Below are 57671 nucleotides of genomic sequence, written 5' to 3' on the forward strand. Positions count from 1 at the left end.
AATAATCATAAATAACTTGTAAAAATATAAATTTTATGGTAAAATAAATGCATTAAAGTTAAAGGAGACAAAACTATGTCTGGACAAATTCGTGTATCCCCAGAAACGCTACAATCTCGTGCTCGTGAATACGGAAAAGCGTCAAATGATATTAATACTATTTTGAACAATCTTCAACGTCTTCAAGACACACTTCGTACTGAGTGGGAAGGTGCAGCATTCCAAGGTTTTGACAACCAGTTTAATGAATTAAAACCTAAAGTTCAAAACTTTGCAGAATTGATGCAACAAATCAATACACAGCTCGACAAGACAGCTCAAGCAATGCAACAAAATGACCAAGATTTGTCTCGTAATTTCGGTCTTCAATAATAAAACATCTGGTAAGGTTGGGGTGGAGTCCTCAACCTTTTTATTTTGGAATTAAGGAGATAATATGAATCGTAAAACATTGATGGCAAGTGGAATTGTCTTACTAGTAATGGTGGCACTAATAACATTCTTTGCGGTTATTAAGCCAAATTCATTAAGTACAACCTCGTCGGATAATGTTGTTCAAAATACTACGCTTAAAATTGCAGCAGTAAATGAGGATACAGGTACAACCTATAATGGACAAGTGCTCAATATGGGGACTATCCTTCTACACTCCTTTGATTTAAATACAAACTACGAAGTAGAAGTTGTATCAAGAGCAATTGCTGAAAGAGGATTAGAAAATGATGCATATCAATTGATGATTGTTCTACCAAGCAAATTCTCGGAAGAGGCTCTCGCCTTGGAACAGTCTGCTCCAAAGCAAGCAAATTTTCAATATCAAATAACATCAGATGAACAGCTAACTGTAAAGCAAGCCGAGCAAGCTGTAGTAGATTTCAAAAGTTTATTCAATAAAGATTTAATAAATATCTATTTTGCAAGCATCATTGGAAATTTACAAACAGCTCAAGCTCAGGTTAATGAAGTTGTTTCAAATGAAGGGAAAGCTTTAAACTCATACAATACGCTATTGGTTGATCCGCTGGTTCGTTATTCTAAACAGTTTACGGGCTTGGCGACTTCTCCTACAGATTTATTATCAACCTTCTCTGCATTTAACAAGGATTTGTCAAACTCAAATGATGCATTTACTTCTATCATCAATGTAGACAAATCATATGAGACTGAATTAGAACAGATAAAATCATTCCAAGAAGCTTGGCAAACGTCCATTCTTACAAGAGAGGAAAATCTTCATGCTTTTGAAGAGCAAATCTCAAAGTTAAATGTTGATGAAAATTTAACCAGTCTCAATCAAATTAATGATCATATTGCGACAAACCTTAATGAACCAGCTGTATGGAAAGAAACATCTGATAGAGTAAATGCCTATAATGAGGATATTACAACACTTTTGACTCAATTGAAAGAGTTAAATACTACAATTGATACTACCTTATCAAACTACGATTCCAAAATATCTGAAGCTGTTGAGAGTTCTCTAGCTGACAACAGTTCTGCTTTATCTAGTGCCAATCAAACATTAGGGAGCTACATTACAGCTCTGAATAAAAGTATGTCTGAACAGATCATTGCCAAGTGGCCGAGCAGAATGTATAGTGATGAGTCACTCGATGGATTGTCCTTATCGAATTCAGATAAACAGCACTTGAAGAATGTTAATTCTTTTATGGTTTGGTATGCGAACAAAGAAAAGTTACCATTACCAGCAAGTGTCTCAGCGACATATGAATCTGAGGCGTTGAATCATATAAGAAATCAGATTATATCACAGGTTGAACAACGTCGTGAACTGGCTTTGCCAACTCTAGAAGGAATGCTAAAGACTGTTGATATTCACGTTCCAAGTGGTTTTCAATTATTAGTAGAAGGGTTCAATCCCGTAAAAGTTAGTGATACCCACTATCAATTATCTTTTTCAAGTACTAACGATACACCAGCTAAGTTTTTCTATTCTCTAGCTGTCACAGATCAAAGTAAACTTTCAATACTAACACCTGCCGATGTTTCCTTCTCGTTCACAACAGAAGAGGAAGTAGAGGTTGTCAAACCAGGAGAACCAAAAGAAATTAGTAGAGAAACACAGGTAGAATCTACACCAGTACCAGCAACAGAAACGACCTCTGCAACTACAACTAGTGAGACAGTGGCGACGGAAACAGAGACGACAGAAACCACCGCTCCAACAACTGCTTCAAATACAACAAAAACTGTCACTATCACGTTGGCGAATGAGACTGAAAAGAAAATGGTACAGCGACGTTATGAAGTGACAGACTCGATATCAAATTGGAGTTATGACCCGACGTCAATGTCGAGCGAAATTTACAAGGATGTTCAAGAGTATCTGCAACTTTCAGGGGTAGTGACAGCTTATTATGGATTGAATTTAACCCAAGGTAGTTATTTATCGACAACATTTACACCGCTAGAAGGGTCTCTGGCTTCTTTAGCTAACAGTGATGATTTGAAATCAATCGTTACTAACCTCATAAAAACCACAACTGTTGAGGCATTTAGAGATGATTTAAAAATTTCTGACGAAGAATTGAATGAGATTGAAAGTCGCTTAGCGGAGGTTGACTCCTTATTGGCTTCAATTGAAGGGCTTCGAACATCAACTACGGATTTAATATCACAAACGGGAAGTTTGATTGAAGAAACGTCAATTATTCAGAAAACACTTCAAGATAAGCCAGCATTTACTGATACAGAAAAACGAGAGAATACGGATATCGTCACTGTAAGTATGGATATGAATTCTGATCTGACTGAATTGATGGCTGCAAGCCAAAGTCTCATGGAAAAAACAAAGTCCAATCAGGCAGTTGCAGAGACAATTGAAAGCAGCATGCAACAACTCTCAACGGACGTGACAACACTAGAGACTGATGGTGAATCATTGAACACTCGTGTTAATGAATTACAAGAAATTATGGCAGGTCAGTATGGGACCAATGAAGAGTTTCTTCAACAATTTTCAACTGTATTAAGCAATACAAAGATAGGTAATCAGAAAAATCAAGCTGTTTATGACTACCTCTCAAATCCTGTAGATGCCTCCAAAATTGAAAATGTATTGACGGTTGCATCTAGTTCAACAAGCGGGGAAACACGTCAGGATGATCGAACCAGCTTAATGCTCATTCTGATTGGGTATCTGATTAGTCTAGCTATTGCGTATCTTTTACAACATTCGGATATCCAAGGATTGCAGGAACGATTTAAGTTGACTCAACGCCTGTCTTGGAAAAATGCGACAGGTCCCGTTCTATTCCTCTCTATTTCATCTTTCTTGTCAGGTGCTATTCTTGCACTGGTTACAGGTTATAAATTAGACTTTTCAATCGGTCAGACAAGCCTCTTTATCTTTTTAATGGCTCTTATTGTCATAAATATGACTTATGGTGTCAATTTGTTATTAGCGAAATTGAAAAGTTTTGGCTTCTTAATCGGCGTAGCACTGTTAATGCTTTACCTGAGTACAGCAACTCAACTATTTGATTCATATTATGTATATTCAACGAAGTTTCTTGCATCATTCTCCCCATTAAATTATCTGGAATTAATGATACGTAATTATATTAATCAACAAGGGGAACTTTCTATATCTGTTAGTCTTTTGGTTGCTTTGGCATTAGTCTTAACCGGGGTGTCAGTTTTGCTTTATCGAACAGTTTCAAGGGAGTCTTAAGATGAAAAAATGGCTATTTTGTGGGTTGGTTTACCTGTCATTTCTTGGAGGACAGCTGGTTTATGCAAATGATGGTTCATTGCAAATAGACGCTAATTTAACGACTACTGCTGAAAAATCTGAAATTAGTTATATCGAACAGGAGAGCGACTTGGCAAAATTGTTTCAATCAGAAACAGAAAAATCTATTTCTGAAGTGCAAGAGGAAGCTGAGCAGTCTTATCGATTAGATAAACAGGGTCTTTTTTTACACGATATCCAGACAGATAGTGTCATTGAGACCTACCAGCCCCTATTGTTTACTTCTAAGACGATGGTACATCGTAATGATAGCTATGGAGTGTCCCTGACCGAGAAAAAAACGGGATTATCTTTACAGATGCTTCTAATAATTGTCTTGGGAATGACTGTGACTTTGTACTCATTGTTACGTAACAAACGGAGAGGAAAGTAGTAAGATGAAAAAGTATCGATTATTTATCAGTATTTTAGCAACAATAGCAATTTTAATTTTAGGAGGGTGTGGTATGACTGAGAGCAATAAAGAAGTAAAGTATAAAGAAGAGCAGGATAGAATGGTGGAGTATTTAGCTCAGAATTATGAAGGTGTTGAAAAAATTGAGTTTATAAATTTTGAAAAGAATAATACTACAGGTACATGGAGTAGTGATGCGATTGTTAATGACATTTATTATATAACCATTAGCCTTAATGGATTCGGGGGAGAAATAGATGTAACTGAACATATTTCTAGAAGTAAAGGAAATGAGTTACATCTGAAAAATGGGGAGGAAGATATAAATACTTCAAAAATACAGAAAGTTTATTTTGAGGAATAGAGAATGATAACACATAAAGATTATAATAGGATTGCTGACAAGGTTTATGCGGTAGATAGTGGCAAAGAGGCTTTTCCAATTGAAAAAGGAGATAAAATTTTAGGGAAAAAATTCCAAGTCCTCGCTGTAGAAGACAATACTGTCAACGGCATGCAGGCTATGGCTGTAGCGCCAGTTGTTAACTGTGATTAGGAGATATAAAATGAAAAAACGAAGAATTTTTATCAGTTTAGTAGTCGCAATGACAATTTTTATATTAGGAGGATGTGGAATGACGTCACAGAAAGAAACATTGACGAAAGAACAACAGGATAATGTGGTTAGATGGATTGCAAGGGGGTATGAGGTTGATAAGGTAGAATTTACAAATTTTACAAAAAATAATTCAACAGGAAGTTACTTGTTAAGCATTTAAATAAATGGTGAAAGGAATCTTAGGACAGTATTTTCAACGTATAGCTTAGATGATTTTAATAACCAAAGTGGTGAAATTGGACTAGATCCTATAGAAGATTTTGAACCTTTGTTGAGGCATAATCCTAAAAATAAAAATGAGAACGTTAATATTGAAGAGATAGAAGTTATATACTTGGGTGAGTAGTATGTTGATAGATAAACAAAATAGTAGATTAGCAGAACAGTCTTATTGGGTCGATAGTAATATAGAAGGGGTTGATTATAGACCCAAAGAAGCTGGCTAGCTTAATTATAAGATAAGAGGAGGAATCCATGAAAAACTGGAAAAAATTGTTAGCACTGGTCGTTGTTGGAATGTTAATGGTGTTAGGAGGTTGTAGTATGTCTAGAAGTAAACAAACAGTAAGTAAAAAAGAACAAGACAGAGTAGTTCAATATATTATAGACCATATTGAACTTGTCGATGGCGATTCAATAAAAAAAGTAAAATTCACAAAAATTAAATATGAAGAAATGCCTGGAAGTTGGTGGATAACAGTAGAGATTAATGGGCAATACAAACTCTCATTATCTGAAGGAAAACTCGGCGGAGAGATTAGGACATCCCGTTTTTCTTCAAAAGAGATTAGACAAGTTGATAGCACAGAATTAGTATCGCAAGAAAGTAAAGTGGATGTTTTATACTATGAATAAGGAGAAGTATCATGATTACCGAAAAAGATTATAACTCCATATCAGAAGATGTTTATCAAGTAGACTCTGGAAAAACTTTGGATATCATTAAATTAGGTGATACTGTAGCCAACGGTAAATTCCAAGTCCTCGCTTTAGAAGACAACACCGCCAACGGCATGCAGGCCATGGCAGTTGCGCCAGTGGTGAATGGGCTAGTGGACTATGATAACATAACCATTGCTTACGCGGGGACAAATTTTTGGGATGCAAAAGACCTCCAAACAGATTTTAATAGTGTCATAGGTGGTCAGAACTATTTCGAGACAGCTCCTCAACTTCCTTCCGATAGTCAGGTTGATAGCGCGCTTGCCTTTGCTGCTGAGATTCGTCGAAGATACCCTCAAGCAACGATAGACACCACAGGGCATTCACTAGGTGGTTATCTAGGTCAGATGGTTGCCATTAAAAATCAATGGGCTGCGACAACCTTTAATGCCCCAAATCCATCCAATATGCTAACTAAGGATGAAATAGCCTGGGCTAAAGCAAATACTGACAAATTGGTTAGCTATCGCAACGAAAAAGATTGGATAGGAAACTATGGTGGTGATCCACTTGGAATTGCACGTGCTATTGCCCCTTACAAAGAAAATGATATTGAGGGACTTGATTTTTTGCATCATCATGGGCTCTCTACTTGGCAGTTTGATAAGCATGGCAACTTGGTGGACAAGTACGGGCTAGTAGTGGATAAGAAAAATTATTATGCAGAGGCGGATATTAATTCTGATGGGGTAGAAGATATTACTTTGTCAGCGACTAATACGACGGCTCGTAATCTATTTCTATCAAGTGGTGGTATTGATCTATCTGGTAGTCAGAGGTTCAAGATAAGTCCTGATACACTAAGGATGTTATCAAGCAATCTAAATATGTTGGCTCTGACAGAAATTCCAGCTATGATTAAAGCTTGTCAACTTTGCCAAGAGAAAAACGAAAAAATAAAAGGTGACTTTGAAACTCGTAAGCAAAAAGTGGAGGAAAGCATTGTCCAACGCTTCAAAGAGACCCGGTTAACAGAGGTGTTTTATAAGATGCATGAGTCGGTGGGTCAACTGGTTTCAAAACGCTCGATTTTTGAACAGCTAGCCTCTCCAAAAATGTTGCGCAATACTATTCCATACCCGGCATATTTTAGTTCAGGAGCTTATTTGGAGTTATCCCCTTATAATAGTACTTTGAGTCACCTTAGCTCTTATAGTCAGACATTGTCCCAACAAGCCACTTCGGAACAGTCTAGTGGTTTTATCTTGATTAACCCAACACCAAGTGTTTTGAAATCATCAGATATTCTAGAAGAAACGGCTAAGAACCTCAAAAAGAAAAGTGAAACAATCTTTGAAGGAACAGGTCTTCGTGAAGGGAAAAAAGATGGGATTAGTGAATCCTTAACAGAGGTTTTGAACATCGAACAAGCCAATCTGTCCCAGTTAAGCTTGGCTGTAGAGAACGTTGCCCAAATGACGTTGGGGCTTGCTGACCATTTCCAAACTATGGATGACTGGCTAGGTAGTCAGATACAATCAGGGGGCAGTCTTGAAGGGTTAACCGTTCAAAAAGTTCCAAGGTCCTATCAAGCATATCTTGAAGAAACGGGTATTTTTGATGATGTCAAGGATGTCTTACAAGCGTTTGATGAACAAGTCGAACGAAAAAGTGCTATATATGCAAAGGATGTGTCAACTGGATTTTCAACAGCCTTTCAATCCGTTCAGTCCTCGCTTGAAAGATGGTCAAATCAGTTAGAGAACTTTAATCAGTCGGTTTCTTCAATAAAAAGTTCATTTGAAGTAGATATCTATATTGATAGGAAGACCAAGGTAGACAAAGGATTTAAGATGAAGAGAGAGTACTGGGGGAATCTCTCTAGGTTATATGATTCCAATCTGAAGTCATCAATTAGGACAGCAAACAATGAAATCAAGCCGCTAACTGAAAAATTGGTATCGGCATTGGAGATAACCAAAACAGCTCAGAGCGATCTACAGAACATGAAACCTCAGTTGAAAGCAATCATTGAAGAAGGGGTCTACGTTGCCTTTGATTTGGATGAAATTGTAGCCAGTCAAAAAGTCATCCAGCAACAAACTGCTAGAATTGGACAAGAATTATCTTACGTTATTGATACCTTAACTTCTCAAATGTCCGGTGAAGCCATCTCAACACTTTCACTTCAATTAAGTCAAGTTCGAACATTAACTGGTTTTTTCAATCAACTAGTTGGAGAATGTTTTGGAAATCAAGATAGCACCCTTCCAAGTATGCCTAGTGGCGTCATTAGTCCACAGGCAAGAAACTTTTCTTTAAATCCTTCATGATAGGGAGAAACGAAAATAGTTTCTCCTATTATTTTTTCTACTGAAGGTATATTTTTGATAAGTTCATGATATAATAAATAGTGAAATTAATTTAGGGGGAGTGGCTTTTTATGAATGAGTTTATCATGATTAGCTTAAATTGTAATCCTTTTGTGTCACAAGAACTGGACTTACGTGTACCAACTCATTTGACATTGAAAGAACTCTTACAGATTGTATCAGAAGCTTATAATTTAGGATTTGAATTAATCAATCCCAGTGCTAGAGATCATCAGTCTGGTCAAATACTAACAAGTACGAGTCGGTTAGAACTACTAAAAGACGGAGTATTACTACAATTGGAAACTTTATAAGATGGAGACAGGTATGGAAACACAAAAACGTGAATTAGTTGTTGAGGATGTGAAAGGAAATCGTGAGGTTGCATATGCCTTATTGACTGCTCATCATCCTCTTTTTGTTACTCAAAAAGTAGCTGAAGAAGAAAGTCGGTTGATTATTGAAAGTGAATTGACAGAGGAGTTGTATGATTGGTCTTTACTGGAAGGCATGAATGCACAAGAAAAATTGCGTCATTTACTGAATATTGGGGAGCTTTACAGTGACTTAGAAGATTCCATTTACACTTACGAATTATCACCAGGCAGCCTTGTATTTTCACGCAATGCGGAGCCTCGTTTCATCTTTAGAGGGATAAAAGAACAGCTCCCTCCCTATGAAGCTGTTACAGATACTGCCTTTCTAACTTCCTTTAAAGCTATGATTGTCTCTTTGATGGACAAAAAAGCGACTTATGATCAATTAATGGCAGGTAAACTCCCATTTTATAAGGGAAATCTTTTCTGTGAATCGATTGTTCAGGCAGAATCTCTTCAGGAAGTTCAGGAATTATTACTAGAAAAATACAACATTGAAAAGCAAGACATCACGGAAAACTTTTCACTTATTAGAAATAAGTATATTTCTCGATTAAAATCCATAACTGCTTTAGTTTCTATTGCTACGGTAGTATCCCTTGCAGGAATCCTCTATTTCTTACTGTTTGCGATGCCACGTCAAGAAATGATATCCTCTCTCAGATTGGCGTTTATCAATAAAGACTATTCAGGAGTTGTGACGGTAATAAAGGATGCGGACTCTAAATCTCTTAGTCAGGATGATAAGTTTATTAGTGCCTATTCTGTTATCATGACAGAGCCCTTGACGGAAGAGCAAAAATCTGAATTGAGTAAGATTTCCACTCAATCAAATGAAGATTATTTACGGTATTGGATTTTGATTGGTCAAGCAAAAATTGATGAAGCAATGGATATTGCAAGTTATTTGGATGACCCTCAGTTAATGATGTATGGTTTGACGAAGAAAATAGATGAGGTGCAACGTGACTCAGAATTATCTGCTGAGAAACGGACAGAACAATTAAATAGCTATAAGAGTAAGTTAGAAGAATTGAAGAAAACCTATTTGACTCCTGAAACGGATACTCAAGCATTAACAGAATCGGAATAAAAGGAGAAGAAGATGCATTATTTAATCTATGAACAATCCGTTTATACCCTTTATCCGGAGAGGAGTTATCAACTTGGTATAGATGCTGAAATTGTTATCCCTACTAAGGATGAAATTGTTTTAACTGTTGACCACGAGGGGGTTCGTTTACTAGGACAATACTATACAAGTGGACGGTATGATATTTCCGTAACAGACGAGCTTCAAATAACGCTCCTATCGTTTGAAGAAACCAAATACTATCTGCTAGATGACAAGACCTTTCATTTATCAGGGAAACTGGATGCCCTTCTTTCTCTTAACGGATTTAATGGAGAAATCGTTGTAACAACAGAGGAGAATAAGCGGTATCTCCAAAGTACAATTCCTTTTTACCTAAATGGTCAATTTGTATCTGGTAAACATCACATTCAGGATTATGATGAATTACTTTTTGAGCAAGGACTGGTACTTCGTTTTCAAAAGCAAGTATTACTAGTGCAGACGCTATTTACAATAAAAACCAAACTGGTTGAATTAGCGGAAGTGACAGTAGAGGATCGAACGAGTGATTTTCACCGTTCACCAAGGATCATTTTACGTGAGCCAGAAGGAAAAGTTACGATTGCTTCGGCACCAACAGAAGATGAAGGAAAAAAACAATCTCTCATTAAATTGTTGTTAACTCCTTTGGCGATGATTCTATTTACAGGTCTGACCTATCTCTTTTCATCGGGTGGAGGAATGGTCATTATGATGATGGGGATGTCTTTGGTTACTATAGGGACATCCATTCATTCCTATTTTTCAGATAGAAAATCCCATAAAGAAACTCAGAATAAAAAGATAAAAGAGTATATGGAGTATTTGGATACCAAATATGAAGATTTGGCTCAATACCGCAGTGAACAAAAAGAAGCTCTTTTTTATCACAATCCAGATACATCAACGATACTTCAGATGGCTGAGAAAACTGACCGTCGAATTTATGAGAAAACACCTTTCCATTTCGACTTTTTGAGTTATCGTATTGGACTTGGTGATGTGCCTGCTAGTTTTCAAGTTGACTATGCAGACTCAGAGTTAACAAAATATAACGAAGAGGCTGGTCAGAAAGTTCGAGAATTACTTAGCTACTATCGCTTAACAGAAGACGTTCCTATTACAACGACAATTTCGAGTCCAATTGGTTATATTGGTACCCGTCGTGTCGTGATTGAGCAAGTTCAGCAATTAATGATGCAAATTGCAACTTTCCAAAGTTATCATGATGTTCAGTTTATTCCGATTTTTCGAGAGGAGGAGTTGTCATTATGGAATTGGAGTCGTTGGTTGCCTCATACAAAGATAAAAGCGCTGAATAGTAGAGGGTTTGTCTATAGCCAGCGGACTCGAGACCAGTTATTGACCTCACTATACCAAATCATAAAGGAACGAAAACTAGATAGTGAGCAGGATAAGGGGAAAGAAAAAGTATATACACCTAGATATATCTTATTGATTACAGACTTGAGCCTCATGCTCGACCATAATATTATGGAATATATCAACGAAGATCTTTCAGATCTTGGTATTCACTATATCTTTGTAGAAGAAGTGATTGAAAGTTTGCCTGAACACGTTAAAACGGTTGTTGACTTCAGAGGTGACAAAAAAGGTACTTTGTTGCTTCAAGATGGTGTCTATGTCAATAAAATCTTCACACCCCATCCTGCAGTTGCTTTGTCAGAAAAGGATAACTTTGCTCGTCATATGGCAGCAATAAATCATGTCCAAACCTTGCGTAATTCGATTCCAAATAGTATCACTTTCCTGGAAATGTATGGAGTGAGTCGCGTAGAAGAATTGAATCTATTGAAACGCTGGGAGGAAAATGAAACCTACCAAACGATGGCAGTTCCACTAGGTGTTCGAGGTCGAGATGATATTCTCTACCTCAACCTTCATGAAAAGGCACATGGACCTCATGGTCTCATTGCTGGTACAACAGGTTCAGGGAAATCAGAACTTGTACAATCTTATATCTTATCTTTGGCTGTAAACTATCACCCTTATGAAGTAGCCTTTCTGTTAATTGACTACAAGGGTGGAGGAATGGCTAATCTCTTTGCGGACTTGCCACACGTCGTTGGTACCATTACAAACTTAGATGGTAACCAGGCCAATCGAGCACTTGTTTCGATTAAGGCAGAACTTAAGAAACGTCAACGAATTTTTCTTGAAAATGACGTCAATCACATTAATCAGTATACCAAGCTCTTTAAAGAAGGTAAGGTTAAAGAACCACTCCCTCATCTATTGATCATTAGTGATGAGTTTGCGGAATTGAAGGCGAATCAACCAGAATTTATGGATGAGTTGGTTTCTACAGCCCGCATTGGTCGTTCTCTTGGGGTAAAACTGATTCTTGCGACACAAAAACCAAGTGGGGTTGTAAATGATCAAATTTGGTCCAACTCCAAGTTTAAAATTGCTCTTAAGGTACAAGATGTAGCGGACTCACGAGAAGTTATTAAGACCCCAGATGCGGCAGAGATTACTCAAACTGGTCGGGCTTACTTGCAAGTGGGGAACAATGAAATTTATGAACTGTTCCAAAGTGCTTGGTCTGGAGCTGACTATAATCCTGAAGGTAGAAATAGTGTCCAACGTGATATGACAGTCTACGAAATCACAGATAGCGGCCAGTACAATGCCATCAATAAAGACTTGAGTGGACTAAACAAACAAAAAGAGACCAAGGCTGTTCCGACAGAATTGGATGCCATTGTGGAAGAAGCGCATGAACTGTTTGAGGGTCTCCATATTCCGAAAGTAGCTAGTCCGTGGTTACCACCATTAGCGGAAAAAGTTTATGCCAAAGATTTGGCTTCTGTAAACTTCAAGGACTACTGGGGAACTTCAGACAATCTTCAATCCATCTTAGTGGGCTATCAAGATATCCCTGAGCGTCAAGAACAATCACCGCTCTACTTTGATATGGAGCAACGAGGACACATTCTATTAGTCTCTAGCCCAGGTTTCGGGAAATCAACCTTCCTACAAAACTTTGCGGTAGATGTCATGCGAAAACAAACGCCAGCACAGGTCCACTTCTATCTCTATGATTTTGGGACTAGTGGCTTGATTTCGCTATCAGATTTCCCACATGTGGCAGACTATTTTGCTTTGGATGAGACAGAGAAAATCATGAAATCTCTTCGCTTCTTGATGAAAGAAGTGAAAGCTCGTAAGCGCGCCTTGTCTAAAGCCAAGGCAACGAACCTGAGTCAGTATAATCAGCTTTCAGAAGATAGTTTTCCTACTATCTTTATCGAGATTGATGGCTTTGATAGTGTCATGGATGCACCGTTCTCAGATGCCTTCTATGATGTCTTAAATGTTATTGCTCGTGATGGTGCGTCACTTGGTATCTATCTAATTGTGACCCTATCTCGCCTCAATGCCATGCGTTTGCAGCTACAATCAAACTTCAAGACTAAGATTTCCCTCTTCTTATTTGATAATAGTGACCTGTCAGGTGTTGTCGGGCGGTCCAACATTCCTTTGGATGAAATCAAAGGCCGAGCTATTGCCAAGTTTGATGAGATTGTCCAATTCCAAATGGTACTACCTTATAGTAGTGAACACTATACAGATTACATTAAGGAAGTTAAGACGGAAGTTGAGGCAATGTGCGCAGCCTATAGTGGACCATTTCCAGCTGGTATACCAATGTTGCCAGAAAAGGTTACCAAGGAGGTTATGGCAGATAGCTTAGCGATGAGCCAAGACTTTGTTTTGGGACTTGAGAGGGAGGCTGTTGAGCCAGCTATCTTGAGTTTTGAACGTCCAATCCTTATGGCTTCAGATAGCCCTGCTTTTGTGAACAATTACTACAAATTGCTGGAATATCATTTGAACCGCTTGTCTGGCGTATACAATACGGTAATTCTGGATTCTAGTCAGCGGTTATCAACAAACTTCTTTGAAGGAGTCCAACGCTTTGATAGCTCTTTGGAAGTTGAAAATGTGATGAAAGCTATTATTGATGACTTCAAGAAACGCCTATCTAATCCAAGTCCAGATTATCCGAAGTGGTTGATTTTGATTCCAGATGTGGCAGCGACAGCTATGGCATCTGGCTTGAGCGAAGCAGACTTCAAACAGTTACTGGTCGAAGGTAGCCAGCATGGTGTGACCTTATTGTTGATTGGTACTTATCAAGACTTGGTATCAAATACCTACGATACTTTTGTCAAATTGGCTAACCAAATGGTGGAACAAGTATTCCTTGGCATGCGAATCAGCGATCAGAACCATACACGCTATCCATATATTAATAACGAACCAGCTCTGAGACCAAATCAAGGCTATATCTTACACCCAGAAGGGTATGAGTTTATTCAATTATTAGAACTATAGAGAGGACAGAAGATGTCAGAAATTACAATGTTACCACTAGGAAGTGTCGTTATTTTAAAAGGGAATACCAAAAAAATGATGATTATTTCTCGTGTCATTGCGGCACCAGTCAAAGGTGAAGTCTATCGTTTTGATTATGGTGCTTGTCTCTATCCTGAAGGATTGATGGGGGATAGTCTCATCTACTTTAACCATGAAGATATCTTAAAGGTTGTTCAGGAGGGATATACGGATGATGATAACGAGATAATGTTAGAAAATATTGCCAATATTTTAGCTACAACGGATATTCCTAAAGGAGATGTTGCTACACTAAATGAGGTCAATGGCATCGGAGGATAAGAATGGGTAAAGTTGATTATAACCAAGTTTATCAGCTTCAGGGGCAAGTTAATAGGCATCGTTCGAGCATTTCATCCGCAAAAACCACGATTGCTTCAATTGATGAAAAACTGCAGAGGCTTCGCTCAGTAAAAAAATCAATCGGTAATATTCAGAGTGATGTTAATGATATTAAAGTATCTGTCATGTTGAAAAAAGATCAACCAGATTGGAAAGGCCAGAAAAAGAATGATTTCCAAAAAAGTTGGAATGACTTTTCAGGAAGCTATAGAAATTTTCAAACAGAAATGAATACCTTTTATGACGCTATTTGTGATGAAATTACACGATTAGAGAATCAAAAGAATGAGCAAAATGGGATTATTGGCTGGTGTCAAAGTCAAATCAATAACCTTAGTAATGCGATAGAGAAGCTATTCCATACGAAAGAGGGGTGAAATTCATGTTCGGAACGATACAGTTATCAAATGTTGCGTTTGGAAGTCATGTGATTAGCCTTACTTCCGCAAAAGAAAGTCTTGCAGGTGTCAGTAGTACGTTGCCAGAAACGACATCAGACTCTAAAGTGATGAAGCTTTATCAGGAACAGTTCAAGGAGCTTTCAGCTCTTGTAATAACCTACGCTTCGCTTTTGGAAACGGATATTGCTTTGATTTCACAAACAGGTCAGGAACTGGTTCACACAGATAATGTTCTTGGACATGCTTTATTTTCAGGATTAAATTAGGAGGGGATGATGGGCTATAAAATCAAATTCGACGATATCACCTCTCTCCAGATTAGCACCCAGACAACCATTGGTTCATGGGGTGAGTCTGTTTCTAGTCTGAATACAGCTATGTCAGGTTTCATCAATGACCCCAACCTCCAAGGTCAAGCAGTTACGAGTATTCGGACTTATCTGAGCGAAGTTCACGGCACGTTCTTGCAGACATTAATCAATCTGATGAATGATTACTCGCTAGTCTCTTGCTTTATAAGGATGGTTATTATAACATAGACAGCAACAACCATGCAGAGTTGCCAGAGAATACCTTTACGACGTTACAGTCTGACTTGAAGACGTCACGAGATCATCTGAAAAGTCAGATTGAATTATTAAATACCGCCAGGTCCAAAATATCTGATTTGGTATCTTACTCTGGAAGCAGTCACACCAAAACCATCCAGCATTATAACTTTATTATTAATGATATTAAGACCTTAGATGAGTCAATCAAGCAATATGAGAGTAACCATGCTAGTCATGATTTGTCAGCTTTTAAAGAGTTGCTCGCCTCAACAAAGGCGCTCTTGGCGGAGTATAGTAATCGCCCTAGGACAGTGGCAACCTATCAATCCGGGGATATTGGTCGTTTAACTAACATTGAGCGTTTTGCGACAGCTTATGAGGCAAATCATCTTAGCAATAACGCGGAGCGCTTACAAGCTGCCCAAGAACGAGATCAAGCACGATTTGAAGCTCTGGCAGCGGAAGAGAGAAGTAAGCAGGGTTGGATAGACTTGGCTTTAGGTGCAGTTCAAGACTTGGTTAACAATACTTATGACAATTATGTTAAGATGATTGTCCACTTGGTGGGGCAAGTGTTCTTAGGTCAACGGATTAGTGATCAAAATCATACCCGTTACCCTTATATTAACAATGAACCGTATCTGAAATCAAATCAAGGCTATTTACTTTGCCCAGATGGCTATGAATTTGTCCAGTTGTTGGAAGTATAGAAAGGAAAATCTATGTCTATTTTTGGTTGGTTTGGTGGTGGAACACCTACAGAACAAAAAAGAGACCAGTATAAACGCCTTTATAATAAGCTGTTGTCCTTGTCTCAAGACTTTGATAGAAAAGAGAAACAGTTAAGTCAGCGTGTTGATACTTACTTATCGAATCGCCCTAATATGGAAGCGAGCTATATCCCAGAGGATGTTTTTTCAGATAGTGAATCAACTGCGAGGTCTAAGGTTGTGCTTCTCAAATCACATCAGACGAGTGATGGAGCCAAATTAGCTGAGGCGGTATCTGCGGCTTACAGTAGGTATCAGTATTACCATCGTTTAGCGATTCAGGAAGCTGAGGAGCGTAGACGAGAAGCAGAGCGTCGCCGTCGTAAGGCTGAAGAAGCAGCGAAAAAGAATCGGGGGTAATTCATGGCAGAATTAAAAATAACTTATTCGGAACTCGAAACAGCTTTGCAATTATCTAAAGATATCAATAAAGAGCTAGCTTCTTCGTATCAAACGGTTGGCGAACTACGCTCTTATTTGGAAAGTGCTGCGTGGAGTGGGCAAACGAAAAACGCCTTTATGACTTATTTGAACCTTATCTATCAGTATCACAATGATTTGATTGGTATCATGAAAGAACATGAAACAGCAGTAACGAGTTTGAAGCAATCCATTGATGACTATAACAGTTCATCGGAAGTTGCCTCAATAAGGGGGTAGTCTATGGCAGGAACAGATTATTTTTCAATCTATGAGCTTTATTACCTCATTGGAGCCTTTGATGGCGATACCTTGCTTGGTCTGCCAGGTTTAGATGAGCTTTCCCTCCCTTCAGGAGCTGTTTGGGAGATTGCCCATGAGTCATTAAAGGCTAAAGGTCTTGTCGGAGATGATGATGACCTGACCAAGGCTGGATTTGTGGTTGTGGAAACCTTGAAGGATTATTGCACGGGTTATTCTCTAACTGTTGTTAATAATGCTTATGTTATGCTGACGGGTAATCACGGGGAATCGGTTATCTTAATTGATAGCCAAGAGGGGTATCAGTTATTGCGGATAGGCCCACTTGCTCGGCTAGCTTTCTTTCAAGAAAAATTACCGTCTCTTTTACTGAGAGAGCCTCAGGCGGATGAAGGTGATTTCTTAACCAAGGAAGAGGCTCTCTCTCCAGAAATCGAGGAGGCACTAGCTGGTGATGACACCGTTGTTATCCAGCACTATCCGCTTCGTCAGATGCTTGAGTCCAAGCATCGGGACGATTTGGTCGTGTCTTGGTTATTCCGAGAGATTGATGGTCGTTTGTATGGGGTTGAAACGTCTAAACAAGTGTTACAACGGTTTAGCCAATACTATTTTCTAGAACGGTGCTACACTTGGTTAGGAATTCCCTTTAGAGAGGAGGATTTTGCTTGATGGGTAAAGAATCAATTCATCATGATAGCGGTGGTGCATCCAGTCAACAGATTGTTATGAATGTCGATGAGATGCATGAGATTATGCGTTATCTGACCACCATAGAGCTATCCTTTCAACAGCGTCTGGCTCCGAAACTCCAAGCCTTGTCCCAGACTAAATACTATGAGGGTGGTGAGGCTTCTAAGGCGATGGAACATTACGCTAAGATGCTTAACAAGGTCAATGAGGTTGGTGATTTGTACAGTCGAGCCAATAGTGAGGTTTTCTACCTGATGAATCAATGGCTGGAACAAGATAAGGTTCTGGCACAGAACTTCCGAGATAGTTTGCAGGGCGGTGGACAATTGGCTGATAATTTGAGGCAGTTGTTCCCACCAGAGGAAGGAGGAAGCTAATGACAAAAAATGTTGAGCTTCATCTTCACAAGTGGAGCAAAATGAAGGGTGCTTTAGGCTCTGTTACTGAGACTGGCTCCGGTGGTGGTTTTAGTGGTAGTCAGGGCTTTGCGAATCGGATCAAGTCTCTGGTTGAGATTACGGAGAAGGCCAAACGGACCATCAATGAGTTGGATGTGGATGGGGCTATTGGCAATCTTTACTTCCATGATGACCATGTGACGGCGATTAGCTTGCAGTCTAAACTGACCGCTTTAGAAACCTATGCTGGTAAGGTGCAACAGTACCTGAAGGATAAGATTGACCAGCCTTTCTACGAAAAGCTGGACAAGGTAGGGAATCGGCTAGAGGCTTTGAACATCAGTGATTATAAAACCAGCAACCAGATTGGGTTTAAGAAAACTGAGGTCATCTATAGCGAAGCTGGCCAGTACATGGGTACTCGGGAAAACTTGGCCAAAGAAGTTGGTCTCAAGGAACTTTATCAGGTTGACAATCCCTATAAGAAACGGCTTCAGGCCATGTATGAGGCCTACAAGTCTAGCGATGACTATAAAGAGAGCAAGCTGAGCGAGGAGGATTACCTCTTTGCCAGTCATCAGACCCGAGCTTTTACTTATCATTCCCTTAATGATGAGAAGGCGGCTTTTGAGGGGAAACGAGACCTTCTTTTAGCGGCTGGTGTTGTCATTCTGACTATTTTCTGTCCTCCTGCAGGAGCTGTGGCAGGCGTTGCTTTGGCGGCAGCGGACATGTATTCAGCTGCTTCAGGTAAGGACTGGATGACCGGTCGTGAGCTTGATGATGGTGAGCGCTTGATGCGTGGAGCCTTTGCCTTGTTTGACCTTGTGCCAGGTGTTGGTTACCTCAATGACTTGGCTAAGACAGGTAAGGTGGCAGGTTTTGCAGGCATCAAGGCAAGCCTTAAAACCAGCTTCAAGGAAGGTATGGAGCAGGCGGCTAAGAATGTGGATAACTTCAAGGTTGTTCTTAAGAATGCGGATGACTTTGGGAAGCGAGTTGTTCGTCAGTTCGATAATTTTGGTAAGCAATTCACAACATTTGGTCTTGATTTAGTAGATGAATCATTCCTAGGATTATCCAAGGCTGCTCAAGAAGGTTTGGAGAGAGCAAAGACTTTTTCGTTAAATCTTCCTACGATTGGTGTTTTCGAAGATGCGATGACAGGTCAGCGCATGATGATGGCTGATGTTGTGGAAACAACAGTAGGTGATACAGCCATAGGCAGTAAACTAATCACACCAGCAGAACAATTTGTCAAAGGTGCAGGAGATAAGAGTTTAGATCGGCTTAAATCTCGTCATCACTTCTATACGACAAAAGAGGAGTTTATTGAACTCTTGAAAAAAGGTGGTATACCAGAGTATCTCGGTGTTCACTCGGTTGACGATATTCTAAAACAGCAAGACCTCATTGGAAAAGTTGATGACGGTGTCGAAGAACTGTTGACCAATATGCGTAAGGGTAACTATGGCGAGATGACCACTGATGAAATTTTCCGTCAACGGGGTTATGAGCGTATCAGTTTGGACATCACTGCCGACCTTGATAATGTTACACACCACGGCATTGATGGTGTTTACTATAATCCAGATGGGCATCCGCCGTATATTATCGCGGAAGCTAAGTATGGTGGCTCGCGGTTGAGTTATCTGAAAGATGGCACTAAGCAAATGGAGAGTAAGTGGATTGGTGATAGATTGGTTGATGCTTTGGGAGAGGAGCAGGCTAGAGTGATTACTAAAGAGATTAAGCAAGGCAATGTAGGAACACAGTTGGTTAAAATAAAGAAAAATGGTCACATCAGTATTGATAATTTGGATATTGATGGGAATATTATACGTCCGTGAAAGGAGATTAAATAAATGAGAGATAAAAAGAAAAATGAGGATTATTTTTACCGATTGCAACAATTCTATCAATTAAACCTAGAGGAAGATATTTCATTAATTCCTAATGTAAAGAAAGAATATTTGAAGGATCATTTTCGTGACTTAGTTAGAGAATATGAAACCCTCTTCAAAATCGGCTACTCCATTGGAGTTGAGATTGATAATCTATTTGATTATTATAAAGGTGCATTAATTTATTTGGACCAGGTTGCTAATGAGGGTGTACCATTTTATAGAGCAGTTGATGTATTTGCTTTGGGAGTCCTTTATAGTGATCGTAAGGAAGAGTTTATTGATGTATTAAAATCAATTTATGATCAATTAACACATACCGATGGTGTGATTGAGTACTATATGGCTTATCTGTTTCATGACAAAATTGTCCCATATCGTTCAGTTTTAGAGTATCAGAATATGATTGGTGATGATTTTGACAGTGTTCAAAAAGCCCAAGGTTTTTGGTATTATGAACATTCAGATGCACCTTGGTATGAGACACATCATTATGATAATCGTGGTTACTATGGTTACTGGGCTTTTGATACGGCGGCAACTTGTAAAATCAAAGGTATTTTTGATGAGCGATTGAAAAATTTAGATTATTTCCCTTATGATTTGTTGGTGCAGGAGTAGCAGTAATTAGCAGAGCTATTTTTCAGCTCGCTATTTTTCCAAAAGATCACTATAAGATGTTTAACAAGGTCAATGAGGTTGGTGATTTGTACAGTCGAGCCAATAGTGAGGTTTTCTACCTGATGAATCAATGGCTGGAACAAGATAAGGTTCTGGCACAGAACTTCCGAGATAGTTTGCAGGGCGGTGGACAATTGGCTGATAATTTGAGGCAGTTGTTCCCACCAGAGGAAGGAGGAAGCTAATGACAAAAAATGTTGAGCTTCATCTTCACAAGTGGAGCAAAATGAAGGGTGCTTTAGGCTCTGTTACTGAGACTGGCTCCGGTGGTGGTTTTAGTGGTAGTCAGGGCTTTGCGAATCGGATCAAGTCTCTGGTTGAGATTACGGAGAAGGCCAAACGGACCATCAATGAGTTGGATGTGGATGGGGCTATTGGCAATCTTTACTTCCATGATGACCATGTGACGGCGATTAGCTTGCAGTCTAAACTGACCGCTTTAGAAACCTATGCTGGTAAGGTGCAACAGTACCTGAAGGATAAGATTGACCAGCCTTTCTACGAAAAGCTGGACAAGGTAGGGAATCGGCTAGAGGCTTTGAACATCAGTGATTATAAAACCAGCAACCAGATTGGGTTTAAGAAAACTGAGGTCATCTATAGCGAAGCTGGCCAGTACATGGGTACTCGGGAAAACTTGGCCAAAGAAGTTGGTCTCAAGGAACTTTATCAGGTTGACAATCCCTATAAGAAACGGCTTCAGGCCATGTATGAGGCCTACAAGTCTAGCGATGACTATAAAGAGAGCAAGCTGAGCGAGGAGGATTACCTCTTTGCCAGTCATCAGACCCGAGCTTTTACTTATCATTCCCTTAATGATGAGAAGGCGGCTTTTGAGGGGAAACGAGACCTTCTTTTAGCGGCTGGTGTTGTCATTCTGACTATTTTCTGTCCTCCTGCAGGAGCTGTGGCAGGCGTTGCTTTGGCGGCAGCGGACATGTATTCAGCTGCTTCAGGTAAGGACTGGATGACCGGTCGTGAGCTTGATGATGGTGAGCGCTTGATGCGTGGAGCCTTTGCCTTGTTTGACCTTGTGCCAGGTGTTGGTTACCTCAATGATTTGGCCAAGACAGGCAAGGTAGCAGGCTTGGCAGGCATCAAGGCAAGTTTGAAAACCAGCTTCAAGGAAGGTATGGAGCAGGCGACTAAGAATGTGGATAACTTCAAGGTTGTTCTTAAGAATGTGGATGACTTTGGGAAGCGAGTTGTCACTAAAATTGATGATTTTGGAAAACAACTTGACATTTTAGTGACTAATAAGGTATCATCACTAGCTGACAATGTTGCTGGTAAACTTCGTCATGCAGATGAGACAATCAGCACCGCAGCACAGAATTTCCGCCTTAATATTGGTTTAGAACCACAATTGATTGATGGCTTTATGCCAACTCCGCCTCCAGGGAAGTTGTCTGGACTAGCGGATAACATCCAAGCCTTTGCCAAGAATTTGGATGGCAGTGTGGATGAGGTTATGGAGAGTGGAGGTAAACTGAGAGATAATATACTGTCGCTAGATTTATCAGATACAGGTATTTTGAATACTAAGCCTAAAAACTCTCCAGCACCACAAAAATGGTTGGATAAAGGTGGAAAAATTGAAATAGATTATAGTAAGCTTCCGCCTGAGTGGATTTACACGGACTGGGAAGGTAATATTATTAAATATACAGATGGCTTTCCTGATTTTAAAGGTGCCGGCTATGTTAACCAGGAAGTTTTGTTGGAAGAAGGATTCGAGAGTCGGACACGGGACTTTGCAAAGGCAGACAAATTAGCCGAATACCCAAAATCCTTAGATGCAACTTGGCACCATCATCAGGATGGTAAGACTCTACAGGAAATTGAAACAAGAATCCATGCTCGATTTACTCATAAAGGTGGATTCGCTTTGAGAAAAAAATAGGGAGAAAATAAAATGCATCAATTTAATTCACTTGGGAATACTATGTCAGAAATTCAATTGTTAAAAATTGCAGAAGAAATGAATGTAGAATTCCCTAAAGATTATAAGGATTTTTTGTTACAAGTAAATGTTGGTATTCCAAATGAAAAATATTTATCTTTTTTCATTGATGAACTGAAAGAGGAGGTAATTCTCGGTGTATTATTGGGCTATTCAGAGAATAAAAACTTTAGCTTACTGGACTGGCATTTAGAATATCGAGATGAACTTCCAGATGATTCATTTATATTTGCTACAAGTTATGATGGAGGACTGTTTGTGATGATTACAGTAGGCGAAAACAAAGGTATCTATTTTTGGGATCATGCGTTTATTTTTGAAGAATCCTCAGAGGAATCAAATGTTTATTTTTTAAAAGATAATTTTACAACCTTTCTAGAAAATTTATACTATAACAAGATATAGGGGAATTATTCCTAGAAAGTAGTCTCTCGCTTTGCCTTATTTGATTTGAATCCTGGTGTTGGCTATATGAATGATGTGGCCAAGTCAGGCAGTAAACTGGCCGCTAAAGAGTTTCTCCGGACCAGCCAGGGAAGGCTTGGAACAAGGAGCTAAGAACCTTGATAGCTTTAAGGGCTTGGTTAAGCATGTCGGTCAGTTTGGGGACAATGTTCTTAAAAATATAGATCATTACGCCAAACAAGTTGGCAATCTAACCAAGGGTAAGGTCGCCTCCTTAGCTGATAACCTCGCTAGCCAGCTCCGCCATGCCGATAACACCCTCAGCACTGCAGCGCAGAATTTCCGCCTCAACATTGGTTTAGAACCACAATTGATTGATGGCTTTATGCCAACTCCACCTCCGGGGAAATTGTCTGGGCTAGCGGATAACATTCAAGCTTTTGCGAAAAGTTTGGATGGTAGTGTGGATGATGTGGCGAGAGGCGCCAGTCGTCAAGCCAGCAAGGTGAGTGATAACTTTGCGGATGACGTTGCGGATGTTATTGTTCGTAAGGGGGAAGATGTTCCACGCTTGAAAGAAGTTGAAGTAGAATTCAATCGGAATCCGAAACACGATAAGGCAGAATTTACACGACAATTGGCCGATCAAGAGGCAGGTATGAATCAATTAACGGTTCAAGAATATTTGGATAACCGTGAACGGTATATTGCAGAAGGGCGTGCACTTGAAGGGAATGCGGCACAACAGGCTGCCCGTAAAGAAGCATTTGAAGATAAACTTGAAGAGTTAATCAATGCAAATATGCCTATTGATAAAGCAGAACAGGAAGCACAAAAATGGCTAGATACTCAACAATTTCACTCAATTTGTAAATGCTCTGGAATTGAGGAGTCTATTACAGCGAATGAAAAAACTATTCCTCATTTTATTGTAAAATAATACACACATAGAATAAAAATCTGAAAACGAATATATTTAAAAAAATCCCATTAGTCTGATGTATGAAATGCCCCCTAATCCGATAAGGGTGGTGAGGCTTCTAAGGCGATGGAACATTACGCTAAGATGCTTAACAAGGTCAATGAGGTTGGTGATTTGTACAGTCGAGCCAATAGTGAGGTTTTCTTCCTGATGAATCAATGGCTAGAACAAGATGAGGTTCTGGCACAGAACTTCCGTGATAGTTTGCAGGGAGGTGGACAATTGGCTGATAATTTGAGGCAGTTGTTCCCACCAGAGGAAGGAGGAAGCTAATGACTAAAAATGTTGAGCTTCATCTTCACAAGTGGAACAAAATGAAGGGTGCTTTAGGCTCTGTGACAGAGAATGGCTCTGGTGGTGGTTTTAGTGGTGGCAGTTACAGCAGCTGGGGCGGTCCAGCTATGTCCTCCTATAGTGGCATTGGCGGTAGTGGTAGTCAGGGCTTTGCGAATCGGATTAAGTCTCTGGTTGAGATTACGGAGAAGGCCAAGCGGGCCATCAATGATCTAGATGTGGATGGGGCTATTGGTAATCTTCACTTCCATGATGACCATGTGACGGCGATTAGCTTGCAGTCTAAACTGACCGCTTTAGAAACCTATGCGGGCAAGGTGCAACAGTACCTGAAGGATAAAATTGACCAGCCTTTCTACGAAAAACTGGACAAGGTTGGGGATCGGTTAGAGGCCTTGAACATCAGTGATTATAAAACCAGCAACCAGATTGGGTTTAAGAAAACTGAGGTCATCTATAGCGAAGCTGGCCAGTACATGGGTACTCGAGAAGTCTTGGCCAAAGAAGTTGGTCTCAAGGAACTTTATCAGGTTGACAATCCTTATAAGACACGTCTCCAAGCCATGTATGACTCCTATAAGTCTAGCGATGACTACAAAGAGAGCAAGCTGACCGAAGAGGATTACATCTTTGCCAGCCATCAGACTAGAGCTTTTACTTATCATTCCCTTAATGATGAGAAGGCGGTTTTTGAGGGGAAACGAGACCTTCTTTTAGCTGCAGGTGTTGTCATTCTGACCATTTTCTGTCCTCCTGCAGGAGCTGTGGCAGGCGTTGCTTTGGCGGCAGCGGACATGTATTCAGCTGCTTCAGGTAAGGACTGGATGACTGGTCGTGAGCTTGATGATGGTGAGCGCTTGATGCGTGGAGCCTTTGCCTTGTTTGACCTTGTACCAGGTGTTGGTTACCTCAATGATTTGGCTAAGACAGGTAAGGTAGCAGGCTTGGCAGGCATCAAGGCAAGTTTGAAAACCAGCTTCAAAGAAGGTATGGAGCAGGCGGCTAAGAATGTCGATAATTTTAAGGTTGTTCTTAAGAACGTGGATGACTTTGGGAAGAGGGTTGTGACTAAAATCGATGATTTTGGGAAACAACTTGACAATTTAGTGACTAATAAGGTATCATCACTAGCTGACAACGTTGCTGGTAAACTTCGTCATGTGGATGAGACACTCAGTACTGCAGCACAGAATTTTAGTCTCAATAACATTGGATTTGAGCCCCAGCTAGTCAGCGGAGCTATCCCATCACCTCCACCGGGTCGTTTATCTGGAGTAGCCGATAACCTCCAAGCCTTTGCCAAGAGTTTGAGTGGTAGTGTGGATGATGTAGTTATCCCTTCGGTAAGAGATGGTGAATTTAATAAGTGGTTTGACAGTCTAACTTCAGAGGAATTTATAAAGTTATGGGATAACCCTCAAATAAGGAAAATAATAGAAGATAGAATCCGCAAACCAGGGGGTTACCATGAATGGCATTTAGTTTCTAGGACACCAAAATTTAAAAGTTGGGGTGTTTCGATGGACGATATAAAAGAGATGAGAACTTTGACTATAGATGTAGAGTTCATAAATCCTCCTGGTCGTCATGGAGGACGAGGATCAACTAAAGCCCATAACGAAATTTTAAAAATTATTGATTCTGCGAGCACATATGAGGATTTTGTAGTTGAGTTAAATGAGTGGGCGAAACGACGTATGAAAAACGGTATCTTAGACTTGCCAATAGGATTAAGGAGATAGAAGATGCAAACAGTAACATTATGGCTTGGAAATTTTCAGTCTGCTGAAGATTTAAAAAAATATTTGTATGTTGGATATACTGACGATGGAGACAGTATTGACTCCAATTTTGAGAAAGATTTTCATCTAGGTTTTTATGATAGAGATTTAATAGAAAGTGACTGGATTGAAAACAAAGAAGTAGCATTATCTGTTTTACTTGAAGGTTTTTCATATGATAATCAGATAATACAGCAGTTTTTAGAAACAGGAAGAGAGTACAATACTATAATATTGATATATGATTACTCCTATGATAAACGAATATTAAGAAAAGAAACGGATGATTTTTTTCTTGAATTGATTGGAACTGCCTCATATGAAGTCTAGATAATAAAGTAAAGTAACCTCTGCAGCTGATAATCTAGCTGGTAAACTTCGTCATGCGGATGAGACACTCAGCACTGCCGCACAGAGATTCCACCTTAATGTTAATAATCTTAGAAATATCTTCACTCCACAGTTTGATTATGAGACAGTTGGAGTTGCGGATGATGTTGTAAAAAATGCGGATGAGGTATCACAACTTAATCGGACAGCAAATAAGATTGATGAGTTTGTGGAGTCAAAAAAATCACAGATAAAATTTGATAATGATTTTGGAAGTGATTCAGAGATTCTTGTACAATCTTATCGAGAGTTAAGAAAAAATAAAAATATTCCTGGTCAAGCTCATCATTTAAACCAGAACGCTACGTTTGGAGATATCATTCCTAGAGAGGTTCTTGCCCAGGCTTTCCGAGAAAGTTTGCAGGGCGGTGGACAATTGGCTGATAATTTGAGGCAGTTGTTCCCACCAGAGGAAGGAGGAAGCTAATGACTAAAAATGTTGAGCTTCATCTTCACAAGTGGAGCAAAATGAAGGGTGCTTTAGACTCTGTTACTGAGACTGGCTCCGGTGGTGGTTTTAGTGGTGGCAGTTACAGTAGCTGGGGCGGTCCAGCCATGTCCTCCTATAGTGGTATTGTTGGTAGTGGTAGTCAGGGCTTTGCGAATCGGATCAAGTCCCTGGTTGAGATTACGGAGAAGGCCAAGTGGGCCATCAATGAGCTAGATGTGGATGGGGCTATTGGCAACCTTCACTTCCATGATGACCATGTGACGGCGATTAGCTTGCAGTCTAAACTGACCGCTTTAGAAACCTATGCGGGCAAGGTGCAACAGTACCTGAAGGATAAAATTGACCAGCCTTTCTATGAAAAGTTGGACAAGGTTGGGGATCGGCTAGAGGCCTTGAACATCAGCGACTACAAGACCAGTAACCAGATTGGGTTTAAGAAAACTGAGGTCATCTATAGCGATGCTGGCCAGTACATGGGCACTCGGGAAGTCTTGGCCAAAGAAGTTGGTCTCAAGGAACTTTATCAGGTTGACAATCCTTATAAGACACGTCTCCAAGCCATGTATGACTCCTATAAGTCTAGCGATGACTATAAAGAGAGCAAGCTGACCGAAGAGGACTACTTGTTTGCTAGTCATCAGACTAGAGCCTTTACTTATCATTCCCTTAATGATGAGAAGGCGGCTTTTGAGGGGAAACGAGACCTTCTATTAGCGGCTGGTGTTGTTATTTTGAGTATTTTCTGTCCTCCTGCAGGAGCTGTGGCAGGCGTTGCTTTGGCGGCAGCGGACATGTATTCAGCTGCTTCAGGTAAGGACTGGATGACTGGTCGTGAGCTTGATGATGGTGAGCGGTTGATGCGTGGAGCCTTTGCCTTGTTTGACCTTGTACCAGGTGTTGGTTACCTCAATGATTTGGCTAAGACAGGTAAGGTAGCAGGCTTGGCAGGCATCAAGGCAAGTTTGAAAACCAGCTTCAAAGAAGGTATGGAGCAGGCGGCTAAGAATGTCGATAATTTTAAGGTTGTTCTTAAGAACGTGGATGACTTTGGGAAGAGGGTTGTGACTAAAATCGATGATTTTGGGAAACAACTTGACAATTTAGTGACTAATAAGGTATCATCACTAGCTGACAACGTTGCTGGTAAACTTCGTCATGTGGATGAGACACTCAGTACTGCAGCACAGAATTTTAGTCTCAATAACATTGGATTTGAGCCCCAGCTAGTCAGCGGAGCTATCCCAATACCTCCACCGGGTCGTTTATCTGGGCTAGCGGATAACATCCAAGCCTTTGCCAAGAATTTGGATGGCAGTGTGGATGAGGTGGTTGAAGCTGGTGCGAAGTCGGGAGATGATGTACCACGATTAAAAGAAATTGAAGTAAAATTTAAGCAGAGTCAGAAACATGATGAGATAGAATTTACACGTCAATTGACAGATCAAGAGGCAGGAATGAATCAATTAACGGTTCAGGAATACTTAGATAATCGTGAACGATACATTGCTGAAGGTCGGGCAATTGAGGGGAATGCGGCACAGCAAGCAGCCAGAAAGAAGGCTTTAGCAGATAAAGTTATCGAATTTAGAGAAATGGGACTTAGTCGTTCTGAAGCAAAAATAAGAGCTCAAGAATGGTTAGATACACAAGCAGCACTGCACAATCCAGACCAAATTGCAGGAGGTTTTGCTGATCGGATAGGTGGCATGGGAGATACAAGAATCAATTCCTCTATTGGTTCACAATGGAGATACCGAATTGACATTGTTGATGATCAAATCAAGAGAATGGCAAGTGAAATGACACCTGATCAATTACGAAGTACTTACTTGAATGTAAAATTAACATATTAGGAGAAGCGAATGATCAAAGATTTTATAAAATTGGCCGAAATGCCTCAAGAAGTGGTTGAAAAATATCAAGACCAAATTCCTGAAGAACTACTCCGCATATGGCAGGAAGATGGCTTAGGAACATTTTTAAATGGTTATTTGAAAGTTATTAATCCAGATGATTATCTTGGATTGATACAAGAAACTTACTTTAGAGGAAATGTTTCTATCCCAATATTTGCGACGGCTTTTGGAGACATCATTACTTTTGAAGAAAACAAGTATCTTGGATTGTTAGAGTATAAAAACGGGAATTTTGATATTTTTACTGAGAATCTGCACTATTTTTTAAATGACTTATCTGATGTGGAATTTCAAGAAGAGTATTTCGAACTTCCTCTCTATTACCAAGCTGTTGAGCAACATGGTCATCTAGACTATAATCAGTGTTTTGGTTTTGTTCCCTTGTTAGCATTAGGTGGTCCTAAGGATATCACCCATTTGAGTAAAGTTAAAATATTTGAGCATATCTTGCTAATTACTCAATTGGCTGGAGGTATCGGTGACTAATAATTTGTCAAAGGAATAGATGTAATTTCACAAAAGTAGCTGATAACCTCGCTAGCCAGCTCCGCCATGTCGATGACACCCTCAGCAAAGCAGCACAGAATGTCCGCCTCAACATTGGTTTAGAACCACAATTGATTGATGGCTTTATGCCTACTCCACCTCCAGGGAAATTGTCTGGGTTGGCGGATAACATTCAAGCTTTTGCCAAGAGTTTAAGTGGCAGTGTGGATGAGGTGGTGGAGAGTGGAGGTAAACTGAGAGATATGAATTAAACAAGATTACAATATAAGAAAATGGGCAGATAACTGTCAGATTTTTAGACGGAACAGAGGTAGATTTGTAAGAAACTGTGATTGAAAGGTTGCAGTTTTTTGTGTTATAATTAGAAAAACAGATTTTAATACGGTGTCAAGTTATGGAATATATTTTGAGTAATATGTATGATGAATTCATTTTAGATGATATTAGTAATAAAATTGGAATTTTTCCTATTGCAAATTCTGATGATTTAGCTGAACATCTCATTCGTTATGTAAGGAGACATTACAATGTATATGATAGTTATGTTAATCCGAAGATTTCTAATTTTTACAGAAAGCATAAGAAGTTTACACGCTTTATCTTAATTTCTATATCAGTATTCTGTTCTCCTAAGAATATTAATGAAATGTTGAGTGATTATGCTTTCAATGAACGATTAAAATGGGAACTTGAACACATAATTCCTCAAAATCAATACTATAATAAATTTAACTCTGAAAATACCAAACTAAAAAATCGAATTGGGAATATTGCTCTACTGACAAAAGAGACCAACGGTCAAATAAAAAATGAATCATTTTCAAAGAAATGTGAGGCAATTAAAGTGTGTGAAAAAGAATTGCTAGTTAATAAAGCTTTTAATCAACCGAAGATAAATTTTTCAAAATCCGATATCTGCAAAAGAGAGAAAGAAATAAATACACACATATTCGAAATATTTTTTAAAGATGAAGGTAAACTATTAAAAACGAAATTGAAAGAACACTGCAACGGAATTCCGCAAATGAAATGGATTTGTTTCGTTTCATAGTATTATTCCAAAGTAAACTTCATCTTTTCGTTCTATCAGTATTGGGGTTTGCTATCACATCACGTTTAAGTATTTGGTTTGTTGGTGAAAGCCTAGAAACCTTTGATAGTCGGGAATAGCAAAAGCTTTTGTTTAAAGGCTTGAGTCGTATAGGGGTGAAGTATAGGAGAAAGAGCTAAACTTGAATGTCTATGTATATAGCATGCAGAGCCCACCCATGAAGAACGAGCTAAAATCGCAGCACTTTTCCATAAACAGGATGAAGAACCAATTGAAGAAGTAGATTATGTTGCTGCTTTTGAACAGCAACAAAAGGAGTCAGAATCTAAAGATGTACAAACGCTCGCACCAACCGTTAAACAAAGTCAGCCGAAGAAGGTAAATATCACAAGTGACTATAAACAACACTTGGCTGATACCATTGCACAAAACAACAAGGATATTTCCACCTGTCAGAAGCAAATTGAAGAACTTCATCAATTGATTGATGAAAAGAAAATCCAAAATAAAAAGTTGCAGGCTATTTCAGTAGCCATTGATGATTTATAAGTCAGGTAGTCCTATGCGGGCTACCTTTTTACAATTGAAGGAGAATATAATGAAATTTTTTCAAAAGAAAAAACAAAACCAGGCTCAATTTAAACGACTGATCCATCGACTATCAGAGATGTCAGATACTGAACTAACCAAAGTAGAACAAGTCCTAGATGAGGTTTTTGATACAAATTTTAAGCCTGATAGGAACGTTGAATTATCTCAAAGCGTTATAACCGATGAGGAACAAAGTCTTGATAAGTCGATCCAAGAAGCGAAAAATAAACTTAACATGGAACAATTCGAAAAAAACATTGAGAGATTTAGACAAGGTAGGCGAGAGAGCAATAATAACAAATAACAGACCAATTATTTTGGCCTGTTTTTTGAAATATGTGTCATCGTTGAATCGTAACAATATAGCCTAACTAGATTATTATCTCGTGAAGGTTCAACATTGAACATAAAATAATGGTCCTGATAATCTTTAGCGTTTTCTTTGTTCAATTTGAAATAGGATTTTTGAGATTTGGCCATGGCAAGCATAATATCATCTGTTAAAAATGTTAGTGGTGTATCTAGAGCAGAATAGCGATAGAAATCCGCTTCAAATTTTCGGTAACTGTCACTAAAATAGTCCATCTGGAGTTGGTTCTTATTAAAATCAAGCTGATTCATACTCTACCTCCAAATCAATTGAAAGAATATCCTTGATTGGAATGCTAACAAAGCCCGTTTTTGTCTTCAATGAAACATGGTTAAAAGTCAGATTGTCAACTTTTCCAGTGTAATATTGTCCAGGAACTGCAAAGATACCATTCAACTGATTACTGTATAATTGATTGAGTAGCAGTAGTTTATCTGAAATTGATAACTCAGAAGTATAGTCAACTTTATTAAGCTCACTATCAAGTCCTGCCGTATGTTCTGATAAGAAAAATCCCATCCACTTGGCCATCTTTCGGTCTTGATATTCTCTAGCAACCTTAAATGGCAGATAACTTCTATCAATCATTTTAATCCCTCCAATCCTCCAGCGGAATGTCCGCCGACTAATCTACTGCGAGCAATTGCCCTTGAATTTTCTAATAAAGAACTAGCTTTCTGTACAGCAAGAAATCCAAATCGATCACGAATGGAATCAATGGTTGTCTCCAATTTTTCCTCTTTTTCGCTTTCTTCAAAATTATCAAAAAGTGAAATCACAGCAAAGTTTTCATCTACCAATCCATCGTACCTTACAGCAATGCTTCTAACTGCCCCTCCATCGTATTTTGAACGAAAGAGAGAAACAACTTCATCTTGAAAAACAAGCGTACGATTATTGGGGTTAATTTTTCTCTGAACATTGATTGACTTCTTGTTTTCGAAATTTGAATAGCCTACATTTATGGCAACAACGGTTGCTTTTTTGTGTCTTCTGCGTAGCCGAATCGCAACTTGCTCTGCCATTTCACGTAGGACAAGCTCTATATCGCTTTGACGTGTATAGTCTTTGTGAAGTACTTGTGAATTACCAATCCCAACTTCTTTTGGCAGATAGGGTTCATGGACATTGCTCTCATCAATACCATTAGCATGAAACCAATGTTGTACTCCAATAACACCAAATTCTTTTTTCAAGATAGTAGGGTCACAGTTGGCCAATTCTTTAATGCTGTAGATTCCCAATTTGTTTAGTCGTTTTTCTGTTCGTGAACCTATTCCCCAAAAGTCAGTCATTTTGGGAATATTCCAGACCTTCGTTTCAACATCTTCATAAGACCAATTGGCACGCATGGTAGCAGTGGTTTTAGCTTCGTTATCAAGTGCTAACTTAGCTAGAAGTGGATTGGCATTACTCATTCCAACAGTTGAATAGACACCCGTTTTTTCCCAAATATCGTGTTGAATTTTTGCTGAAACCACATCTAACTTATCTTTGCGACTTAGAGATTTGTCTTCAACAAAATAATTTAGCGATGAAGTTAAGTCTATGAATCCTTCATCAATAGAATAGGGCAGAATATCGGTCGGATCTGCATAATTTTGAAATACTTTTTGTATTTCAAGATTTTTTTGAATGTACAAGTCCATCCTGGGTGGCACTATAAATGTACGCTTGGCCCAATTTTCTATGAAGGAAACAAATTTTGCATCCGTTGGTAATCCTGAGATTTTAGCACGGTAGTAGTTAAATTTTCTTGTCTGAACATCAAAGGGGAGGTCGTAGGCTCTACCGACATTTCCTTTACCAAATACTTTTTTGAACATTGGAGAAGAGGCTAAAATTAGACCAGAAGAGTTGTCAGCCCTACTCATGACACAAAGTGAAGTATGGAGCGGGTGAAGTCCTCTCTCAACACATTCGATGGATGCGTAGAAGGATTTCATATCAACAAAAGCAATATCGCTACGTGGTTCTTTTGAATAGTCGATATAGCCCATACTATTCACCTTGTTTTTAATTTTGCTAATTCATCGACCAATTCTGTCAAATGGTCTGTTACGTCGTATTCTTCTTTTTCAAGAGATAAGATAATGCGGTCTTCCTTGAGGTAGATCATTTCTTTAACAAACTTTGACATCTCTACCCTCCAATCACAGGTATGAAGTGCCCTACAACCTTGCCAACAATTCTGATTTCATCTTCAAAGGGGATAAATTTCTCGGCAACATCTGGATTGATGGAAACCATTCGGAATCCATCTTCTTCACGATAGAGTTTCTTGATATAGAGCGATCCATTCCAATTCAAGGCATATACAGCTCCATCGTAATCAAAACCAGTTGACCTGATTAAAGCAACTTCACCGTCTTTATAAACAGGTTCCATAGAATTACCAGAAATCCATGTTGCTATATCGAATCCTGTATATTCATCTTCCGAATAGACAGTCTCAGTTTCAAATTCATCGTATAGACCTTCACCAGGACCAGCAGATAGTTGGATCTCAGATAGGACTTCCACAGAAAATAGCGGAATAATTTTATTGTGAGTCCCTTGTTCTTGAAGTAATTCTTCAGCATATTTATCTACTTTTTCCTGGTTCTGTAAAGAAAGCTGAAGATAAGTATTGACTATTTTATATTCTGACTCAAAATATGTTTCAGGAACATCTAATAGGATAGCCAGTTGTTTGAGATTGCTTTGGTTTGGTTTAGTCTTTTCATTTTCCCAATTAAAATAAGAAGAGCGGTTTATATCAAGTTTATCAGCTAGTTCAGATTGAGAATAGCCAAGTGTTATGCGTCTTTCTTTTAATCGTTTACCAGAAAACATATTACCTCCTGAAAACTATCGTTGTTTTATAAACTAACAAAATTATATCATAAAAGATTTAAGATGCAAGAGGAAAGTAATGTAAAACGGATCCTAAATTAGCAATTTTAAAATAATAGCACGATTTATGTGATATAATTTCAATAAATAACTATTTAACTAATGTGCGAGATTAAGGTGGGCAGTATGATATCAAGAATAATAATACAAAACTTTAAACGTTATCAGAAAGTTGATTTTACTTGTAATTCTGAATTAAATATTTTTGTTGGGGAGAATGGTGCTGGGAAGTCGACACTATTATATGGAATTGGTTTGGTGCTGAGCGGTAGTCACAGTCAAATTGAAAGAAGTAGCTTGTCTAGTATCATTAATCAAGAATCGATTATAGAATTTATGGGTACAAGGGATATCAATCAGCTCCCTGAGGTCTTCGTTGAAATATATTTTGATGAATTAAGTACTGAAATTTCCTCTAACTTCAATATTGAAGGAAATCATAACTCTCAAAAAATCAAAGCTTTTGGACTTTCATTAAAAATAGCTCCCAATCAAGATTATATTGCTGAAATTACTTCTGTCTTAAATGATAGTAATTGGACAGTCTTTCCATTTGAGTTCTATAAAGTTGAATTTTTGACATTTTCAGGGAAACCCTACTCCTCTTACAATAAACCGTATAAGTTTCTACATTCAATAATAAATACTAGTCTCATCGATACACAACAAGAGATTCAAAAACGTATCCATGAGGTGTATTTAGATAATATTTCAGCTGAAAATAGAGCAAAAGTTAATCATCAATACAGGATAAATTCACTTAATTTTTTAAATAATTTAAGGAAGGACGAATTGTTGACGGAAAATGCTTCAGAATTCCAACTTCATTTTGATGAATCAGAAAATTCATTTAGAAATTCAGTATCGGCTGTAAAAAATGGTGTAGATATAAAAAATTTAGGGCAGGGAGAAAAAGTACTATTAGGAGTCGAAAATGCGTACAGTCATCTCAAGGAAACTGTTAAAATACTGCTTATTGAGGAGCCTGAAAATCATTTGAGCTTCCAAAACCTCCAGAAATTGGTTAAAATGTTAAGTTCAAATACAGGTGTTCAAGTTTTTATTGGGACTCATTCAAATATGATTGCTTCAAGATTAGGTGTGGACAATCTTCTTTTTTTAGATAATGGTCAGATATCTAAACTTGAAAGTTTGAAAAAAGATACGATAAGATTCTTCAAAAAGTCTACCAATCAAAATTTATTGAACTTTTCTCTAGGTAAGAAGATAATTCTTGTTGAGGGGAATGCGGAATATATTTTAGTAGAAAAGTTTTTTGAAATACTCCATTCTAAAAAGCCTGAAGAATTTAATGTATCAATTATTTCAGTAGATGGATTAAGTTTTGAAAGGTATTTAGAAATTGCAACCAATTTTACTGATAAAAATGTAGCAGTTATCACAGATAATGATGGTGATTATGCAAGGAATGTACAGTCAAAGTATAGTTCTTATCAGCGATTCCAAAATATAAAAATTTCTTCTGATTTAGATAATGAGAATCGAACATTTGAAATATGCATTTATAATTGTAACTCAGATTTGTTAGATTCTTTAGGTTTAACCAAATCTAATGATTTAATAGGATACATGCTCAGGGAAAAGTCTGAGTTCGCACTTAGACTACTAGAACAAATGGAAACTAGTAATTTAAGTGAAGAGTTTATTTTACCCAATTATATTAAAGAGGCAATTGAATGGATAATAAAAGACTAATTCATGCGGTTGCTGGAAGTGGCAAAACGACTAAAATAATCGAAAGTATAGACCCACAAAAAAGAAATCTTATTATAACATACACTGAAACGAACCAGAATACAATTAGAGCAAAGCTGATTGACAAATTGGGCTATATTCCTGAGTATACTTTTATTTTTGGTGTCTTTGAGTTTCTATATAGTTTTTGCTTAGTGCCATATTTAGGAAAACGACCAAAAGGAATAAACTTTGACTATGAAACTCAAGGTAGGTTTGATAATAATTCAATAGATACTACTGGAAGAATTATTCAGAATCAACTTTCTAAGTCATTATTAAGGGGGGTCTTAATTTATAAAAGGAACAATATCCAATTTGATAATTCATATTTAGAAAGAATTGATAAATTTTTTGATTGTGTTTTTATAGATGAATGTCAGGATTTTGAGTCAGACGATTTTGATTGGCTTTTAAGCCTAAGTAAACTTAGTGCAGACGTTCTATTACTTGGAGATTTTTATCAAAAAACTTTTAAAACTTCAAGGAGAGGGAATAAGGGGAAAGGTATTCATTCTAGTTTTGAGAATTGGTTAAAAGTTATTTCTGATTCAGGATTTAAAATTGATTTGTCAAGTTTGTCAAAAAGTTATCGTTGTCCAAAGATAGTTTGTGACTTCATTGTTGAAAGCTTAGATATTGAAATTTCATCGCAGAAAAAAGAAAATCAAACTACAAAAATTTTGTTCATAGATTCACAGGATAAAATAGAATCAATCATGACAGATGACAGTATTATGAAACTTTTTTATCAAAAATCCTATGATTATGATTGTAAAAGCCAGAACTGGGGAGATAGCAAAGGCTCAGAATATGAAAATGTATGTGTAGTACTAAACCCAAAAACATATAAATTGTTTGATTCTGGTCGCTTAAGCGATCTATCTACACAAACTAAGAGTAAATTTTATGTTGCATGTACTCGTACGAGAGGGAACCTATATTTTGTAAATCAAAAAGATTTAACGGATTATAAAAAGATAAAGTAAAGGAAATTATATGACAGAACCGTTTTCAAACATACCATTTGTAAGTTATTTTTTAACTACAAATAATCATGATAATCCAAATTTTATTGAAAGAGACACATTCTCCTATCGTTTTAACAGGAACATTGTGACTCATACTCAATCAAGATACTTAGTTGCTCATCTTCCTAAAAGTCTTGAAGAATTAGTTATTCCTTGGCCACTATCTTCAATTATTGAAGAACAAAATTATATTACAGAATACATAAACATAGAGCTTTTAAATAAGAATAAAGATGGTATCATTGATTTAATCAAGCAAACTCCTTTAGGCTGTGTTTTCATTCCTGAAGAATTAAGAGACCATCCTTTTATTAAACAAATACAAGAAATTACACTACCTGTGATTTTTTTAGAAGACGGAGTAGATATCCCTATCAGCCAACTACAATTGATTGTAGAAAAAAATAGTATCAATGCTAGCCAGATAATAACTAACAAAGTTACAATCTCTGATAAAACAAAAATTGAGCCGATTAGCATACCTCACAAGCACTTTTTGCGACCTTTAGAGATTGCAATCAATCGTAATAGAGGTTTGTACCTATCTATATTTGAAAATAGGCAGGAACCAAAACCATTTGATAACCCAACAACAGAAGGAAAACTAGTGGTAGAGGAACAAGCGATAAGTGATTTGAAATATTATTTAAAGCTCCTAATTGCAGAAAAGTATATCATATATCTTGCAAAACATGAAAAAGGAATTGATTCTTTGATTGAAATTATAAGGAAATGGGATGATTCAATAGATACTGCAGATTTAGACTTGGATATTCTTGAAAAATATTTTTTGAATCTATCGGATTATTTTTTTGAAAAATTTGACGAAATAGTTTATCGTACAGATATGTTATTTGTGTTGCCGATGGTAAATAAAACAAGTGTTGATTTACTAAATAGAGAGTTTCAGTTACGACTATCTAAACCTGTTCTTAGGCAGATATATGATTTTTCAGGATATTATGGAATAGGGGACGGCAAAGATCTTGAAAGGATGTTACCAATAATTTCTGATAGAGCATCAGAAAACTCAATTTTAGATTCCTTATCACTTAATTTTACACTAGATGCAAAATCTCCGTATGTGCGCTTACCTAACATACCTTCCAAAGATATTACCTTGTGGTATTCGCATATGTTTAAAAATATAATGAAGAATTCCAATTTATCAGAAATTGAAAAATTCAATAATAATTTCCATAAAATATCTGAGAAGTTAAAGTTATCTTTAGATGATGGCTTTATTGATATAATTGTTAAACATGGAAAGCATATAAAATTTATTACAGATGCACCAATTGAATGGGTTAAATATAAAGATACTCCTCTAGGCTTAATAAAATCAATCAGCAGATTGCCAATTATTCCTGGTAATACATTAGTAAATTCAGCTAAACTTAACTTTAAAAGTGAAATTCCAAAAGCTACCGTGTCATTTTTAATTATCAATACACTTAACTCTAATGATACATTATATAAAAATGGGAAAAGATTGGGTGAGTTATTGAAAAAGTATTTTCCTAACTATTGTGTTAATTATTATGAAGTTAGAAATAAAACCGATTTTATTCGTACGATGAATGAAAATCCTTCAACTTTTTTTATTTACTATGGGCATGGTAGTATGCCTGAAATGAGTAGAAATCAACCAGATCAGATAGGTAAACTTCATATTGGCGATGATGAAATTGATATGATTGAGTTAGAAAATACTTTAAAAGTTGTACCTGTTGTCACAATATTGGGGGCCTGTCAGACACAGGTATTGGATTCTCATTATTTAAATATTGGAAATATGTTTCTCGGGTTAGGAAGTCAATCAGTATTGGCAACATATTTCCCAGTTGATGGTTTCTATACATTTAGTTTAATAGAGTATATTTTTAGATATCTAAAAAATTTTTTAAGCAATCAAGCGCCAGAGTATATAAAGAACTGGTCTGATATTATTTTACAAGCTCGACGAACTCATTATATCATTGAACCAGTTAATACAATTATTGAATATTTAGATAAAAAGGGAGATAAAACTAGAGTAGACTCAGGTAGTTTGTCACAATATGTTATGAAATATTGTATAGAATCAAGCTGTAATGCTAACACCTCATATATTTCTCTAATGGAACAAAGTGTCATATATAGAGATAAAGCTTATAAAGAATATTTTAAAAACTATCCAGAATCGACTAGAATGTTAATTGATTATATTTTTAAACATAACTATGTCTTTCCAGAGAGTATAATATTTACATCTCTTGGTTCTCCAGAGAGAATTAAATTTGTATAGAGTTTTTTGAGAGCATCTAGCTCTCTTTTTTTTTACCTTCTTCTGTAATGTGATACCTTTTCCAAATCATCTCTATTATCCTAATATCATTCCCAACAAAATCAATCCTTGATTTTTTCTTAGGGGTTTGGGGGCGAAGCCACCATAGTTTCTTATCGTCGGCTGACAAACCTGTAAGGTTTGGATTCAGCTGGCGATTAGATTTTGGGTTATTGTGGACACAATAACTGAGCTCGCAAAAGCCGAAAAGCGAAGTGATGAGGCTGAAGGAAGCCCCCCGTATCTGATACGGTATCGGGTTAGACCCGATAGAGGCAAGTAGAGAAGGAGTATAACGAGATGACAGAACACTATCGCACTATCCGTAAGGAAATTAATCTGACACCAGAGGAACTGGAGCTGATTCAGAATCTGATGAGGAAAGAACATGCCGAGCAATTCTCTCCCTTTGTCCGTCAAAAGCTGAAGGAGTTGGCTGAGGGAAGACAGTTGGTTACGGATTGGTTTACCCTCTGGCAGTCCCAGAAGATTGAACAAATTAGCCGTGACATCTTACAGGTGACTGTCTTGGCTGAACAGACCCAGCAGGTCACGGCAGAGAACTTTCGAATTATCTTGATCTGTGTGCAAGAGCTGATGGCTGAAGTAGAGAAGTCTATCCCACTCAGTCCAGATTTTCGTGACAAGTACATGGGAGGTTAAACATGGAAAATCGTTACCGCACTAACCTCAAAAAAGTCTTTCTAACGGACCAGGAGTTAGCAACTTTGAACGACCGTATCGGGCAGAGTGGCTGTAAAAATTTCTCTGCTTATGCTAGAAAAGTTCTGCTCAATCCCAACATGACATTTCTGACCATTGACACCAGTAACTATGACGACTTGGTATTTGAGTTGAGACGAATCGGAAACAACCTCAATCAAATCGCACGGACCGTCAACCAGACTCACATCTTAACACCAAGCGACCGTGGATTTTTGGTGCAAGGCATTGGCCAACTCATCAAGGAAGTGGAGAAGGACTTTAACATAAAGAGTCAGCAGCTGAAGGAGTTTTATGGTCGTCACTAAACACTTTGCGGTGCATAACACCAAGTATCGTAAGAGCCTCATCAAGTATATTCTCAATCCAGAAAAGACGAAGAAGCTGAAACTGGTCTCTGATTTTGGCATGAGCAACTACCTGGACTTTCCTAGCTATAAAGAATTGGTGGAAATGTATCATGCCAACTTTGTCAACAACGATAGGCTCTACGATTCCAGAAATGATCGGCAACAGGTCAAGCAAACGAAAATCCATGCCCACCACCTGATCCAATCCTTTTCCCCTGATGACAAGCTCACACCTGAAGAGATTAACCGCATTGGCTATGAGACCATTAAAGAATTAACAGGTGGGAGTTTTCGTTTTATTGTTGCGACCCACGTTGATAAGGACCATATCCATAACCATATCTTGATTAACGCCGTGGATAAGCAGTCAGATAAAAAACTCAAATGGGACTATGCCCAGGAGAGAAACCTTCGTCTGATTTCAGATCGCATTGCCAAAGAAGCTGGAGCAAAAATCATCAGCCCTAATCGTTACTTGCATGAAAAGTTTGAGACCTATCGCAGAACCAACAATAAGTTCGAACTCAAGCAGCGACTTTACTTTCTCATGGGAAATAGCAGGAGCTTTGAAGATTTTTTGGACAAGGCTCCTGCTCTAAACGTGGAGATGGATTTTTCTCGTAAGCATGCCCGCTTTTTGATGACTGACCGTAACATGAAACAGGTCATTCGCGGCGACCAGCTCAACAAACGCCAACCCTACACCGAGGATTATTTTCGGGAGCAGTTTGCGAAACGAGGTATTGAAGAGCGACTGGAGTTTCTTTTACCCAAGGCTAGGAGCCTGGAGCATTTGGTTAAAATGGCAGAGCAGCTGAACCTGATCATTTCTCCCAGACAGAAACACGTTGTCTTTACTTTATCAGAGAATGGCAGGAGCATAGCCATAAAAAATGAGAAGTTGAGTGCCAAGTGTCTTTACGATGTCCAGTTTTTTGAAGACTATTTTTCTAAAGAGAAAGAGCTCCCAGACGTTAGCCTGGAAACTCTTATGTCAGATTTTGAAAAGTACCAGGAGGAAATGAACAAAGATAGGCTGCCTAACGAAGAACTTTGGCCATCCTATACGGATTTCAAAGAAACACGAGACCAGGTTCAGGAGTTTGAAGTTGTTTTAGCAGAGCACCAGATTGACAAGTTAGTCAAGGACGGTCTCTTTGTCAGAATCAATTATGGCATCAAAAAAGGCGGCTTGGTCTTTATACCAAACCGTAACCTGGATATTAAAGAAACGGATACGGGAAAAACCTATCACGTTTTTATTCGTGAGACTGCCCAATTTTTTATCTATGACAGAGACAATGCCCAGCTCAATAAGTACATGAGAGGCCGAGATCTGATTCGTCAACTCTCACACGACAGCAAGCATATCCCTAAACGCAGACGACCAACACTTGATACCCTCAAAGAAAAAATTGCAGAGCTTAATCTTTTGATTGACCTGGATACTGACAATAAATCCTATCAAGAGATTAAGAACGAAATGATTCAGGATATTGCTCAACTGGAGTTGATGATTACGGATTATCAGGATAAACTTGCTTACCTTAACAAGGTGGCGGAAGTGTTGCTAAATCTTAATAACGCAGACCCAGAAAACAGACGGCTAGCTAGATATGACTACGCCAAGATGAACCTGACATCAGCCATTAAACTGGAGCAGGTAGAGAAGGAGATAGCAGAAAATCAAAACTCCATGACGAAATGGATAGATGACTACGAATATGAGATAAGAAGATTAGAGAAGTTTATCAACATACTTGATAACACTAGAAATCAAAATATCACTAAATTAAAACAGGAAACAAAATCAATTTAGTTGTTTGAGATACCATGGGAAAATTATAAGACTGATAGTATTAATTTCACTATCAGCCTCATAGGTTATTTAACGTTTAAGTAGAATTCCAATATCAAGATAGATTAAATAGAATCTAATTTCTTTAAATAATTTTCTATCTTCATCAGCATTAAAGGATTGTTATAAATCTTGCATAACTCTCTTGCTTCTATATAATAATTTTTGACTTCTTCTTTGTTTAGAAATTGAGCTCCAGCATTTCCGACAAGAATGAGTAGGGGAGCTAGTTGGTAGCTTGTTTGCCGCTCTTTACAGATCTCGATCGTTTCAAGAGCTTCTTGGACGGCTTCGTTATATTTTTCCTTTGACACTAAATAGTGAGCGTAGTTGTAGCGAACTCTGATGTAACCAAATAAAAACTCTTGATGATCTAGATTTTTTGTCTGATACAACTCCATTAAATGAGAGTAGTTTGCTTCATATTCTTGTTCACGGCCAACGAGGGAGTAGAAATTAGATAGTGTGTTCAATGTCTTTAAGTAAATTAAAGTAGTTGAGGATACTTTTGATAATATATTTTCCAAGTAGGAGATGGCCTCAAACTGAAGGTTATATTGGTAGAAGTCAATGATAGCTTTAATCCATTCAAGATAAGTTCGGTCTTCTAGTGTTAGAAAAGTGCTTCGGCCAACCTCTATTTTATAAAGATATTCTAAATCGTCATAATTCCTATCGTCTAGTAGACGGGAAGATAGGTGTTTGAAGTTGGACAGGTTAGACTTGACTTCAATTTGTTCATTGAAAAAGTAATCTAATGGGACTTCAAGTCGCTGAGAAAGTTTAAACAAAAGGTCAGCGGATGGAATGAAGTGTCCTCTCTCAATCTTACTGATCTGGCTCTGTTCGCAAATCCCTTCTGCAAGAACATGTTGGGAAAGCCCTAGTTCTTTTCTTTTGATTCTGAATTTTTCAGCTAATTTAGTCATAAAACAATAATCCTTTCTGCTTCATCTTCCTCTATTATATATAATTTAGTTAAAAATGGCAAATTCTTGTTAAATAAAATTACTATTTATAATAAAAAAAAAAAAAAGTGAAAAATCGCATAAAAATAATTGGCTAAATAAAGTATATATGTTAGAATAAAGGTAAGGAAATAGAAAGGGGTTTCATTACATGAGAAAAAAACGTGGAATTATAAAATTAGTTACATTTGTATTACTAGGTGTTTTTACGTTTAGTAATACAATTCCTTACCAACAGTTTATTCAGAAGGATAAACAATTGGAGATTCGAGTAGAATCACAAAAGAAGTCTGATGGTCTTGATGTTGGGAAAGCTGATTGATTTCGTATTCTTTTAAAATTCAACTATTTAGAGAAAGGTATTCTGATGAGAGCTTGTAACAATACCAGATAGATATAAGAATGGAGATGTTTGATAAGATGCTTTCATAGCTAACCAACTGTTGAAAATTATGAGTTACAAAATCTAAAGTATTTAAGATTGGTTTATAAAATTAGGTCTCTGTCTGTAGAAAGGAGCGTGCAGTTAGAAAGGAGGAAAAAATAGGATACTATAATTCAGACTGAGATTTCTAATTAAAATATGTAGTTGCATTTCGCTTATTTTCATAATATTCTATTCAGAGGAGTAATAATATGTTAAAAATTAGAAAAGTAGTTGCATCATCCCTTGCCGTTTTGGCATTTAGTTTGGCTCTTCCTGTTTTGGCGGTTTCTCATCGTGGTGGCGATTGGAACTATGGAGGCCACCATAATCCGAATAATTGGGGAGCATTCTCGAACTATTATCACGGATCACAGTATCACTGGTCTTATGTTGGTAGTACGGCACGAAATAATCAAAGAACAGCTTACGCAGGAGCACGTAGCACTTCATATGCGTTTATCAATACGAATGTTGGGGAACATGTTGTATTTGATGCAGGGTGGTAAGGAATAACTTGAGATAAATTCCTTTATCAGTAGCATTAGTAAGCTTGTTAGTCTATAGAGGGCAGGATTATTTCTGTCCTCTATTTTTAGAATAAAGGACACACTATGAAAAAACTATTTCTATTGTTATCCAACCTGCTTGCTAGTTTGTTCTTTGTTTGGGTATTTACCATTTGGAGTGATACATATGTCTCCCATTATTACCCAAACGTTGTGGTACGTGATTCTTCCCCTGAAACAACTTTTCAGCATGTTGCTACACGCTTGGAAAAACTAGCAGAAGAAACGGATAGTTTTATTGCGATTCAACACCAAGATCCTAACTCAGAAGGTACTACAGTTTTTTCTTATACGACCTTTGGGGACGGAAAGTTGCCTGATGGGCTTCAGGAAAGAAAGCTTGAAGACGCTCAAAGTAGCAGTGTTGAAACAAACTATTTTGTATTCGATGGACACCTAGATATTCACTTGCTAAGGGAGGAGCTAAGTCAACTTGGCTTGACTAACATGCACCTGACAATTCCATCTAAACTATCTACGTTAATGGCTATCTTTAGTAACGGATTTCAGTTAATCAGTCTATTGATTTTCATCTTAACCTTTGGAGCACTGACATTAATTAGTCAAATTAGCCAATTACGGTCGTCGGGCATTCGCCTCATTTCAGGAGAGAAACGGTGGTCCATTTTCCTTAGACCAGTTGGTGAGGATTTGAAAGGGATAGCTGTTGGTTTCAGTTTAGCTGGCGTGCTCGCCATTCTTATGCAAAAAATTCTGTCGCTTCCAACGGAATCCCTGATGACCATAGGAGCAGGATTGCTCAGTTATAATCTCATCTTGATGTTAATCTCTCTATTTTTCGCTCAACTCTTCGCAGTTGGGATAAAAAAGATACACCTGATGCAGATTATAAAAGGGCAAGTGCCTGTCAGAGGAATCATTAGTTTGATTTTAATCGGTCAACTATTTGCGGTTATTATTGTGATGCTGGGAATAGGAAGTAGCTTAAAGTATTCCCAAGCTTGGCAGCAGCATCGGATAGGAGAAGAGGCCTGGAGTCAGGAAAGACAGCTGGTTATCTTATCAACCAGCCGTGAAGGAATGAGTCCTGGTTTTGATGAACAAGCTCAAAGGCAACTCAGAACTTGGTATCAATTGATGGATCTGGCTGTTTCAGAACAAAAGGCCTTCTTATCTAGACACCAGTTAATTGACCGTACTTTGCAAAATGGCATGGCTTCCTCCAAGAACTTGACAACCTCTACAGAATGGCACGATTACAGCCCGAATGGGAATATTCTTATCGTCACACCGCAATACTTGGAGCGTCAAAACATTCCTGTAGATACAACCATTGAGCAAAAGATGAATCACCTTGATGTAGGGGAGTTTGTCTTATTGTTGCCTGAACACCTCCGTTTAGAGGAAGAGCAGTACAAGTCTATTTTTGAAGACGACTTAACCAGCCGCATGTCTAGTCAAGATGAACGACAGCAAATGACTGCTACGGTAGGTTATTTGGAATCAGGTCAGGATCGTTTTGTGTATAATACGACCCCTATTTCTTACCAGCAGTTTTTGAAAGATCCAATCATCATTGTTGTGACACCACATTCAACTGGCCCACAGTCCATTATGTTTTGGTTAGACGCAGTACAGAACTATGTTCTCTTTAATCAATTGTCTGATGCCCAGGAGCTTATCCAGAGACAAGGCATTGAAAATTGGGTCTCAGAAATGAAAACAGGTTACCACAACTACATCACATTATTGGATAATATCAAGAGGGAACGTTGGGTAATGCTAGCAGGAGCTGTGCTTGGGATTGCAACTTCAATCTTGTTGTTTAACACTATGAATAGGCTCTACTTTGAAGAATTTAGACGTGCCATTTTTATCAAACGCATTGCAGGTCTCAGTTTCTTAGAAATCCATCGCACTTATCTCTTTGCTCAACTGGGTGTGTTTTTACTGGGATTTGTTGCGAGTGTATTACTTCAGGTAGAGATAGTAGTTGCTTTCTTAGTCTTGTTACTCTTTACTGGTCTATCTCTTTTACAGTTACATGTCCAAATGCAGAAAGAAAACAAGATGTCCATGCTTGTTTTGAAGGGAGGTTAATATGATTGAACTTAAACGGGTAAGTAAGTCTTTTGGAGAAAGAGAGCTGTTTTCGAATCTTTCAATGACATTTGAGGCTGGGAAAGTCTATGCCTTGATCGGTTCAAGCGGTAGTGGGAAAACAACCTTAATGAACATGATGGGGAAATTAGAACCTTATGATGGGAAGATTTTTTACCGAGGTAAAGACTTGGCCAGTTATAAGTCGAGTGATTTTTTCCGTCACGAATTGGGTTACCTCTTCCAGAACTTTGGCTTGATTGAAAATCAAACCATAGAAGAAAACCTTAAACTAGGTCTCGTTGGTCAAAAGTTGAGTCGGTCGGAGCAACGATTGAAACAGAAGCAGGCCTTAGAACAGGTCGGTCTGTCTTACCTTGACCTCAATAAACGTATTTTTGAGTTATCTGGCGGAGAGTCGCAGCGGGTTGCTTTGGCAAAAGTTATCTTAAAGAATCCACCCTTTATTGTGGCAGATGAACCGACGGCTTCCATAGATCCGGCAACCTCTCAGTTGATTATGGAGATATTGTTGTCTCTTAGAGATGATAATCGGCTAATCATTATCGCGACCCACAATCCGACAATCTGGGAAATGGCTGATGAAGTGGTCACTATGGATAGTCTGAAATAACCCCCCCTGGTTCAATAGCATTTGTAAGTTACCGAAATATTATCTTGACTTGATACTTAAAGTTAATTTAGGATTGAAGTTTATTAATTTTAGGGGAACTTCGGTCAAATAAAGGAAGAAATACTGAAGAGGAAGCTAGAATGAAAAAATTTGAGAATTATATTATTGAAAAACCATGTGATTCTAATTCAGATAAACTGCAAAAAATCTTAATAATTGAAAGTTTGGTAGATGATATTTTGCAAATTTCACTTAGAGTCAATAATAGTGTAGAAGAGATTTTCCTCCTACAGCCGTTTCAAAAGAAATATTATCCATTGGGAGAAGATGTTGCAGTTGAAAGTATGTTACTCACTGAAAAAAATAATTTTCAACTGAAAGATTTTGAAGAAGACTTTTCAAAAACAAAAAAATAATTAAAGAATAAGAGAGAAGCAACAAGTCAGAATAAGCTTGTTGCTTTTATTTTGGTACGATGACCGTCGTGTAGAAAATCTGAGGTAGAAGTTCTCTAAATCACCTATTACCAGTTAACTAAATAGCGATACACAAGTCATACCATTCCTAATGTGGTGTGAAGTAGTGATAGCAAATTCCATATTCTATGGAAACGTAACTTCAAAGTGTATACAGTCGATGAGGTGGATTAAACTTCCAAATCCAAATGGGTGATTGCATTTATTGTCTTTTGTTTCGGGTTAATTTATTAAATTTGATTTTTTTTATGCGTATTCTGCATAAAAAACTGATTTTGAATTTTCCCGAATTACAATAATAGTTAGAGGAATTTTAATGTATATCAGATTGAAAAATTTAAGAGAGGACAAAGATTTAACTCAGGCTCAAGTAGCAGAATATCTACACTGTTCACAATCAGCGTATTCTAGAATTGAGAGTGGTAAGCAAGATGTCCCAACTTCATTTCTAAAGCAACTAGCAAGATTATATAAAGTAACTACAGATTATCTTTTAGAGATGGATAAATAAAAATATTAATCATCTGAAGCATTAATCATCCGAGGCTCCTTGACAACTGAATAAACCAAAGTGGGACGTTAATCATTTGTGAAGCAAGTTAGTTGGATGCGCAGTGATATGAGCGAGAATTATCGGCTATAAAATAGGTTGGTCACCTATCTGCCATGAGACAAATGAGGACAATGATACTTCTGAACGTTCAGGCTGCCATCGAGAAAGGACAGCGGGTGAAACTCCCATGAAGAACTTAACCAGTTCTACCTACAGAGGTCAAAATTTTAAGTAAAGGAAAAAACGTTTATGGAAAAAATACAAACAGGTGCGGAATTACCGCAGATTGTGATTGAGGGATATAAGGTTACAGTACAAGTAAGTGATCAGCCGCTAAGTCTTACAGATATTTTAGATGATTTGCTGGGGCGACAGCTTGAAAAAATTTGAGTTTTTAGCGGACAAGTCTTTATAAATTATGTAAAATAGAATAGTAGAACCTCAGTCCTTAATTGGTAAGCACCTAAACACTAATTAAGGAGATAAACATGACACAAGCCTGTATTTATTTACGCTTATCACGTGATGATGGGGATAATGTGGAAAGCAATTCCATCATCAACCAACGCTCGCTCCTGCGAGACTTCGCTAGAAATCACGAGTTCACGATTTTAGAAGAATTTGTTGATGATGGTATTAGTGGATTAACATTTAATCGTCCTGACTTTAAACGTATGATGGGTATGGTGAATGATAAGATCATTGATACCATAATTGTCAAGGACTTGTCACGCTTTGGTCGGGATTACATTGAAACTGGAAAGTACCTCCAGCGAATTTTTCCTTCTATGGGAGTTAGGTTTATCTCGGTTAATGATCACTATGATAGTATGACCGCAGACACCAATGAAACTCACTTGATTATGCCTATCAAAAGTCTTATCAATGATAGTTACTGTCGAGACATTTCAACCAAAGTTAGGAGTACTCAAAAAGCCAAACGACAAAAGGGCGAGTTTATTGGAGCTTTTGCCCCTTATGGCTATCGCAAAGATGAAAAGCAACGGAATCATCTAGTGGTTGATGAGAATGTACGCCCTACTATTGAGAAAATCTTTGCTCTTAAATTAGAGGGATATTCGTCAAACGCTATCGCAGGCTTTCTTAACCAGGCAGGGATAGAAACTCCCTTGCAAAGTAAGAAAGCCTGTCAGGAAAAGATTAAAGGCTTTTACGGGCATAGCTATAAATGGGACACGAAAATGGTCAATCGTATTTTGACAAATCGTGTCTATACAGGTAGTTTGGAACAGGGGAAGCAAACCAAACTTAATTACAAGTCTCAAAAGTCTGTAGCTGTGAATCCAGAAGATTGGGTTCGGGTTGACGATACGCATGAAGCCATTATCTCAAAAAGTACGTTCGAGATAGCCAATAATCTCTTACTCAGGGATGTCAAGCACGGGAAGAAGCTACCTGACCTCTTTGCAGGATTATTATTTTGCAGCGAATGTCAGGCTCAGCTTGTACAACGAAAACTCCGCTATAAGGACAAAGAGACTGTTCAATATATTTGTAGCACCTACAATAATGGACGAGGCTGCAGTCGCCATGCAATCAAGCAAGAGAGATTGCTTGACTTAGTATCGACCTTTATTCATCAACACCTTGACTGGAAGTCTTTTCTGATTAAAGCCGTTCCTGATTATTTAGACCAAGAACAGTTTTTGGAAGTTGATTTTACTTCTTTGCTTGCGAATCGCAAGAAGTATGAACAGTTGCTCCAGTCACTGTACTTGGATTTAGACGACGGTTTGATTAATGATACAGAATACCAAGAGTTTCAGCGAAGCTATCGCAAAAAGCTAAAGCATATTGAAGACACCATCATTCAAAAGAAAGCACTAGCTCAAACTCTGTATGACAAACTTCAGGATAAGGAACGGTGGTTAAATCAGTTGAGTGAAATCCAAAAAGATAAAGAACTCAATCGTCTCACTTTAGTGACCTTACTTGATCGGATTGTCATTCATGAGAATCAGGAGTTGACCTTGGTATTTCATGATGTGGCAGAACTAGAAGTCCTCCAGCAGTTTTCTCATAGAGAAACGGAGGTGGTGATCTAATGGCACGTACCAAGAACCGCTACCGCAAGGAAACGATAATAGAAGAGGTATCACTTCAAACTTATCGTACAGGCATTTACATTCGCCTATCCAAAGAACGTACTGAAACCTGGAGAAACAAGTCGCAGTCCTTAGAGACACAAGAAAGCCTAGCTCGAGCTTTTGCTAAGGAGAAAGGGTTAACTGTAACCAAGTGTTACATCGACTATGAGTATTCTGGGACAAACTTTAATCGACCTGCCTACCAGGACATGATGGATGACCTCAAAAAAGGGATTATCAACTGTATCTTGATTAGGGACTTATCCCGTTTGGGTCGTAACTACATTGAGATGGGACGACTGATTGATAAAGTATTCCCCTTTATGGGGGTTCGCTTTATCTCAATCAATGATAATCTAGATACTCTCAATGGATTGGAAGATAAAAAATCCTTTGAGGTGGAAATTAAGAATTTGGTCAATGACCTTTATTCTAAGGATATTTCAAAGAAAGTTATGGCTTATCATATTCAGCAGGCTAGTCAAGGGTATTATATTGGAACTTCTGCTCCGTATGGGTATCGCATTGACCGCAATGAAGCTGGTGCAAGGTTAGTCATAGATAATCAGGTTAGGCCAATTTTAGAGTTTGTTTTTCAAGAGGCAATCGAAGGTAAATCCATGCCTCAGATTACTGCTGAATTGAATCGTAGAGAAATTGCTGTACCTCACTCCTACCGTAAGACAGGTCAATTATATAGAAGTGAGCAGGATACGAAAAGATGGCAAGCAGGAAATTTACTTCGTCTGATTAAGATGCCTGTTTACAGGGGAGACCTTGTTCAGCGAACACGAAACAAATCCTTATCTGAAGATGACTATATCTATTTTGAAAATGCGCAGGAAGCTTATATCAGCAAAGATGACTACGAAAAAATTCTTCAGTATTCTGCTAGTCGTAAGTCTGTCAAAAAGACTGACCGAGTAAAAACTCCAAATCGCTATAAAGGTTTGATTTATGGTAAAACCAAATCAACTCAAATGGTTCGAAAGCGTCGCCATTTTTCAAATAATAAGTCTGATTATGATTACTATTACTTTATGGACTATCACTATGATTCAGAGACAGCTGAGAGAAAAAACGTTTATATCAGTGAAAATGCTCTGGATAAGATAGTAGTAGAGCTGATACAATCAGAAATGAAGCGTTTGGGAACAGTTGAGACATTGTTGCCACGGTTAGAAACTAAAAAGGAGGATTGTCTAAGGAAATATAGAAAGCAGTTGATGGTTCATAAACGCTCAGTAGTACAATGGAATGCTGAACTAAGCGATCTTTACGCTACTTACAGTCTTAACCGGTCTAAGCGAGAAGACTATCTTTCCAAAAAGAAAGAAATAAACTCAAAAATCAAAACCATTTCACAAGAATTATCCCAATGTGAAACTTCAATAAAGCAGATTGAGGAGGAGCACGGTAAGCAGGTGAATTGGGTTAGACATCTAGCCAAGAGTAACAATCAAGCAGTTTTAACTGCAGAACTCTTAAATGCTTTAATAGAACGGATTGAAGTTGATGTGGACAAAACAGTCACAGTAACTTTTAACTGTCGAATCGGGGGGGACGAGCATGACTAAAATCGCTCTATACCTCCGCTTGTCAGTTGATGAGGCTAATACAGATGAAAGCAACTCAATTACTCATCAACGGTACTTATTAAACCATTTTCTTGACCAAGAACCTAAGTTCAAGAACTGGGAACGTTTGGAGTTTGTGGATGATGGTTTTTCGGGCACCAGTCTTAACCGTCCAGCCTTTAAACGCATGATGGCTGATGTTAAGGCTGGAACTATCCGTAATATCATCGTCAAGGATTTGTCTCGATTTATGCGTGACTATTTGGAATTGGGAAACTATTTGGAGAATATCTTTCCTTTTCTCGGAGTTCGATTTATTGCTCTCAACGACCATTATGATAGCCTGGTGTCTGAACATAATGGACTGGATATTGATGTGCCCTTTAGAAACTTACTCAATGATTTCTACGCTAAAGATGTTTCTGAAAAAGTCAAGAGTGCAATGAACAGTATGAAACGCTCCGGGAAGAACATGAGTTGGTTACCACCGTTTGGTTATATCAAGGACCCAAATGACCGATTTAAGATTATCATTGATGAGGAAGTCGCTCCAATTGTGAGACGAATTTTTAAACTTTGCATTGAGGGAATGGGAACTCAAAAAATAGCGATGTTACTTAATAGTGAACAGACGATTACTCCAGCTGAGAGGAAAATGCAGGTTAGTCAAGCAAGGTATACAAAATCAATTATCATTACTGCCGAACAAAAGAGGAATGTATGGACGAGAAGTGGTATTCTCCAAATACTCAAAAATGAAGCCTATAAGGGGACATACCTGTTTAACACTAGAACAACGGTAAATGGTAAGCAGATTCGGCGGCCTGAATCAGAGTGGGAACGTCTTGACAATAATCATGAGGCAATTGTATCAAGTGAGGACTTTGACAAAGCTCAACAATCACTTGCCTCTCGCATTAGTGGACCGAAAAATCAGACTTGCAACCAGCCAGAAGAAGTTTTATTACGAGGCTTAGTTATCTGTGAACATTGCGGGCATCGTCTCCTTCGATATAGCCACTATAACAACTATGATTATTTTTATTGTCGTTACTGTAGAAGTCAAGGCAAGACCATGAAGTCCTGTCGGATAGATAGAATAGAAGAGGCTATCAAGAAAGAATTAAAGTCTCGGTTGCCGAAGAACTCTCCAAAGCTATCAAAAACGAATCTTTTAAGAGAAGCTGAACGGCTGAAAACTCAAAAGGTTTCTCATTTTCAAGACTATAAAGAGGGCTTGATGACAAAAGAAACTTACATGGAAAAACGTCAGAACTTAGATAATTCTATGATGGAAATAGAAGAACAATTAAAGGTAGTTGGTAGGGAAAATATAGCATTTGACAAAAAAATGACCAGGGAAGTGGTTGACACTCATATCGAGAGGATTGTCGTCAATGGCCAAGGTTCTTTTACAGTTGTCTATAGATAATCTAATGAGAGCCTTGTGTAATAGCGAGTCTCTTTCTTAAAAAGTAGCTTTGTGGTATAATAAGGGTGTTTTCAGTGTAGAAAAATAGTGTCATTTACTTGACATAAGAGGGTTGGTGCGATGTGGATCAGTCCGTTAAGGATAATGTGGTGAAAGAGGTCATGGAAGAAGCAGGGCTGGATGTGGAGGCTCTGCGAGTCGTTGCGATTTTGGACAAGCACAAGAACAATCCTGCCAAGTCTGCCCACCGCGTGACCAAGGTCTTCATTTTATGTCGTCTCCTTGGCGGGGAGTTTCAGCCCAATTCGGAAACAGTCGCCAGTGGTTTTTTCAGTCTAGATGACTTGCCTCCGCTCTACCTTGGGAAAAATACTCCTGAGCAGTTAGCACTTTGTTTGGAAGCTAGTCGGTCTGAGCATTGGGAAACACGATTTGATTAAGGAGAATGTATGACCTATCAAGGCTATTTGATCGATTTAGATGGGACGATCTATGAAGGGAAAAAGCGGATTCCTGCTGGTGAACGGTTTATTCATGGTTTGCAGGAGCGCAACATTCCCTATCTCTTTGTGACCAACAATACCACCCGCCGTCCTGAAATGGTACAGGCTATGTTGGCGGAGAATTTTAATATCGAAACACCGCTTGAAACCATCTATACGGCCAGTCTGGCTACTGTGGACTACATGAATGACTTAGGTCGGGAAATGACGGTTTATGTTATCGGTGAGGACGGGCTCAAGTCTGCCATTTTTGAGGCAGGTTATATTGAAGATACGGAAAATCCAGCCTATGTAGTTGTCGGTTTGGATACTCAGCTGACCTACGAAAAACTGACCATTGCTACCCTGGCTATTCAAAAGGGGGCGACCTTCATCGGTACAAATCCTGACCTCAACATTCCAACGGAGCGTGGTCACTTGCCAGGTGCGGGTTCACTGATTGCACTTTTGAAAGCTGCTACCCGAGTAGAGCCGACCTTTATCGGAAAACCTGAAGCCATTATCATGGACAAGGCTCTGGAGATGTTAGGGACGGAACGCAGTCAAACGGTTATGGTGGGGGATAACTACCTGACGGATATTCGTGCAGGGATTGACAATGGTTTTCCAACTCTTTTAGTCCTGACTGGATTTACCAAGCCAGAAGAAGTAGCAGACTTACCCCTGGCTCCAACCCATGTCCTCGAGAGCTTAGATGAATGGAGTTTTGATGAGAACTAAGTTACAGATTATCGGAACGATTTTATTTGTCTTGTCGGCAGCAGTTCTAGGAACCATCTACCTAGCTTGGCTAGTTTATCCGCTTGAGATTTCTTTTTTAGGGTTGGAAAAAGTTGTTTACATGAAGTCATCAGATATCTCCTACAATTTCAATATCCTGATGAACTATCTGACCAATCCTTTTGCAAGTGTTTTAGACATGCCAAATTTTTCATCCTCAGCTGATGGTCTCAAACATTTTGCGGATGTGAAAGGTCTCTTTCATCTGGCACAGCTTATTTTCCTGATTAGTTTGCCTGCGGTATTCTATTTTTGGAAAGAAATAGTGAGGAAAGGATATGGCAAGCTCTATCGAACTGTTTTTATGTGGATGGCTCTTACGCCTTTGCTTATTGCGCTAGTGGGTTTGCTGATTGGTTTTGATAGCTTCTTTGTTCTCTTCCACCATATGCTTTTTCCAGGTGATTCGACCTGGCTCTTTGACCCGCTGAAAGATTCGGTCATTTATATACTTCCACAGGAATTTTTCCTTCATTGCTTCATTCTCTTTTTCATCCTCTATGAAGTTTTTTGTGGCATTTGGTTTTTTCTTATAAAAAAATGTGACATTCGATAGGAAATGCCAATAAAAGTCTTGACAATCGATTTGTTTTACAGTAAAATGATTAAGACTTTGAAATTGAGGGGAGTGAAAATAATGTCAAAAACAGTAGTACGCAAGAACGAATCACTTGATGATGCTCTTCGTCGTTTCAAACGTGCGGTTACTAAAGCTGGTACTCTTCAAGAAACACGCAAACGCGAATTCTACGAAAAACCATCTGTAAAACGTAAACGTAAATCAGAAGCAGCTCGCAAGCGTAAAAAATTCTAATTGAATTTCAGACAGCCTTTGGGCTGTTTTTTTATTTACATTTTAGATGAAGTTTCATATAATGGATATATATAATTTGGACGTTCAAAGGAGTAATTATGAGTATATTAGTGACAGGTGGAGCGGGCTATATTGGTAGCCATACCGTTGTGGAATTGTTGAAGTTGGGAAAAGAAGTGGTCATCGTGGATAATCTATCCAATTCTAGTATCTTGGTCTTGGATCGTATCGAAGAAATCACAGGTAAACGACCAGGTTTTTACCAGCTTGATGTAGCAGATAAGACTGCTCTTCGTGAGGTTTTTGAAAAAGAAAGCATCGAGTCGGCTATTCATTTTGCAGGCTACAAGGCAGTCGGTGAGTCCGTAGCCAAACCAGTTATGTACTATGAAAATAATATCATGTCCACTCTGGCTTTGGTGGAAGTCATGGCAGAGTTTGGTGTCAAGAAGATTGTCTTCTCATCCAGCGCAACTGTCTACGGTCTCAACAATCCATCGCCTTTGGTGGAAACCATGCCAACCAGTGCAACCAATCCTTATGGCTATACAAAAGTTATGTTGGAACAAATCTTGCGTGATGTGGAAGTAGCAGATAAGGAATGGAGTGTTGCCCTCCTCCGTTATTTCAACCCAATCGGTGCCCATGAATCAGGCTTACTCGGTGAAGATCCAGCAGGTATTCCAAACAACCTTATGCCATTTGTGGCTCAAGTAGCAGTTGGTAAGCGTCCAGAACTCAGTGTCTTTGGTTCAGATTATGACACAGTAGATGGAACGGGTGTTCGTGATTACATCCACGTGATTGACTTGGCACTTGGTCACATCAAGGCCTTGGAAAAAATTTCGACAACCTCAGGTGTGCATACCTATAACCTCGGATCTGGTCAAGGAACTAGTGTGCTGGAATTGGTCCAAGCCTTTGAAAAAGTTAATGGCGTTCCGGTACCTTATAAAATTGTTGACCGTCGCCCTGGCGATGTGGCAACCTGCTATGCCAACGCAGACAAGGCGCTAGCTGAACTCAATTGGAAAACCGAAAAAACCATTGAAGACATGTGCCGCGATACCTGGAACTGGCAGTCTAAAAATCCAAATGGATATGAAGGCTAAGAAAAGATGTGAGCAATTGCTCACATCTTCTTTTTGTCATAGTGAAAAAAGAAAAACAGGCACAGGGCCTGTCTTACTATCTTATTGATTATTTTTTCAACAAGTCGCGGATTTCTGCAAGCAATTCTTCTTGAGTTGGACCAGCAGGAGCAGCTTCTTTCTTAGGCATTGCTTTTTCTGCAGCTTTAACGATGAAGAACAAAACAGTACCGATGATCAAGAAGTTGATAACAGCGCTCAAGAAGTTACCGTAAGTAACGCCGTTCCAGCTCAATTCTGAAATCTTTTCTGCACCAGCAGCTTTCAAAGCTGGTGTTAACAACAATGGAGTGATCAAGTCAGCAACGAATGAATCGATGATGGCTTTGAAGGCCGCACCAAAAATAACTGCAACAGCAAGGTCAATCACATTGCCTTGGAACAAAAACGCTTTTAAATCTTTCAACATATCCTAAATATGTCCTTTCATAATTTTTTTACATTGTCCATTATAACCATGTTACAGAAAAATTACAAGAAATATGTTTGAAAATTTTGTTTCAAAAATTTACATGATGACAAGGAGTGTGATATAATATAATCTGTTAAACTGTGCTTAGACCCTGCATTGGAAGGAGGAGCCAACGTGATTACAAAAGAACTCATCAGTGAAATCAAACAGGCAGTGAATATTGTCGATGTGATCGGAGAATCAGTTGCCCTTACCAAGGCGGGACGTAATTATTTAGGGCTTTGTCCATTTCACGGTGAAAAAACACCATCGTTTAACGTATTAGAGGATAAGCAGTTTTATCATTGTTTTGGCTGTGGAAAATCTGGTGATGTCTTTACGTTTCTAGAAGAGAAACGAGGTCTTAGTTTTCTAGATGCAGTGCGTGAGTTGGGGCAACAGGCTGGTTTTCAAGTGGAGAACGTGCCGGATCAGCAAGGTTCAAAACCCAAACATCCGCATCAAGTTTTGCTGGACATTCATGCCGAGGCAGGTAAATTCTACCATGCTCTGTTGATGACTACCAAGATGGGGGAAGATGCCAAGAATTATCTTCATAATCGCGGATTGACGGATCAGGATTTGAAGCAGTTTCACATCGGTTTGTCGCCATCGGATCCCAATATTCTTTACCAGTCTCTTTCCAAAAAGTTTTCAGAAAATGACCTACTACAATCTGGACTCTTTAATACTGCAGATACCAATAGAGTCTATGATGCCTTTCAAGGGCGGATTATTTTTCCCTTAACAGATGAAGAGGGGCAGATCCTTGCTTTTTCGGGGAGGATTTGGACGGAATCCGATCGCCAAAATAAACAGATTGCCAAGTACAAGAATTCTCGGTCAACGGCGATTTTTAACAAAAGTTACGAATTGTATCATCTTGATCAGGCCAAGGCTTCGATTAAGAAGCAACGAGAAGTCTATCTGATGGAAGGCTATATGGATGTTATTGCGGCCCATCGGGCAGGTGTAGAAAATGCAGTAGCTTCTATGGGAACAGCTTTGACCAGAGAACAAGTCCAGCATTTGTCTAAGTTTTGTCAAAAGGTTGTGGTAGCCTATGATGGCGATAAGGCTGGTCAGGCTGCAACTGCCAAGGTCTTGGAAGAATTGGGCCAGTTTCAAGTTGAGGTTGTACGGTTCCCTGATGGA

Annotated in this window: 62 protein-coding genes and 3 pseudogenes (1 of these 65 running past the window's edge); 58 read left to right on the forward strand and 7 right to left on the reverse strand. The window is 38.4% G+C overall.

What is annotated here, in order from left to right:
* The first annotated feature begins 75 nt into the window (after nt 1-75).
* From J5566_RS06840 to J5566_RS07010, 36 genes and pseudogenes are all read left to right on the forward strand, one after another.
* Nucleotides 76-372 carry a WXG100 family type VII secretion target gene (locus tag J5566_RS06840; RefSeq protein WP_044693326.1) on the forward strand — a complete coding sequence of 99 codons (297 nt, stop codon included), beginning with the start codon at nt 76-78 and terminating at the stop codon, nt 370-372.
* Nucleotides 373-436: 64 nt separating this feature from the next.
* On the forward strand, nt 437-3694 hold the full coding sequence (gene esaA / locus J5566_RS06845) for a type VII secretion protein EsaA (RefSeq protein ID WP_208562665.1): 3258 nt from the start codon (nt 437-439) through the stop codon (nt 3692-3694).
* Between the two features lies 1 nt (nt 3695).
* On the forward strand, nt 3696-4148 hold the full coding sequence (locus J5566_RS06850) for a type VII secretion EssA family protein (RefSeq protein ID WP_208562666.1): 453 nt from the start codon (nt 3696-3698) through the stop codon (nt 4146-4148).
* Nucleotides 4149-4152: 4 nt separating this feature from the next.
* The gene (locus J5566_RS06855; protein WP_208562667.1) at nt 4153-4533 is read left to right on the forward strand and encodes a DUF1433 domain-containing protein; all 381 of its coding nucleotides are present in this window, start codon (nt 4153-4155) and stop codon (nt 4531-4533) included.
* Between the two features lie 3 nt (nt 4534-4536).
* Entirely contained in the window at nt 4537-4725 is a 189-nt protein-coding gene (locus tag J5566_RS06860) for a hypothetical protein (RefSeq protein ID WP_208562668.1), read from the forward strand.
* 10 nt (nt 4726-4735) lie between these two features.
* A complete protein-coding gene (locus J5566_RS10530) occupies nt 4736-4948 on the forward strand; it encodes a hypothetical protein (protein ID WP_244228974.1) in 213 nt (70 codons plus the stop codon).
* A gap of 314 nt (nt 4949-5262) precedes the next feature.
* Nucleotides 5263-5643 (forward strand): hypothetical protein, encoded by a 381-nt coding sequence (locus tag J5566_RS06870; protein ID WP_172067381.1) that lies wholly within the window; start codon nt 5263-5265, stop codon nt 5641-5643.
* 11 nt (nt 5644-5654) lie between these two features.
* Nucleotides 5655-8003: an SA1320 family protein gene (locus tag J5566_RS06875; RefSeq protein WP_208562669.1), complete on the forward strand. Its 2349-nt coding sequence runs from the start codon at nt 5655-5657 to the stop codon at nt 8001-8003.
* A 110-nt stretch (nt 8004-8113) separates the two neighbouring features.
* A complete protein-coding gene (locus J5566_RS06880) occupies nt 8114-8356 on the forward strand; it encodes a MoaD/ThiS family protein (protein ID WP_044693335.1) in 243 nt (80 codons plus the stop codon).
* A 13-nt stretch (nt 8357-8369) separates the two neighbouring features.
* Complete coding sequence (essB, locus tag J5566_RS06885; RefSeq protein WP_244228975.1) at nt 8370-9512, forward strand: type VII secretion protein EssB; 1143 nt, start codon at nt 8370-8372, stop codon at nt 9510-9512.
* Nucleotides 9513-9524: 12 nt separating this feature from the next.
* On the forward strand, nt 9525-13895 hold the full coding sequence (essC, locus tag J5566_RS06890; protein WP_208562671.1) for a type VII secretion protein EssC: 4371 nt from the start codon (nt 9525-9527) through the stop codon (nt 13893-13895).
* A gap of 12 nt (nt 13896-13907) precedes the next feature.
* Nucleotides 13908-14237, forward strand: a complete 330-nt coding sequence (locus J5566_RS06895) for a DUF4176 domain-containing protein (RefSeq protein WP_105137954.1) — start codon at nt 13908-13910, stop codon at nt 14235-14237.
* Between the two features lie 2 nt (nt 14238-14239).
* The gene (locus J5566_RS06900) at nt 14240-14674 is read left to right on the forward strand and encodes a YwqH-like family protein (RefSeq protein WP_044693341.1); all 435 of its coding nucleotides are present in this window, start codon (nt 14240-14242) and stop codon (nt 14672-14674) included.
* A gap of 5 nt (nt 14675-14679) precedes the next feature.
* Entirely contained in the window at nt 14680-14964 is a 285-nt protein-coding gene (locus J5566_RS06905) for a TIGR04197 family type VII secretion effector (protein WP_044693342.1), read from the forward strand.
* 9 nt (nt 14965-14973) lie between these two features.
* The gene (locus J5566_RS06910) at nt 14974-15237 is read left to right on the forward strand and encodes a T7SS effector LXG polymorphic toxin (RefSeq protein WP_208562672.1); all 264 of its coding nucleotides are present in this window, start codon (nt 14974-14976) and stop codon (nt 15235-15237) included.
* Nucleotides 15207-15959, forward strand: a complete 753-nt coding sequence (locus J5566_RS06915) for a hypothetical protein (RefSeq protein ID WP_208562755.1) — start codon at nt 15207-15209, stop codon at nt 15957-15959. Before J5566_RS06910 ends, J5566_RS06915 begins: the two co-directional genes overlap by 31 nt.
* Before the next feature lie 12 nt (nt 15960-15971).
* The gene (locus J5566_RS06920) at nt 15972-16379 is read left to right on the forward strand and encodes a hypothetical protein (RefSeq protein WP_105111020.1); all 408 of its coding nucleotides are present in this window, start codon (nt 15972-15974) and stop codon (nt 16377-16379) included.
* A 3-nt stretch (nt 16380-16382) separates the two neighbouring features.
* Nucleotides 16383-16679, forward strand: coding sequence for a WXG100 family type VII secretion target (locus J5566_RS06925; RefSeq protein WP_044693354.1), 297 nt, complete (start codon nt 16383-16385; stop codon nt 16677-16679).
* Between the two features lie 3 nt (nt 16680-16682).
* The gene (locus J5566_RS06930; RefSeq protein WP_208562673.1) at nt 16683-17372 is read left to right on the forward strand and encodes a DUF5081 family protein; all 690 of its coding nucleotides are present in this window, start codon (nt 16683-16685) and stop codon (nt 17370-17372) included.
* Nucleotides 17372-17770 carry a hypothetical protein gene (locus tag J5566_RS10535; protein WP_228475849.1) on the forward strand — a complete coding sequence of 133 codons (399 nt, stop codon included), beginning with the start codon at nt 17372-17374 and terminating at the stop codon, nt 17768-17770. The genes J5566_RS06930 and J5566_RS10535 overlap by 1 nt, the downstream gene beginning before the upstream one ends.
* Nucleotides 17770-19641: a pre-toxin TG domain-containing protein gene (locus J5566_RS06940; protein ID WP_208562674.1), complete on the forward strand. Its 1872-nt coding sequence runs from the start codon at nt 17770-17772 to the stop codon at nt 19639-19641. The genes J5566_RS10535 and J5566_RS06940 overlap by 1 nt, the downstream gene beginning before the upstream one ends.
* A gap of 15 nt (nt 19642-19656) precedes the next feature.
* Nucleotides 19657-20316 (forward strand): PoNe immunity protein domain-containing protein, encoded by a 660-nt coding sequence (locus J5566_RS06945; RefSeq protein WP_208562675.1) that lies wholly within the window; start codon nt 19657-19659, stop codon nt 20314-20316.
* Between the two features lie 56 nt (nt 20317-20372).
* On the forward strand, nt 20373-20561 hold the full coding sequence (locus J5566_RS06950) for a hypothetical protein (protein WP_208562676.1): 189 nt from the start codon (nt 20373-20375) through the stop codon (nt 20559-20561).
* The gene (locus J5566_RS06955) at nt 20561-22279 is read left to right on the forward strand and encodes an HNH endonuclease (RefSeq protein WP_105111022.1); all 1719 of its coding nucleotides are present in this window, start codon (nt 20561-20563) and stop codon (nt 22277-22279) included. Before J5566_RS06950 ends, J5566_RS06955 begins: the two co-directional genes overlap by 1 nt.
* 12 nt (nt 22280-22291) lie before the next feature.
* Complete coding sequence (locus tag J5566_RS06960; protein ID WP_105111023.1) at nt 22292-22744, forward strand: SMI1/KNR4 family protein; 453 nt, start codon at nt 22292-22294, stop codon at nt 22742-22744.
* A 70-nt stretch (nt 22745-22814) separates the two neighbouring features.
* A complete protein-coding gene (locus tag J5566_RS06965) occupies nt 22815-23684 on the forward strand; it encodes a polymorphic toxin type 15 domain-containing protein (protein ID WP_208562677.1) in 870 nt (289 codons plus the stop codon).
* Nucleotides 23685-23792: 108 nt separating this feature from the next.
* On the forward strand, nt 23793-23999 hold the full coding sequence (locus J5566_RS06970) for a hypothetical protein (RefSeq protein ID WP_105111767.1): 207 nt from the start codon (nt 23793-23795) through the stop codon (nt 23997-23999).
* Entirely contained in the window at nt 23999-25762 is a 1764-nt protein-coding gene (locus J5566_RS06975; RefSeq protein ID WP_208562678.1) for a pre-toxin TG domain-containing protein, read from the forward strand. The genes J5566_RS06970 and J5566_RS06975 overlap by 1 nt, the downstream gene beginning before the upstream one ends.
* 3 nt (nt 25763-25765) lie before the next feature.
* Entirely contained in the window at nt 25766-26131 is a 366-nt protein-coding gene (locus J5566_RS06980) for an immunity 22 family protein (RefSeq protein WP_105111493.1), read from the forward strand.
* 229 nt (nt 26132-26360) lie between these two features.
* A complete protein-coding gene (locus J5566_RS06985) occupies nt 26361-26618 on the forward strand; it encodes a hypothetical protein (protein ID WP_202854133.1) in 258 nt (85 codons plus the stop codon).
* On the forward strand, nt 26618-28495 hold the full coding sequence (locus J5566_RS06990) for a polymorphic toxin type 15 domain-containing protein (protein ID WP_208562679.1): 1878 nt from the start codon (nt 26618-26620) through the stop codon (nt 28493-28495). Before J5566_RS06985 ends, J5566_RS06990 begins: the two co-directional genes overlap by 1 nt.
* 9 nt (nt 28496-28504) lie before the next feature.
* Nucleotides 28505-29044, forward strand: a complete 540-nt coding sequence (locus tag J5566_RS06995; RefSeq protein WP_105111900.1) for a T6SS immunity protein Tdi1 domain-containing protein — start codon at nt 28505-28507, stop codon at nt 29042-29044.
* Nucleotides 29045-29190: 146 nt separating this feature from the next.
* Nucleotides 29191-29316, forward strand: a complete 126-nt coding sequence (locus J5566_RS10695) for a hypothetical protein (protein ID WP_269088170.1) — start codon at nt 29191-29193, stop codon at nt 29314-29316.
* A 143-nt stretch (nt 29317-29459) separates the two neighbouring features.
* On the forward strand, nt 29460-30116 hold the full coding sequence (locus J5566_RS07000; RefSeq protein WP_105111899.1) for a GmrSD restriction endonuclease domain-containing protein: 657 nt from the start codon (nt 29460-29462) through the stop codon (nt 30114-30116).
* A 213-nt stretch (nt 30117-30329) separates the two neighbouring features.
* Nucleotides 30330-30665: pseudogene (locus J5566_RS07005) on the forward strand (DUF5945 family protein); the annotation flags it as partial.
* Nucleotides 30666-30714: 49 nt separating this feature from the next.
* Entirely contained in the window at nt 30715-31011 is a 297-nt protein-coding gene (locus J5566_RS07010; protein WP_208562680.1) for a hypothetical protein, read from the forward strand.
* Nucleotides 31012-31019: 8 nt separating this feature from the next.
* On the opposite strand, the gene J5566_RS07015 is transcribed toward J5566_RS07010, so the two are convergent.
* From J5566_RS07015 to J5566_RS07030, 5 genes are read right to left on the reverse strand one after another with little or no spacing between them, the layout of a single operon-like run.
* A complete protein-coding gene (locus tag J5566_RS07015) occupies nt 31020-31328 on the reverse strand; it encodes a DUF5960 family protein (RefSeq protein WP_012775536.1) in 309 nt (102 codons plus the stop codon).
* Nucleotides 31315-31665, reverse strand: a complete 351-nt coding sequence (locus tag J5566_RS07020; RefSeq protein WP_105111897.1) for a hypothetical protein — start codon at nt 31663-31665, stop codon at nt 31315-31317. Before J5566_RS07020 ends, J5566_RS07015 begins: the two co-directional genes overlap by 14 nt.
* Complete coding sequence (locus tag J5566_RS07025) at nt 31662-33077, reverse strand: Y-family DNA polymerase (protein ID WP_208562681.1); 1416 nt, start codon at nt 33075-33077, stop codon at nt 31662-31664. Before J5566_RS07025 ends, J5566_RS07020 begins: the two co-directional genes overlap by 4 nt.
* 5 nt (nt 33078-33082) lie before the next feature.
* Complete coding sequence (locus J5566_RS10700; protein ID WP_096811956.1) at nt 33083-33217, reverse strand: hypothetical protein; 135 nt, start codon at nt 33215-33217, stop codon at nt 33083-33085.
* Between the two features lie 2 nt (nt 33218-33219).
* Nucleotides 33220-33912, reverse strand: coding sequence for a S24 family peptidase (locus tag J5566_RS07030; RefSeq protein WP_208562682.1), 693 nt, complete (start codon nt 33910-33912; stop codon nt 33220-33222).
* A 186-nt stretch (nt 33913-34098) separates the two neighbouring features.
* On the opposite strand from J5566_RS07030, the gene J5566_RS07035 reads away from it, so the two are divergent.
* The 6 genes from J5566_RS07035 to J5566_RS07060 all read left to right on the forward strand — a co-directional run bounded on the left by J5566_RS07035 (nt 34099) and on the right by J5566_RS07060 (nt 41976).
* Nucleotides 34099-35688, forward strand: a complete 1590-nt coding sequence (locus tag J5566_RS07035) for an ATP-dependent nuclease (protein ID WP_105111894.1) — start codon at nt 34099-34101, stop codon at nt 35686-35688.
* Nucleotides 35670-36716 (forward strand): RNA helicase, encoded by a 1047-nt coding sequence (locus tag J5566_RS07040; protein ID WP_105111893.1) that lies wholly within the window; start codon nt 35670-35672, stop codon nt 36714-36716. Before J5566_RS07035 ends, J5566_RS07040 begins: the two co-directional genes overlap by 19 nt.
* 10 nt (nt 36717-36726) lie before the next feature.
* Nucleotides 36727-39045, forward strand: a complete 2319-nt coding sequence (locus J5566_RS07045) for a hypothetical protein (protein ID WP_208562683.1) — start codon at nt 36727-36729, stop codon at nt 39043-39045.
* Nucleotides 39046-39384: 339 nt separating this feature from the next.
* Entirely contained in the window at nt 39385-39747 is a 363-nt protein-coding gene (locus tag J5566_RS07050) for an SAG1252 family conjugative relaxosome accessory protein (protein WP_105111890.1), read from the forward strand.
* Between the two features lie 2 nt (nt 39748-39749).
* Nucleotides 39750-40115 (forward strand): plasmid mobilization relaxosome protein MobC, encoded by a 366-nt coding sequence (mobC, locus tag J5566_RS07055; protein WP_105111889.1) that lies wholly within the window; start codon nt 39750-39752, stop codon nt 40113-40115.
* Entirely contained in the window at nt 40102-41976 is a 1875-nt protein-coding gene (locus J5566_RS07060; RefSeq protein ID WP_105111888.1) for an SAG1250 family conjugative relaxase, read from the forward strand. The genes mobC and J5566_RS07060 overlap by 14 nt, the downstream gene beginning before the upstream one ends.
* 104 nt (nt 41977-42080) lie before the next feature.
* On the opposite strand, the gene J5566_RS07065 is transcribed toward J5566_RS07060, so the two are convergent.
* Entirely contained in the window at nt 42081-42944 is an 864-nt protein-coding gene (locus J5566_RS07065; RefSeq protein ID WP_105111887.1) for a helix-turn-helix domain-containing protein, read from the reverse strand.
* 190 nt (nt 42945-43134) lie between these two features.
* On the opposite strand from J5566_RS07065, the gene J5566_RS07070 reads away from it, so the two are divergent.
* From J5566_RS07070 to galE, 15 genes and pseudogenes are all read left to right on the forward strand, one after another.
* Entirely contained in the window at nt 43135-43305 is a 171-nt protein-coding gene (locus tag J5566_RS07070; RefSeq protein ID WP_105101019.1) for a PhrA family quorum-sensing system peptide, read from the forward strand.
* A gap of 314 nt (nt 43306-43619) precedes the next feature.
* A complete protein-coding gene (locus J5566_RS07075; RefSeq protein ID WP_105111886.1) occupies nt 43620-43916 on the forward strand; it encodes a lactococcin 972 family bacteriocin in 297 nt (98 codons plus the stop codon).
* A 105-nt stretch (nt 43917-44021) separates the two neighbouring features.
* Nucleotides 44022-46037 carry a bacteriocin-associated integral membrane family protein gene (locus J5566_RS07080; RefSeq protein ID WP_105143717.1) on the forward strand — a complete coding sequence of 672 codons (2016 nt, stop codon included), beginning with the start codon at nt 44022-44024 and terminating at the stop codon, nt 46035-46037.
* 1 nt (nt 46038) lies between these two features.
* Nucleotides 46039-46671, forward strand: a complete 633-nt coding sequence (locus J5566_RS07085; protein WP_105111884.1) for an ABC transporter ATP-binding protein — start codon at nt 46039-46041, stop codon at nt 46669-46671.
* Between the two features lie 140 nt (nt 46672-46811).
* A pseudogene (locus tag J5566_RS07090) lies at nt 46812-46970 on the forward strand (competence protein ComA); the annotation flags it as partial.
* Between the two features lie 493 nt (nt 46971-47463).
* Nucleotides 47464-47658 carry a helix-turn-helix domain-containing protein gene (locus J5566_RS07095; protein WP_105137934.1) on the forward strand — a complete coding sequence of 65 codons (195 nt, stop codon included), beginning with the start codon at nt 47464-47466 and terminating at the stop codon, nt 47656-47658.
* 291 nt (nt 47659-47949) lie between these two features.
* On the forward strand, nt 47950-48090 hold the full coding sequence (locus J5566_RS07100) for a hypothetical protein (RefSeq protein WP_032509548.1): 141 nt from the start codon (nt 47950-47952) through the stop codon (nt 48088-48090).
* A gap of 98 nt (nt 48091-48188) precedes the next feature.
* Nucleotides 48189-49766, forward strand: a complete 1578-nt coding sequence (locus J5566_RS07105) for a recombinase family protein (protein ID WP_208562684.1) — start codon at nt 48189-48191, stop codon at nt 49764-49766.
* Nucleotides 49766-51385, forward strand: coding sequence for a recombinase family protein (locus tag J5566_RS07110; protein ID WP_208562685.1), 1620 nt, complete (start codon nt 49766-49768; stop codon nt 51383-51385). The genes J5566_RS07105 and J5566_RS07110 overlap by 1 nt, the downstream gene beginning before the upstream one ends.
* Nucleotides 51378-52817: a recombinase family protein gene (locus J5566_RS07115; RefSeq protein ID WP_208562686.1), complete on the forward strand. Its 1440-nt coding sequence runs from the start codon at nt 51378-51380 to the stop codon at nt 52815-52817. The genes J5566_RS07110 and J5566_RS07115 overlap by 8 nt, the downstream gene beginning before the upstream one ends.
* Before the next feature lie 110 nt (nt 52818-52927).
* Nucleotides 52928-53257, forward strand: a pseudogene (locus J5566_RS07120) (NUDIX domain-containing protein); the annotation flags it as partial.
* A gap of 9 nt (nt 53258-53266) precedes the next feature.
* Nucleotides 53267-54040 carry a TIGR01457 family HAD-type hydrolase gene (locus J5566_RS07125; protein WP_208562687.1) on the forward strand — a complete coding sequence of 258 codons (774 nt, stop codon included), beginning with the start codon at nt 53267-53269 and terminating at the stop codon, nt 54038-54040.
* Entirely contained in the window at nt 54030-54656 is a 627-nt protein-coding gene (locus J5566_RS07130) for a TIGR01906 family membrane protein (protein WP_208562688.1), read from the forward strand. The genes J5566_RS07125 and J5566_RS07130 overlap by 11 nt, the downstream gene beginning before the upstream one ends.
* 81 nt (nt 54657-54737) lie before the next feature.
* The gene (gene rpsU, locus J5566_RS07135) at nt 54738-54914 is read left to right on the forward strand and encodes a 30S ribosomal protein S21 (RefSeq protein WP_000048054.1); all 177 of its coding nucleotides are present in this window, start codon (nt 54738-54740) and stop codon (nt 54912-54914) included.
* A 98-nt stretch (nt 54915-55012) separates the two neighbouring features.
* Nucleotides 55013-56026, forward strand: coding sequence for a UDP-glucose 4-epimerase GalE (gene galE / locus J5566_RS07140; protein ID WP_208562689.1), 1014 nt, complete (start codon nt 55013-55015; stop codon nt 56024-56026).
* 88 nt (nt 56027-56114) lie between these two features.
* Here the strand turns inward: galE and mscL are convergent, their stop codons facing one another.
* The gene (gene mscL / locus J5566_RS07145; RefSeq protein WP_208562690.1) at nt 56115-56474 is read right to left on the reverse strand and encodes a large conductance mechanosensitive channel protein MscL; all 360 of its coding nucleotides are present in this window, start codon (nt 56472-56474) and stop codon (nt 56115-56117) included.
* A gap of 177 nt (nt 56475-56651) precedes the next feature.
* Here mscL and dnaG point away from each other — a divergent pair, with 177 nt between their 5' ends.
* Nucleotides 56652-57671, forward strand: partial view of a DNA primase gene (gene dnaG, locus J5566_RS07150; RefSeq protein ID WP_208562691.1) — the 5' portion only. 768 nt of this gene lie beyond the right edge of the window; only the first 1020 of its 1788 coding nucleotides appear in the window; the start codon lies at nt 56652-56654; the stop codon falls past the right edge of the window.

Source organism: Streptococcus suis, assembly GCF_017601095.1.
GTDB lineage: Bacteria > Bacillota > Bacilli > Lactobacillales > Streptococcaceae > Streptococcus > Streptococcus suis_Z.

Coding starts and splice junctions, on each gene's coding strand:
- J5566_RS06875 (WP_208562669.1), top strand. CDS start 5,655: ATGATTACCGAAAAAGATTATAACTCCATATCAGAAGATGTTTATCAA.
- J5566_RS06905 (WP_044693342.1), top strand. CDS start 14,680: ATGTTCGGAACGATACAGTTATCAAATGTTGCGTTTGGAAGTCATGTG.
- galE (WP_208562689.1), top strand. CDS start 55,013: ATGAGTATATTAGTGACAGGTGGAGCGGGCTATATTGGTAGCCATACC.
- J5566_RS06850 (WP_208562666.1), top strand. CDS start 3,696: ATGAAAAAATGGCTATTTTGTGGGTTGGTTTACCTGTCATTTCTTGGA.
- J5566_RS07065 (WP_105111887.1), bottom strand. CDS start 42,944: ATGACTAAATTAGCTGAAAAATTCAGAATCAAAAGAAAAGAACTAGGG.
- J5566_RS06925 (WP_044693354.1), top strand. CDS start 16,383: ATGGCAGAATTAAAAATAACTTATTCGGAACTCGAAACAGCTTTGCAA.
- J5566_RS06870 (WP_172067381.1), top strand. CDS start 5,263: ATGAAAAACTGGAAAAAATTGTTAGCACTGGTCGTTGTTGGAATGTTA.
- J5566_RS06930 (WP_208562673.1), top strand. CDS start 16,683: ATGGCAGGAACAGATTATTTTTCAATCTATGAGCTTTATTACCTCATT.
- J5566_RS06880 (WP_044693335.1), top strand. CDS start 8,114: ATGAATGAGTTTATCATGATTAGCTTAAATTGTAATCCTTTTGTGTCA.
- J5566_RS07030 (WP_208562682.1), bottom strand. CDS start 33,912: ATGTTTTCTGGTAAACGATTAAAAGAAAGACGCATAACACTTGGCTAT.
- J5566_RS07000 (WP_105111899.1), top strand. CDS start 29,460: ATGGAATATATTTTGAGTAATATGTATGATGAATTCATTTTAGATGAT.
- J5566_RS10530 (WP_244228974.1), top strand. CDS start 4,736: ATGAAAAAACGAAGAATTTTTATCAGTTTAGTAGTCGCAATGACAATT.
- J5566_RS07130 (WP_208562688.1), top strand. CDS start 54,030: ATGAGAACTAAGTTACAGATTATCGGAACGATTTTATTTGTCTTGTCG.
- esaA (WP_208562665.1), top strand. CDS start 437: ATGAATCGTAAAACATTGATGGCAAGTGGAATTGTCTTACTAGTAATG.
- J5566_RS07105 (WP_208562684.1), top strand. CDS start 48,189: ATGACACAAGCCTGTATTTATTTACGCTTATCACGTGATGATGGGGAT.
- J5566_RS06955 (WP_105111022.1), top strand. CDS start 20,561: ATGACAAAAAATGTTGAGCTTCATCTTCACAAGTGGAGCAAAATGAAG.
- J5566_RS07125 (WP_208562687.1), top strand. CDS start 53,267: ATGACCTATCAAGGCTATTTGATCGATTTAGATGGGACGATCTATGAA.
- J5566_RS06910 (WP_208562672.1), top strand. CDS start 14,974: ATGGGCTATAAAATCAAATTCGACGATATCACCTCTCTCCAGATTAGC.
- essC (WP_208562671.1), top strand. CDS start 9,525: ATGCATTATTTAATCTATGAACAATCCGTTTATACCCTTTATCCGGAG.
- J5566_RS07100 (WP_032509548.1), top strand. CDS start 47,950: ATGGAAAAAATACAAACAGGTGCGGAATTACCGCAGATTGTGATTGAG.
- J5566_RS07010 (WP_208562680.1), top strand. CDS start 30,715: ATGAAATTTTTTCAAAAGAAAAAACAAAACCAGGCTCAATTTAAACGA.
- J5566_RS07110 (WP_208562685.1), top strand. CDS start 49,766: ATGGCACGTACCAAGAACCGCTACCGCAAGGAAACGATAATAGAAGAG.
- J5566_RS06860 (WP_208562668.1), top strand. CDS start 4,537: ATGATAACACATAAAGATTATAATAGGATTGCTGACAAGGTTTATGCG.
- mscL (WP_208562690.1), bottom strand. CDS start 56,474: ATGTTGAAAGATTTAAAAGCGTTTTTGTTCCAAGGCAATGTGATTGAC.
- J5566_RS10535 (WP_228475849.1), top strand. CDS start 17,372: ATGGGTAAAGAATCAATTCATCATGATAGCGGTGGTGCATCCAGTCAA.
- J5566_RS06980 (WP_105111493.1), top strand. CDS start 25,766: ATGCAAACAGTAACATTATGGCTTGGAAATTTTCAGTCTGCTGAAGAT.
- J5566_RS06920 (WP_105111020.1), top strand. CDS start 15,972: ATGTCTATTTTTGGTTGGTTTGGTGGTGGAACACCTACAGAACAAAAA.
- J5566_RS07020 (WP_105111897.1), bottom strand. CDS start 31,665: ATGATTGATAGAAGTTATCTGCCATTTAAGGTTGCTAGAGAATATCAA.
- J5566_RS07080 (WP_105143717.1), top strand. CDS start 44,022: ATGAAAAAACTATTTCTATTGTTATCCAACCTGCTTGCTAGTTTGTTC.
- J5566_RS07040 (WP_105111893.1), top strand. CDS start 35,670: ATGGATAATAAAAGACTAATTCATGCGGTTGCTGGAAGTGGCAAAACG.
- J5566_RS07015 (WP_012775536.1), bottom strand. CDS start 31,328: ATGAATCAGCTTGATTTTAATAAGAACCAACTCCAGATGGACTATTTT.
- J5566_RS06960 (WP_105111023.1), top strand. CDS start 22,292: ATGCATCAATTTAATTCACTTGGGAATACTATGTCAGAAATTCAATTG.
- J5566_RS10700 (WP_096811956.1), bottom strand. CDS start 33,217: ATGTCAAAGTTTGTTAAAGAAATGATCTACCTCAAGGAAGACCGCATT.
- J5566_RS10695 (WP_269088170.1), top strand. CDS start 29,191: ATGCCTACTCCACCTCCAGGGAAATTGTCTGGGTTGGCGGATAACATT.
- J5566_RS06945 (WP_208562675.1), top strand. CDS start 19,657: ATGAGAGATAAAAAGAAAAATGAGGATTATTTTTACCGATTGCAACAA.
- J5566_RS06975 (WP_208562678.1), top strand. CDS start 23,999: ATGACTAAAAATGTTGAGCTTCATCTTCACAAGTGGAACAAAATGAAG.
- J5566_RS06900 (WP_044693341.1), top strand. CDS start 14,240: ATGGGTAAAGTTGATTATAACCAAGTTTATCAGCTTCAGGGGCAAGTT.
- J5566_RS07070 (WP_105101019.1), top strand. CDS start 43,135: ATGAGAAAAAAACGTGGAATTATAAAATTAGTTACATTTGTATTACTA.
- J5566_RS07075 (WP_105111886.1), top strand. CDS start 43,620: ATGTTAAAAATTAGAAAAGTAGTTGCATCATCCCTTGCCGTTTTGGCA.
- rpsU (WP_000048054.1), top strand. CDS start 54,738: ATGTCAAAAACAGTAGTACGCAAGAACGAATCACTTGATGATGCTCTT.
- J5566_RS06840 (WP_044693326.1), top strand. CDS start 76: ATGTCTGGACAAATTCGTGTATCCCCAGAAACGCTACAATCTCGTGCT.
- J5566_RS06940 (WP_208562674.1), top strand. CDS start 17,770: ATGACAAAAAATGTTGAGCTTCATCTTCACAAGTGGAGCAAAATGAAG.
- J5566_RS06970 (WP_105111767.1), top strand. CDS start 23,793: ATGGAACATTACGCTAAGATGCTTAACAAGGTCAATGAGGTTGGTGAT.
- J5566_RS06895 (WP_105137954.1), top strand. CDS start 13,908: ATGTCAGAAATTACAATGTTACCACTAGGAAGTGTCGTTATTTTAAAA.
- essB (WP_244228975.1), top strand. CDS start 8,370: ATGGAAACACAAAAACGTGAATTAGTTGTTGAGGATGTGAAAGGAAAT.
- J5566_RS06990 (WP_208562679.1), top strand. CDS start 26,618: ATGACTAAAAATGTTGAGCTTCATCTTCACAAGTGGAGCAAAATGAAG.
- J5566_RS07115 (WP_208562686.1), top strand. CDS start 51,378: ATGACTAAAATCGCTCTATACCTCCGCTTGTCAGTTGATGAGGCTAAT.
- J5566_RS06965 (WP_208562677.1), top strand. CDS start 22,815: ATGATGTGGCCAAGTCAGGCAGTAAACTGGCCGCTAAAGAGTTTCTCC.
- J5566_RS07095 (WP_105137934.1), top strand. CDS start 47,464: ATGTATATCAGATTGAAAAATTTAAGAGAGGACAAAGATTTAACTCAG.
- J5566_RS07085 (WP_105111884.1), top strand. CDS start 46,039: ATGATTGAACTTAAACGGGTAAGTAAGTCTTTTGGAGAAAGAGAGCTG.
- J5566_RS06995 (WP_105111900.1), top strand. CDS start 28,505: ATGATCAAAGATTTTATAAAATTGGCCGAAATGCCTCAAGAAGTGGTT.
- J5566_RS07035 (WP_105111894.1), top strand. CDS start 34,099: ATGATATCAAGAATAATAATACAAAACTTTAAACGTTATCAGAAAGTT.
- J5566_RS06855 (WP_208562667.1), top strand. CDS start 4,153: ATGAAAAAGTATCGATTATTTATCAGTATTTTAGCAACAATAGCAATT.
- J5566_RS07025 (WP_208562681.1), bottom strand. CDS start 33,077: ATGGGCTATATCGACTATTCAAAAGAACCACGTAGCGATATTGCTTTT.
- J5566_RS07060 (WP_105111888.1), top strand. CDS start 40,102: ATGGTCGTCACTAAACACTTTGCGGTGCATAACACCAAGTATCGTAAG.
- J5566_RS07050 (WP_105111890.1), top strand. CDS start 39,385: ATGACAGAACACTATCGCACTATCCGTAAGGAAATTAATCTGACACCA.
- J5566_RS06950 (WP_208562676.1), top strand. CDS start 20,373: ATGTTTAACAAGGTCAATGAGGTTGGTGATTTGTACAGTCGAGCCAAT.
- mobC (WP_105111889.1), top strand. CDS start 39,750: ATGGAAAATCGTTACCGCACTAACCTCAAAAAAGTCTTTCTAACGGAC.
- J5566_RS07045 (WP_208562683.1), top strand. CDS start 36,727: ATGACAGAACCGTTTTCAAACATACCATTTGTAAGTTATTTTTTAACT.